Consider the following 57,671-nt stretch of genomic DNA (forward strand, 5'->3'; position numbering starts at 1 on the left):
CTCAGAACCTTAGCACCTCAAAAAATGCAATTATCAAACTCAGAAGAACAATTAATGGAGCATCTTTGGAAGCTTGAAAAAGCCTTCATGAAAGATTTGCTTGAAGCGTATCCGGAACCAAAGCCGGCAACAACGACCGTTGCAACGCTTTTGAAAAGAATGATCGATAAGAAATTCGTTGCGTATAACGAATTCGGAAATTCAAGGGAATATTATCCGCTGGTTAAAAAGACGGTTTATTTCTCGAAACACGTCAACGGATTAATTAGTAATTTCTTTAATAATTCGGCCTCACAATTTGCTTCTTTTTTCACTACGGAAACGGATTTGTCTACGTCGGAATTAGAAGAACTTAAGAAAATAATTGACAATCAAATTCAAAAAAAGAAAAAATGATCTTATATCTTTTAAAATCCGGAATACTACTTTTGGTTTTTTATGTAGTATATAAAATGGTTTTGGAAAACGAAAAAATGTTTCGTTTCAATCGCGCTTATTTGTTAGGAAGTTTAATTTTTAGCCTGACAATTCCATTGCAAATTGTTTCGTTTGAATCTGGTTTTTCTAACAAAATTGGACTAATTCAACTTGATGAGCTGGTAATTCAAAAAGGCAGTGAAAACTTTGCCCCGATCTCCCTAAATGATTTTTTAATTGTTTTGATAACAGTTTCTTATGGCTTGGTTGTTCTGTTATTAATGCTTCGTTTTGTTTTGAATTTATTTTCATTTTATAACAGGATAACGAGAAATGAAGTGCAATTTATAAAAGGGGAAAAAGTGGTTTTAATAGATGAACCTATTTTACCACATTCTTTTTGGAAATCTATTTTTATCAGTAAAGAGGAGTTTAAAAATGGTAAAATTCCATCTGAATTAATAGCGCATGAAAAAGCACATTTAGAACAAAAACATACTTTAGATATTCTTTTTATCGAAGTTTTGCAGATTGTATTTTGGTTTAATCCATTGTTTATTTTATATAAAAAAGCCATTAAGCTTAACCATGAATTTCTGGCAGATGAAGCGGTTATTAAGCAATTTGATTCCGTTAGAAGTTATCAAAATCTGCTGCTTGATTTTGCTTCTAATAAAAACACTATTTCGCTTGCCAGTACTATTAATTATTTAATAACTAAAAAACGTTTAGTAATGATGACTAAAAAAGAATCTTCTATTAAAATTGTATTAAAAGTATTTAGCGTAGGTATAGTTTATGCTTTATTATTGTTTGTTTTCAGCACAAAAACGATGGCTCAAACAGTAAAAAATAAGGCTGACGTTAAGGAAAAAGATATTTATGAAAGTGATGCAATTGAAAAACAGCCTGAATTTCCGGGGGGAATTGCAGCCTTTTATAAATTTGTTGGATCTAATTTTAAAATGCCTGCTGAGGCTGAAAAAAATAAAATACAAGGAAAAGCGTATATGCAGTTTGTTGTTGAAAAGGATGGAAGTTTATCTGATTTGCGAACAATGAAAGATGTTGGTTACGGTATAGGCGATGAAGTAATTCGTGTATTGAAACTTTCTCCAAAGTGGACTTCGGGCTCTATAGACGGAAAACCAGTTCGAGTGATGTATACTTTGCCAATAACAATTCAACCAGCGAAATAAAAAAAATAGTATTTTTATCAGAAAAATTAGTAAAAAAAAACAATTTTATGATAACAAGAAATAATTTGGAATCAAGTATTAAAACTTGTGCATTATTTACTCTGATTTTTATTTTTAGTACGGCCACGTTTGCTCAAACAGAAGCTTCGCCAGTGGCTAATAATTATAAAATGATGTCCGAGCTGGACGAAAAACCTGATTTTCCAGGTGGCATTTCGGAATTTTATAAATTCATAGGCGATAATTATATGACACCAAAAATTCAGGGATTGGCTGGCATAGTCTATGTGACATTTATAATTGAAAAAGACGGTTCTTTAGCAAACATAAAGGTTTTAAGAGACATTGGCTATGGAACAGGAGAAGAAGCGATACGAGTACTTCAAAATTCTCCTAAATGGATTCCCGGAAAATACCAGGGAGAGCCAGTAAGGGCTATGTACTCATTGCCTATTACGATCAAGGCCACTGAAAAGTTGGAAGAAAAAGTATATTCAGTAAAAGAAGTTTCTGAAAAACCAACTTATCCCGGAGGTTTACAAAATTTTTATAAAGATCTTTCTAAACAATATAAAGCGCCAGAAAAGATAGGGTTAAAAGGGCAAATTATTATTGGTTTTGTAATCGAAAAAGATGGCTCTGTTGTGGAAACTAAAATTTTAAAAGATCTTGGTTACGGCACTGGTGAGGAAGCTGTACGGAATATAAAGCTGACTAAAAAATGGATTCCGGGTAAACTTGAAAACGGTACAGCGGTGCGCACAGCGTACAGTTTGCCTATTACAATTCAATCTGCAAATTAAGTTTTTAAAAAGGTTCAAAGATACAGAGCAACAAAGGGGCAAAGGTTTAGTCTTGTGACTTTCCCATGTTTGGTAATTAAGCTTCAATAGAAACCTTTGTTCCTTTGAGCCTCTGAACCTTTGCATCTCAAAAATAAAAAATCCGCTTCTGAAACTAGAAGCGGATAAAATTAAAAACTAAAAAAAAAATTCTCAAAAAAAAGTAATCAGAACTAAAACAGGTCCGGATTATATCCAAAGTAAGGCATGGTTTGTTCGTTGAAAACAACACCATATTCTTCTAATTCTTTCAAAATGGGCAGATAGACTTCTTTTTTAATCGGAAGTTGTACCCCGGGAGTTGTGATTTTTCCATTCAAAATCAATAACGTAGCCATGGCAACCGGAAGTCCGACTGTTTTTGCCATAGCAGTATACGTTTGATCGTCTCCGATACAAACCATTTTTGAATCGATTTGCGATTTCTCACCGTACAATTCATAACCAAATTTATGGTACATCACAATCATATCTTTATCGTCTGGCGCTAAAGTCCAGCTGTCAGAAAGTATTTTTTCTAATATTTGAGCAGGAGTGGCATTTGGTAAATTCACTTTTTTGTTAGGATTGAATAAATCCAGTTCCAAAAGTTTATCCCACATAATATCGTCCTGATCAATTTTTAAGATTAGTCGCGTTTTAATTTCAACAGAGTCAGTTGGATGATAGGGTAAGAAAGAGTTTGTAAATTGTCGGTAGCTCATGTTTTCAGAATCTTCCATGATATAACTGTCATCTGTCATGCCGAGTTGTACAAACATATTCCAGGCTTTCGAAAAACCAACTCTTCTAATCGTTCCGCGATACAAAGTCAGTATATCATCTAAACCATAAATAGAACGATATTTAAGCGAATCACGGTTGGAATAGGCCTCAAATTTATCATAGCCCTCTACTTCAAGAAACTCCGTTCTGCGAAATAGCGTTCCATAGGGAATGTATTTATAAGTACCTTCCTGAATAAATTTTGCTGCACCACCCTGACCCGCCAATACTACATTTCTTGGTGCCCAGGTAAATTTGTAATTCCACAAATTATTATCTGATTCAGGGGCTACCAAGCCGCCACAAAACGATTCAAAAAGTAGCATATTGCCACCTTTTGACCTAATTTCATCAATAACTTTCATTGCACTCATGTGATCAACTCCGGGATCAAGACCAATCTCGTTCATGAAAATCAAATTGTTCTTTTTGGCTTCTTCATCAAGCGCCTGCATCGCATCACTTATATAAGAAGCGGTTACAAGATGTTTTTTGAATTGAAGACAATCTTTTGCAATCTCTATATGTAAATGAGCCGGTAACATCGAAATCACGATAGACGCTTTTTCTATCGCAGCTTTTCTTTCATCGGCATTAAATATGTTTAAAGCAATTGGAGTAGCATTGGGGTGTTTTTCTGTCTTTTTTTCGGCTAAGGCCAAGGATAAGTCGGCTACAATAAGATGTAGATTTTCACTTTCAGATTTTGATAGTAAATAACGTATCAATGATGATGCTGATCTTCCGGCTCCGATAATTAAAATGCTTCTCATGTTTTAAATATATAACACAAATATATTAAATTGTTACAAATATAACAATTGAATTGATTTAAAAAAATGAAATCTTTTTTATTTCAGATAAAAAAGTAAAGAATTCCTTTTCTCCAAAAAAGATTATGGAAAGTAAAAAGCTTTTTGAATACTTTGAAGTATTTTTGCTTTAAAATTAAAAGTAGTAAAGCATTATGAAAAGAAGAATTATACTGACAGGTGCATTTATAGGTATGTTAGCAATTATTTTAGGGGCTTTTGGAGCACATCTTCTAAAAAAATACTTAGCAGTAGAGCAACTGGTTACTTTTGAGACCGGAGTTCGTTATCAGATGTATCATGCCTTCTTTTTACTTTTTCTTTCAACCCGAAAAGAACTTACTCCAAAAGCACTAAAAACAATCTATAATTTAACGGTTGCCGGTGTCATTTTATTTAGTGGTTCTATCTATTTATTGGCTACAAAAAATCTTACATTATTCGATTCTAAAATTATCGTATTCGCAACTCCTGTGGGTGGATTTTTATTAATTCTTGCTTGGTTGGGATTATTTGTTAGTATTTTGAAGCAAAAATCATAAAATACCGAATAAAAAATTCTATCTAAAAATTAATCTTTAATTTTGTCTCATAAAATAACATAAAACTTTACTTCTGTGATTTTTTACTATTTTTCATTTATATTATTGAAAAATATAACAATTCAATGTTTTTAAGGTAACTTCTTAAAGATCAAAGTAAAATATGTTTGTGCACTAAAAAAATAATATACACAACTACAAATTTATGGACACTAACACACTTTTCTCGCAATCGATTTCGTTAAAGGAATTAGGAATTGAAAATGCCAAAGTTCACTATCAATTATCAGCAGATGAACTGCATGCTATTACAGTGCAATCAGGACAAGGTGTCGAAAACTCTACAGGAGCATTGGCGATCAATACAGGTGAGTTTACAGGACGTTCTCCGCAAGATCGTTTTATCGTAAAGGATAGCATTACAGAAGATAAAGTATGGTGGGGAAATGTAAATATTCCGTTTTCACCAGAAGCTTTCGAAAAATTATATACTAAAGTAACACAGTTTTTATCGAATAAAGAAGTATATGTACGCGATTCATACGTTTGTGCAGATGCTAATTATAGACTAAATGTTCGTGTAGTAACAGAAACGGCCTGGTCTAATTTGTTTTGTTACAATATGTTCTTAAGACCAGAAGAGTCTGAGTTATCCAACTTTACTCCGGAATGGACTGTGATTTGTGCACCAAGTTTTATGGCAGATCCTGCTGTAGACGGAACACGTCAGTCTAATTTTGCTATTTTAGATTTTACTAAAAAAGTAGCACTTATTGGCGGAACAGGATATACAGGAGAAATGAAAAAAGGTATTTTCTCTGCTTTGAATTTCATTTTACCAGTTTTCGAAAATACATTACCAATGCACTGTAGTGCTAATGTTGGTGAAGCTGGAGATACAGCTATTTTCTTCGGATTATCAGGAACTGGAAAAACTACTTTATCTGCAGATCCTGCACGTAAATTAATTGGTGATGATGAGCACGGATGGACTGCTGAAAATACAGTTTTTAACTTCGAAGGAGGTTGTTATGCTAAAGTAATCAACTTATCAGAAGAAAATGAACCGGACATTTTTAGAGCGATCAAAAAAGGAGCGCTTTTAGAAAATGTGGTTTTCAAAGCTGGAACAAACGAAGTAGATTATGATGATGTTTCGATCACTCAAAATACGCGTGTAAGTTACCCAATAACACATATTGATAATATTCAGCCAGGATCTATTGGACATAATCCTAAAAATATATTTTTCTTAACGGCAGATTCTTTCGGAATTTTGCCTCCAATCTCAAAACTGACTCCGGGTCAGGCTGCTTACCACTTTATTTCAGGATATACGGCAAAAGTTGCCGGAACTGAAGCGGGTGTAACAGAACCACAGCCTAACTTTTCAGCTTGTTTTGGAGCGCCATTCATGCCTTTGCACCCAACACGTTATGCCGAAATGCTAACTAAAAAGATGAAAGACGCAGACGTAAAAGTTTGGTTGATCAACACAGGTTGGACAGGTGGTCCTTACGGAACAGGAAGCCGTATGAAATTAAAATATACACGTGCCATGATTACCGCTGCATTAAATGGGGAATTAGACAACGTAGAATTTAAAAATCATGCAGTGTTTGGAATTGCAAAACCACAATCTTGCCCTAACGTTCCAGAGGAAATTTTAAATCCTAGAAATACTTGGGAAGACAAAGATTTATACGATAAAAAAGCATTAGAATTGGCTGCGAAATTCAAAGCCAACTTTGCCAAATTTGAAGAATTTGCAAACGAAGAAATTCTGGCCGGAGCGCCAAAAACAGAATAAGGATAATTACTAATTCAAACTAAAAAAGCTGTTCGTTATGAACAGTTTTTTTTTAGTTTTCAGTCTCAGGTCTCAGTCTCAGTCTCAGTTTTCAGTCACAGTTTTCAGTCACAGTTGGATACAGTAGGAAAACTGAAGACTGCGACTGGGACTGAAAACTCACATTAGACTGAAAACTCACATTAGACTGAAAACTTATTTACCGTCAATACGTTGCTGCATCAAATCCCAGGCATAATAATGAAACGTCATTCCGTTGCTCATCGCTACAAAAAGGCCGTTTTTATATTTTCCTCCTAAATTAATACTGGTAGCATCCGCACCATCACATTCAACTGTCGAAGTTGGAATTTCGGCCAATAAAGGATAATTGTTTGGATTGCCTTTTGCACCTTCTCTTGGATAAACCATAAAAGTATTGGCTTGTTGATTAGATACTAAAATATAACCAGTAGAATCTGTTTTTTTGTAAATAGCGATTCCTTCATTATCAGCTTTAAAACCTGTTTTTCCGAATAAAGCCATTTCCTTATTATCGTTTAAAGCAGGATCCGCTTTGTATTTTCTAATTCCGAATTGCTCGTCGCAATATAAAATCGTTCCCAATTCATTATCAACCGCAATGGCTTCGATTTCTTTCTTTCCGCTGTAAGCACCAAATTTGCGTACTACTTTTGCAGTTGCAAATTTCCCGTTTCCGGAAAGTTCATACTGCCATAAATAACTTCCTGATGGTCCGGATTTTCTTCCTACAACAGCAAAAATTTTGTTGTCACTTGGTCGTGTGTATAAAGCAACTCCCATTGGATCACGTAATTCTTCACCTTCAAAAACCGGAATTCCGCCGTTATCAATTGCTTTTAAATCGGGTAAACTGAAAATTCTGATTTTGTTGCTTTCACGTTCTGTTGTTACGGCAACGTCAACTTTTTTTCCGTCAATAACTAATCCGTATGCGATATCAACATTGTTCGGGCGTTTTAAAACTTCTGATTTACCGACAATTTTTCCATCTAAATCAAATGCATACAAACCACCGTCTGTGTCTTTATCTGTTCCGACAATTATACTTTTTGTAGCATCGGTAGGATGAATCCAGATTGAAGGATCGTCTGTATCGTGAGGCAAAGCTTCTGTAACGGTTGTGGGTTTAACGGCGTTTGGGGCAATGGGCGCTAATTTATCATCTTTACAAGAAAGGAATAAAACACTTAAAAGTAAAAAAGTGATTATAGAGTTATTTTTCATTTGAGTTTCATTTGAATAAAATTAGACAGAACCACAAAGTCCTGTCTAATTTAAGAATTTTATAATTGGTTATTACAAGTCAAATTTCAATCCCAAATTGTAACGGGCCTGATAATATTCTGCTTGTTTGGTGTGCGCTTCAACTCCTTGGTAATAACGCAGCGGTTGGTTTGTTAAGTTGTTGGCTTCGGCAAAAACGCGAAGGTGTTTTGTAATTTTAAAAGAAGCATTCGCATCTAAGAAAAACTGCTTATCATAATAACTGTCTTTGTAAGACTCAGAACCCAATTCATCTAAATAATCTGATGTGAAATTAGTCGAAACTCTGGCAGAAAAACGTTTGTTTTCCCAAGATAATGAACCATTAAACATATGTGGCGTTGTTCCCGGAAGACTAATGTCGTTTCTTTCAATTCCATCTTCATCAGAAATTCCTTTTGCTTTAGATTTTGTATAAGTGTAATTCAGATAGATACCAAATCCTTTTAAGAATTTCCCTGGTAAGAAATCTAACTGACGTTGAAATGCTACTTCAAAACCATAAACATCCACTTTATCTCCGTTTCTTGATTGTACAAATGACCAGTTTTCGCCAACCGGAATTGGGTTGTTCTGATTTGGAAAATCAGTAGCAAATTTTACGCTGTCGTATTGATTATCGCTGTAATTGTAAATGAAATCATTTAATCTTTTGTAGAAAACACCACCAGAAATCAAACCAACTGATTTGAAATAATTCTCAGCCATGAAATCATAGTTATAAGAATAGGTTGCGTCAAGATCTGGATTTCCAGCTGTAATCTCTTTATCTGCAGCAATATTATTTACATAAGGAGCTAATGCATAATAATTTGGGCGAGCCAAAGCTGTTGTTGCTGCCGCTCTTAAAACTAAATCTTTTGTAGCATTATATTGAAATGAAATGCTTGGCAATAAATTAGTGTAAGAGTTTGTATTGTTAATTTGGCTCTCTAATTCCTCTTCGTCCAAAACCCTGTTTCCTGTATAATCGATATGGGTGTTCTCTAAACGGAAACCTAAAACCATAGAAAGTTTGTCGTTAAAATCCTGGTCCCATCTCACATAAGCTGCATAAATGTTTTCTTTAGCATTGTAATTAACTGCTAAATATTCTGATGGGCTTGCTTCTTTGTCAAATAAAGCAGGATTATTTAAATCTAAACTTCCTAAGAAATTGGCCGACGCAAAAGTTCCCGGTACATATTTAGTTCCCGGATTAAATTTTGAACCGTCATAATAACTTGTTGGAACTTCAGATAGTAATTCCATTCCGTCGTTGATTGGCTCATAAGAATAAAACATATTATTTCTTTCTTTTTCTTTTAAGCGAAGTCTAAGACCGGTTCTCAATCTTCCTTTTTCAGAAGGAATCACGGTGAAAGGGAAACGAATGTTGATTTTTGCACCAAATTCACTTTCGCTTGTTTCATCTGTATTTTCTGTAACCGAATCAAATTTGAGATCATCTACAGATTCACCTACAGTTGTCATTAAAGGAAATCTCGGGTCAGATAAATCTTCCATCATTTCCAGACCTTTCTGACGGTATTCGATATAACGCTCTTGTGGACGGTATTCTCTCGCTTTTGCATAATTGGCAGACCAGTCTAAATCTAATTTAGAGTTGATCAAGTGTTCTCCACGAATCGAATAATTCTGAACGCGTTGATCTTCTAATCTCCTGTTTTTGTTTCTGTTGTTGTCAACACCACCTTTTGTCTGACGTTTTACACGACCTTCAAAACCTGTAATTTCTTCACCATTGTAGATCGGTTCGATATCATCGTAAGTAGTTCTGAAACGGTTTTCTCTATCGTCTCTCCAGTTATAAATGGCATTGGCGAAAATGGTATTGTTTTCGTCAAATTTATAATCTAAAGCCACAGAACCGCTTCGACGAATACGTTGTACATCGTATTTTCTGATTTCTGAGGCTTGCAAATATTCATTTCCGAAATCATCTTTTACCCATTCGTTTTCGATATTATCAGATCCGTAATCTACATTATTATAAGATCCGCTGAAAACGGCTCCTAATTTATTGTCGAAAAAACGATTTCCATAAACTAATCCTGCCGTGTAAGACGCATGCTCGCGAATTGGCAAATAACCTCCCGCAAGTGTTGCTGAGATTCTTTCGCCGTTTGGAGTTGCTCTGGTAATTAAGTTTACAGAACCTCCAATGGCATCAGCATCCATATCTGAAGTTAAGGTTTTGTTTACTTCGATAGTCGAAATCATATCAGACGGAATTAAATCCATTTGAACATTTCGGTTATCTCCTTCTGCTGACGGAATTCGGTCTCCATTCAAAGTTACCGAGTTCAATGACGGAGCCAAACCTCTAATAATAATATTACGAGCCTCACCCTGGTCATTTTGCATGGTGATACCCGGAACACGTTTTAAAGCGTCTCCAACATTGGCATCAGGAAAACGTCCCATTTGATCAGATGAAATTACGTTTCCAATGTTTTTATTGTTTTTTTGTTGATTCAACGCTTTGGCCTGACCTTTTAAAATGTCTCCAACGACAACTTCATTCAACTCAGTTCCCGCTGATTTAAGTGCAAAATCAAGAACGTTATTTCTTCCTGCTTCTACTTTGATTTCTTGTGTTGTAGCAGTGTATCCTATATATTTTACTTGTACCTGGTAAGTTCCTTCATTGATGTTAAGTAATTCAAAACGACCATTATAATCTGAAACCGTGTATTTGTTTTCACCAACAATCTGAATCATTGCTCCAGGCAACGGAAGTTTGTCATCGATATCTAATACTTTTCCTGAGATTATGGCTTTTTGGGCATAACCTGAAAAGGCTAAAAGCATGAATGTTACTAATAAATAAATTTTTTTCATTGTGTTTTAGTTTGATTTCCTGCGAAACTAGAACCTTTGTATTACTAAAACCCTTTAAAAAAATTAACATACTGTTATGATTAATCTTATAAAAATGGAGGTTAATAATGTTTAAATAACATTTATTAAAATCAAAAGATATAGTTGCAACTAAAAACAAATCAACTATTTATCTGAGAATTAATTTTTTGGCGCTAAATTTGCCTTATCATCATAATCAAAAATCATCAATCATGTTAAAACAATTTTTTATCCTATGTTCTGGAGCCGACAGAGATTTACTCGAAGGCTGTTCAGAAGGCGAACAAACCAAATATGTTGGTATTGGAGCCACCGTTTTTTTTACCGCAGTTATGGCATTCCTTGCCAGTGCTTATGCGCTTTTTACTGTTTTTGATTCTATTTATCCTGCCCTAATATTTGGGTTTGTATGGAGTTTACTGATCTTCAATTTGGACCGATTTATTGTTTCGACTATCAAGAAACGAGATCGTTTTATGGATGAATTTCTGCAAGCAACGCCTCGTATTGCATTGGCGATTATTATTGCCATCGTAATTTCGAAACCATTAGAAATTAAAATTTTCGAAAAAGAAATCAATACTGTTTTGTTGAAGGAAAAAAACGAAATGGAATTGGCCAATAAAAAGCAGGTTGGGAATTATTTCAAATCGGATTTAGATAAAAATAAGGCTGAGATTGCTTCTTTAAAAGCAGATATTCTAAAGAAAGAAAAAGAAGTAAACGCTTTATACTCAACTTACATCACAGAAGCTGAAGGAACAGCGGGAACTAAAAAGTTAGGGAAAGGTCCTGTCTATAAAGAGAAACGCGAGAAACACGATGCCATTTTAAAAGAATTCGAAACCTTAAAAACAACTAACGAAGCAAAAATTGCCGAGAAAGAAAAAGCAGGCAAACAATTACAAGCCGATTTAGATAAAAAAGTTTCGCAAACACAACCTATTATCGAAGGTTTTGATGGTTTAATGGCCAGAATTAATGCTTTGAATAAACTGCCCTGGATGCCGTCTTTCTTTATAATGCTATTATTTTTAGCAATTGAAACTTCTCCAATTATAGCCAAATTATTAGCTCCAAAAGGTGAATTCGACTTTAAACAGGAAGAAGCAGAAACTGCGATGAAAGCGACCTTGGAACAGAACAAATACCAACGCGAATTACTTAAGAAAACCAGTGCCCAAATGCACGACAGAGTTTACGCTGATATTGCTGAGGATAAAAGTTTATACGACCTGCAGCGAAAAAATGCAACGGAGTTATTAGAACTGCAATCAAATAGTTTTGTAGAAAAACAGAAGGCTACTCTCTAAGTCATAAAGTTTGAAAGTCGAAAGTCTTAAAGTCTGAAAAACTAAAAAGCCAGAAATTTCTATTTCTGGCTTTCTTTTTTATATAAAGTGAATGACTTTTAAACTTTCGACTTTATGACTTTTGACTAAATTACATATAACTTAATATCTCTTTTTTATAAGCATCATATTCACCTTGCATAATCAATCCGTTATCAAGAAGTTTTTTATAATTCTGTAATTTATCAAAAAGTTCTTCTTTAGACAATTCACTTAATTTACGGTCTCCTGTTGAAGTTGGTGCAGGCTGAATTGGTTCATAAGTTTCATAAGATGGAGAAGGAGTAACCGCCGGCATAATTTCAGCATAATTCGTCACTTCTTCTGTTTCTACTTCTTCAATTGCTTCCTCTTCTTCTTCTTCATATTCTGGTTCAACAACTTCCTGAATAGGTGTCGCAGCCGAAACCGGGTTTTTTAAAATATCCAATTGTTCTTTAGCATAGGTATAAATTTTTCTTGCCTGAATTTTAGGAATATAATCTATTGAAACCTGAATGTCCGTTTTTGTTGAAAATGAGAACTCTGATCCTAATATATTTTCTTTTACAAAAGTCCCAACGATTTCATCCCAGGTATAATCTGTAAAGTCCATTGAAAGACCTAAGTTTTTAGGTTTACAGATAATAATTCTTTTGTTTGTTAATACAATACTATCTGGAAAAACAGTAATTGCTGGTTTTTTTTGAACCGCGATATATCCAACTTCCTCACCCTTCATCAATAAATCATTGAGTTTTGAGGTGATTTTTTCAATCGCTTTTGGATCTTGTTCTTCGTTTAGAAATTTTTTAAATTGTTCTTTCATGTTTGATAAATTGCTAAGTAACTGAGTTGCTAAGTTTTTGACTGATGCTGCAAATGTAATGCCTAATTTTCTAATTGCTCCGACTGTTCGGTAAAAAATTACCTCGGGTCGATAATTTCGTTTTGAATTTTCTTGGTCAAACTTTTAAAAACCAATTCATACGAATGATCGATGAGTTCTTTTATAAAAGCGGTTGACAAACTACCGTTCAGCGCAATGGTATTCCAATGTACCTTGCTCATATGAAAGCCTGGTTTTATCTCATCATATTCGGCTCGAAGCTCTTGCGCGCGTTCGGGATCGCACTTTAAATTGACTGATGGTTCGTTCTTTTCCCATTGCGATAAGGAAGACAGGGCAAACATTTTTCCGCCTACTTTAAAAACCAAGGTGTCTTCATCAAAAGGAAAATGTTCACTGACACCTTTTTTTGACAGACAATATTCGTAATACGTTTCTAGATTCATAATGTTTATTATTTACCAATTTCACCTAAATGGGTGTATTTAAAACCACTTTCATATTTTAAACCATATCCAAAAAATCGATCCATCGCCGAATGTGAAAATAATATAATTCCTGTAAGTTGTAAAATTTCAATTTTGAAATAACAGCCTATTAAATACAACAAAACCGCAATTCCGCGATGATGAAATATATTGTAAAAAAATGCGCCGCTCTTATTTCCAAAAATATAACCAAGCATCGAAAAGTCAGGAGCTAAAATTAACACCAAAAACCACCACCATTCAAAATCTAAAAGGCTAAACAAATAGATTCCGAGTATAAATAAACCTAATTCTTCTAGTTTGATTATTGTTTTCATAGTTTCTTCTCCATCATTTTTTCAGGATATTCCAAAGCTTTAAAGCCGAATTTTTCATATAAAAAATGAGCATCGGTTGTCGCTAATCTCCAAATTTGAATGTTTTTTAAAATGGGTTCGTTGATCATATTTTCAATTAAAATAGACGAATAGCCTTTTCCGCGATGTTCTTCGGTAATAAAAACGTCCATTACATATCCAAAAACTACAAAATCTGTAATGACACGTGCGAAACCAATTTGTTGATCGTTCAGATAGATTCCAAAGCAAACAGAAGCATCAATAGTAGTCTGAACTTCTTCAATTGTTCGTCCGGCGGCCCAATAAATATCTTTTAGAAAGTTTTGTATGAAAGGAACATCAAGTTTGTTTTTATCGGTCGAAACGGTAATTTGATTCATTTTTTTTGAATAGGTTCTGAGGTACTAAGGTTCTGAGACACTAAGGAAACTTAGTTTCTTAATATCTCAGAACCTTAGCAACTTATTTTACTACATTTTAATTTTATTGTCAATTTTTTCTACAGGTTTTGAAATAAAACCAGGTGCATCAAAACGGTAACCAAAATACAATAATCCATAAACTTTATCATTACTAATAATGTTGTCTTTATCTTCATTATAGGAGCTAACGCTGAAATTTAGACTGGCACCAAAAAGTATTCGGTCCGAATTATATCCCATCTTAAGCCCGCCATCCAGATTTTTGGTAAAATAGGTGTCTTTCTCTATGGTTTCAACTCCGGCATCTCTACTTTTATCTTTCATAAATTTCACTCCAATGGATGGAGATAAATTGGGAGCAACATAAAAATTTTTGTGAATGATAAAATTATAATAATATCCTGCTGCAAGCTTAAGGTCAAACTCTTTTTGTTTACCGTCAAGATCGTCTACTTTTGATCGAATGGTGTTGTAATTATAAATTAAAGACGGAAGAAAAGTTCCGGCACTTTTTTTCTGCCATTCTGTAAAGGATGTGATACTTTTCAGTGAGAATTTAGGGTTAAACAGATAAGAAGTCGACATTCCTAATTGTAATGTCTTAAAATCAGGAAATTGAAGATACGGATCTTTTCCTTCAATCCAGGTTGGTTCAAAATCAGACATATTGGCGACATAATATCCTTTTGTTTTACTGTAATTTACTGTTTGAAGCCAGCGTCCTAAAAAGAAACGAAAGTTATAATCGGAGAAAGTCGATTTCCCCTTTAGGTCTTCGTCTTTATTTCCACCAAAAAACTTCGGATAAAAACCGTAACTGAAACCTATAAATTTATAATCAATACTTAAGAATAGTTTGTAACTATTATTGGTTTGCAAGTCAAGATTTGATCCCTTTTTATTATTGAGTAAATAGTTGTCAGTTTGGGTGCTCAAATTTGTCCTGATCATTATTTTATCAGGATAATAAATAAAGTTTGCGGTGTCTTGAGATTTCTCGTTTTGGCTATAAAGTGAAGAGAAATTCAATAAAAAAGCGAGCAGAAAAACACATAATCCAATTGTATTATGGGCTGTAATTTTGAAGTTTTGTTTCTTTATTGGTTTCAATGCGAAAGGATTGCGGATTAGTGAATATAAAACTACTAAATTATTTTATATAAAACAGGCTTGCTCGGACTTGCATCGTTTTCAAAAGAAGCAATTTGCAAGTTTAATATATAATCGTCATCCTGAATTGCATCAGAAACAAAAATCATTTCGGTAATTGTCGCTTCAAATCTTGCATCTTTATTTAGTTGATGCGTGTCTTTTACATTCCAAAACGCTTTATGCGCTAATAACTTTCCTTCGTCATGTTCTTTGTCAACGCTTGGTAAATCGATCAGTAAATGCTGAATTTCGCTTTCGCGGATGAAAATTGCCGCTTCTTCAGACAAATAAGGCGGATTTGTATTCGAGTATTTTCTTGATTTTTTTGCTGCCTGGTTTGGAAGTGTCCTGATAATAATGGCTTCCGTTTTGGTTCCATTTAAAGAAGCCGAAATTTGATCTTTCGTAATAACCAAATCTTCTCCAATCTTTTCAGGTTCAATTGTAATCAATTTGGCAAAAAAGAAAAACTGTTTTAAAGCCTGATTGATACTATAAAAATCGTTTGTAATATGTCCCAGGCATTCCGTATGCGTTCCATGTCCGTGCGGATTAAAGAAAATATTATTGAAATTCGTTGATGATTTTCCTTCCGAAACTTTCCCAATCCAATCACCAAAAATAACAGGTTCAATAACTGGTTTTTCGATGTACCATGCAATCGGGTTTTCGTCTGTATTGGTTAACGGAATTGAAATATCGATGGGTTTTGATAAGTCGATTTCGAAGTTGTTGATTTTTGCTAGCATGATTATTTAACCGCAAGGGTCGCTAAGGGTTTACGCAAGGTTCGCAAGGTTTATTTTTTGCTTTTTAATTTAGCATCTATAGTTTATTTACAACTCTCTTAATTCCATTTTTTATCAAGATGACATTAAAATTTAGTAATAGACCCAATTTGCAATCCGTTAATTTTAAATAAGTCAATAGTTGAGCAAAATGAATTTCATTTAAAGCATCGACTGATTTTATTTCCAAAATTAATTTATTTTCGATTATGATATCTAATCGGTAACCAATTTCTAGTTTTATTTCTTCGTAAATTAATGGTAATGGTTTTTGTTTTTCAATTCTTAAACCTGTCTTCTTTAATTCAAAATAGAGGCATTCTTCATAAGCACTTTCTAAAAGTCCCGGGCCTAAAGTTTGATGGACTTTTAAAGCACAATCAAAAACGATTCTTGATAATTCATTCTCTGACATAAAGTAATTTAATTATATTTTAAGGTTTGTAAAAATACAATTAAAATATAAAAAAATAAGATTATTCCTATGAAAAATTAAATCTTGCGAACTTTGCGTAAACCCTTAGCGAACCTTGCGGTTAAGCTCTCATTCCAAATTTAGATAAAATAAATCTGAAGCAATTCCATCTGTCAGAAATTTTCCTTTTGCAGTTGGTTTTAAAATGTCATTTTCAATTGAAAGTAAATCATCGTTTAGGAATTTCTGACTTTGTTTTTGCAGATAGTCCAAATATTTCAAACCAAATTCCTTTTCGATTCGCTCTAATGAAACACCCCAAATGGTTCTCAATCCCGTCATAATATATTCGTTATAACGATCCGATTTAGATAATATTTCCGTTTCAAGTGGTAAAATGTTTTCCTGAATCGATTTTAAGTAAAGTGAATTATTGGCTACATTCCAGCCTCTTTTTTCGCCGTGATAGCTATGCGCCGAAGGCCCGATTCCTATATATTTTTTGCCTAACCAATACGCCGAATTGTTCCTCGAGAAATAATTCTCTTTTCCAAAATTGGACAATTCATAATGTATAAAACCGTTTTCTTGAAGGGTGTCGACCAAAATCATAAAATGATTGGAAGCCACTTCGTCTTGTGGTTCAGCAATTTTTCCGGTATCAATTAGTTTTCTCAAAGCTGTTTTAGGTTCAACTGTCAAAGCATAACTTGAAATATGCGGAACGCCAAAACTCAAAGCAGTTTCAATATTTTGTTTCCACATTTCATCAGTTAATCCCGGAATGCCATAAATTAAATCCAAAGAAATATTATCAAAATACTTAGTCGCTTCTTCTAAACATTTTTTGGCTTCCGCCGAATTATGAGCGCGATTCATCATTTTTAAATCTTCTTCATAAAAAGACTGAATCCCAATACTTAAGCGGTTTATCGGACTTTTGGATAATGCTAAAATTCGTTCTGAAGACAAATCATCCGGATTGGCCTCAAGCGTAATTTCAGGATTATCTGAGACTTTATAATTTTTATAGACTTCTGAGATTAGAAAGTTTATTTCTTCATTTGTCAAGACAGAAGGAGTTCCTCCGCCAAAATAAATGGTTTCAACAACATCATTTCCAAATTCACTTTTGCGCATGACAATTTCTTTGGCCAAAGCCAAAACCATCTCCTCTTTCTTCTTCATTGAAGTCGAAAAGTGAAAATCGCAATAATGGCAAGCTTGCTTGCAAAAAGGAATATGGATGTAGATACCGCTCATTAATTAGATAATTAGAAAATGTGACAATTAGATAATGATGTAGATGGTCAATATAATGGGAAAATTAGAAAATTTGATAAAGAGATAATGTATATTCTCAATCCAAGAATTATCTAATTTTCTAATTGACACATTTTCTAATTGGCACATTATCTTATTTACTCACTTTGTCTTCATTTTGTTTCACAAAAGCATCCCAACCCGAATAACTTTTTCCAGCCACGATTTTTCCTGAATTAAAGAAATGACAAACAGCGGCTGCCAAACCATCTGTTGAATCGAGGTTTTTTGGCAATTCTTTTAAACCTAAAAGTTGTTGCAGCATTTTGGCAACTTGTTCTTTGCTGGCGTTTCCGTTTCCGGTAATCGCCATTTTTATCTTTTTTGGTTCGTATTCTGTAATCGGAATATCTCTTGAAAGGCCAGCTGCCATTGCAACGCCTTGGGCACGTCCTAATTTTAGCATCGACTGAACATTCTTTCCGAAGAAAGGAGCTTCGATCGCAATTTCATCAGGATGATGCGTTTCGATTAATTCGATGGTACGCTCAAAAATGATTTTTAGTTTTTGGTAATGATTGTCATATTTGGACAATTGCAGTTCGTTCAACTGCAAAAATTCCATTTTTTTGTTGATGACTTTAATCAGTCCAAAACCCATGATTGTAGTTCCAGGGTCGATTCCTAATATGATGCGTTCTTTTGTCAAGGAGTTTTTTGTTTCAAGTTTCAGGTTTCAAGTTTCCGCTCTAGAAAATTGACTCATTTTCTAATTTTCTAATTGGCACATTCTCATTGCCACATTTTCAAATTGATTACTTTTGCGGCATGATTTCAATTCCTCACAAAGCTAAGCAATTCCTTGTTCTTCTGATCAAACTTTTGATTGTAGGCGGTGCATTTTATTTTATTTACAATCAGCTCGCGAACAACGATAAACTCGATTGGCAGAAGTTCCTTGTTTTGTTTCGTAAAAATCAATCGGTTTTAGGAATTGGGTTTATATTGCTTTTGAGTGTTTTGAATCGCTATTTTGAGATTTTAAAGTGGCAGAATCTGGCAAAAGTTATTCATGAAATTTCTTTAGGAGAAGCCACAAAACAAGTTTTAGCTGCTTTAACTGCCGGAATTTTCACACCAAATGGAGTAGGAGAGTACGCCGGAAAAGCATTGTATTATCCAAAATCAGATGCTAAAAATGTCGTTTTTCTGAATCTAATCTGCAACGGAATCCAAATGATTTTAACAGTAATCTTTGGAACAATCGGTTTACTTTTTCTGGGATATTGGAAATGGGTTCTAACAATTATCGCAGTATCTTTCATCTTGCTTCTTGCCTCTTTCCTCTTAAAAAGTATAAAAATAAAAGGCTATTCCATTGAAAAACTGATTCAGAAAATCAATGAAATTCCGAAACCAATTCATCGTAAAAATATCATTTTAGGAATTTTACGTTATGTGGTTTTTTCGCATCAATATTACTTTTTGTTCCTGGCTTTTGATGTCGATTTACCTTATTTGACTTTGATTGCAACGATTGCGGTTGTTTACTTTTTGGCTTCTTCATTACCCACTTTTCAGTTTTTAGATTTTGCTGTAAAAGGAAGTGTGGCTGTTTATTTCTTCGGAATTTTACAGGTAAACGAATGGATTGTTATTTTTATAAGTACCTTAATGTGGTTCTTAAATGTGGTATTGCCAGTAGTTTGGGGAAGTTATTATGTTTTGAATTTTAAGACCTCGCAAGGAATTCAAGATGAATAATTTTTATAATATTATATTTAGTCCCTATGGGACAAATTTGCGGGTGCGATATTCTTGACTACCAATATATAATCTCTACGAGATATACTCCGTTAGGAGTTCAATATTGGTAGAAATAGTGAGAAATATTTTTTAAAATGTCCCTTAGGGACTACATGTTTGATAACATGTTTTTTATATAAAAGTTATGATGACCATTATTCTAACTGTAATTTTAGTTATTTATATATCTAGTATTGGATTACTTACTTATGGTTTTTTACGAATCAAAAAATATCAAAAAACAGATTTAAAACCACAAACGAGTTTTACAATCATAGTTCCATTTCGGAATGAAGAGGAGAATCTTCCGAATCTTTTAAATAGCTTTTCAAAGCTAAATTACCCAACGGGTTTATTCGAAGTAATTTTGGTTGATGATAGTTCTAAAGAAAAGTTTCAAGTTTCAGGTTTCAAGTTTCAAGTTAGTTTGATTGACAATATTCGCGTTTCAAATTCACCAAAAAAAGACGCTATTACAACAGCAATGCAGCACGTAAAAACCAATTGGGTTATTACTACAGATGCTGATTGTATTGTGCCTGAAAACTGGCTCGTAATCTTCGATAATTATATTCAGGAAAATCAGGTTTCGATGTTGGCGGGTGCCGTTTCATATGAATGTGAAAATTCGTTTTTGCATCATTTCCAACAATTGGATTTAACGAGTTTACAAGGTGCCACAATCGGAAGTTTTGGTTTAAATAAAGCTTTTATGTGCAATGGAGCCAATTTTGCCTACACCAAATCTTTGTTTGAAAAACTGAATGGATTTGAAGGAAACAATAAAATTGCCAGCGGCGATGATGTTTTTTTATTGCAAAAAGCTGCGGAGGAATTTCCAAAAGAAGTTCATTATTTAAAAGCCGAAGAAGCAATCGTAATTACAAAACCAGCAGAGAACTGGAAAGCTTTATTTTATCAAAGAGTACGCTGGGCAGCCAAAACAAGTTCTTATAAAAGTAGTTTCGGAAAGTTTTTAGGATTGATTGTCTTCTTTGGAAATCTGAGCTTTGTAATCGGATTTTTCTTTTTATTGTTCGGAATTTGGTCCTATCCAATATTTGTCTTATTCGTCTTTTTTAAATTCGGGATTGATTTTGTTTTGCTTTACAGCACGAATCAATTCCTGACAAGAAGCCGAATTAAAAGCTTGGTTTTAAGCAGTCTGTTTTATCCTTTTTTCAGTTCGGCTGTGGCTTTGTATAGTTTGTTTGGCTCTTATGAATGGAAGGGAAGAAAGTTCCGAATTTAAATTTCCGATGCAAAAGAATCCAAATTCCAAATAAGACGAAATAACTTCTTATATTTCTAATAGTAAAACCAAATTTTTAAATGTTCTTATATCGCTTATACGGTGAAAAAACAATGGTGGTAAAAAAAATTATTTCTGATCTTTAGCCTTAATAATAACAGGCAGAATAAATTGGGTTTTTACCGGAATTCCGCGTTTAATTGCCGGATTTACTTTTGGGAAATCGACTAAACGAGCATGCAGAATACTATCGATTTTAATGGTATCATAAGCAACAGTGTCTTTAGGAAACTGCGGTTCAAATTTCATTGTTGCGTTCGGGAAAACGGTTACTTTGACTTCGATGGTATCCAGTTCAGGATAAAGAATTGATAAAGTATCAATGTCTAATTTTGCTTCAATAAGTTGTCCCATTACCTCAAAAAAACATTGCTGGCGCAGTTTTTTGTCGGTTATTTTTTCGCATTCAGGAACTGAGGGATATTCGTCGACTTCTTTCCAGTTGATTGCTTTTAACTCTTTTTGAAGTAATTCTTTTTCAGACGGAACCTGCTTGTCAAAATATTGGCAAGAATTAAAAATGATAAAAACTAAAAAAAGGGAAAACTGCTTCAAGATTTTAATATTGATTGTGAACTGATTAGATTATAAAAATACGATTATTTTTTTTGCGAACCTTTGTATTGCAAATATTCTTCATAGCTTTCTGAAAGCCATTTTTCCTTGTTAGTTGCGGCAATTTCTTTCTGATCCGGATATAAAGAAGCGAGTCTGTCTGAAAATGTAGCAATTTGAACCGTATAATTGTAAAATTCAGTCTTCGTAAACACAATTTTCGGATCATTTTTTCGATTAAAATATTCGAAAAAAAGCGCGTCAAATTCCTTCATAGAGAAATTTAATACTTTTTTCTTATTACTTTTATAAATACTGTCCTGAAGTAATCGATCATCGACAGACAGTTTTTTAGCTTGTGCATAAGTCATTTCGTTGATTGCCAGGATCAAGAAACAAATAAAAAATAATTTTAAAAGGCTATGCATTGTCTAATTTTTCTGACTGTTGCTAGACAAATTTACAAAAAAATATATGGATTTACTATTGTTTACACTCGGTTTTATATGCATTGTCATTGGTATTTTTGGTAGTTTTATGCCTGTTTTACCTGGTTTGTCCAGTTGTTGGGTTGGATTGTTGTTGTTGTATTTAACAAAAGCGGTCGAAAACAACTATTGGGTTCTGGGAATTACACTTTTGATAACCATAGTTATTACCATTCTCGATTATGTAATTCCATCGAAGGGAACCAAAAAATTTGGAGGAAGTTCCTACGGAGTCTGGGGAACAAATATTGGTTTGATTGTTGGAATTTTGTCTCCAATTCCGTTTGGCGTTATCATCGGACCATTTGTTGGTGCATTTGTTGGCGAACTTATTTATGATTCCAAAAATCATAAAAGAGCTTTGAAAGCAGCTACCGGTTCGCTACTCGGGTTTCTTGCCTCGAGTTTTATCAATTTTATGTTTTGTATTATTTTTCTAGGTGTTTTTCTGCATGTAACATGGGAATATCGAAACATATTGTTTTAATTATGTAACATTGACCTAAGCTTTTTCCTATTTTTTAAAACTATTAAGGAAAGATTTGATTTTTTTTAAAAATATTTTCTTTTTATTTTGATAACAAAACGGTTATGTTTATTGATAGTCCGGAGTTTTCTGCTAAAACAATTGTTAAATTCAGTATTAAATTTTTAACTTAATCTTTGGAAATGTTAAAATATTTTATATTTTTATCCTGATAAACGATAAAAAAGCCCCTTTTATCGATTATTTTGAATAAGTATAAATAATTTTTTTAAATAAATTAAGTATGACTCCTAACCTACAAATTGAACTTAGACGTTTTATTTCTTCTAATGTTGTTTCCAAGTTGAACAAGTTTTATTTTGAAAATGATGCACTCTTAATCAAAGGAATCGATGTCTCGATCGGAACCATTTTAATGGGATTGTACAATAGGGCCGAGGAGTCGGGTTTCTACAAAGAGCTTACCACATTAATTGCAGATGATTCCACTTTTTATCAGGAAGTCGATTTTACCTCAGGAAGAATTTTATCAGTCGATGATTGTTACCGTATAGAAGGAAATGCTTTATTGAAAGGAATTTTTACTGAAAAAAAAGGAAGAATTTCTGAAATGATTTCAAATGAAGTCGGAATCAAAAGCGAAACAGCAAGAGAAATACTTAACTTCTCAGCATTACTAGTAGTTTCATACCTTAAGAACAACATTCAGCTACTAGACAGTTTAAAATTACTTCTTGAAGAACAGAAAAGAGAAATTTTAAACAGCATCCAGCCAGGAATCAAAATCATCTTAGGATTTTCATGTTACGAAGCTGTTGAAGACAAAAATCAATCTATGGGAAGATCTATTTTTACCCTTTTTGGACATAATTTTTTCAGTTTCTAAATAAAAAAAATCCCATCTTACAAAAGTAAAACAGGATTTATATTATTGAATTTGAATTGTTTATTAAACGTTTTTCAAATTGATAATTTCTTGCTCGGTCAAAAAGCGCCAGTTACCTCTTGGTAAATTCTTTTTGGTTAAACCTGCAAATGATACACGATCTATACGTAAAACATCATATTCGAAGTTTTCGAAAATAGCGCGAACCACTTTTACATTCGATGAACGTAATTTAAGTCCAACTTCGCTCTTTGGTTCATTATCAATATAACTAACCTCTTCAACAAATACACGGTGTCCATCAAGAACCAAACCTTTGCTGATTTTTTCTAAATCCTCAAATTTTAAGTTTTTGTCTAGTGAAACCTGGTAAATTTTAGACGATTTCTGACTCGGTAAAGTAAATTTACGAATCATATCTGTATCGTTGGTGAATAACAATAAACCAGTTGTGTTTTTGTCCATTCTTCCAATCGGAGCAATTTTTGCTGTTGTAGAACCACGAACAAGTTCCAGAACGTTACGGTATTCCTGACCTTCATCAAGTGCAGTTGTAAAGTTTTTAGGTTTGTTCAACAAGATGTATTCTTTCTTTTCAGGAGTCAAAGTAACACCGTCAAAATTTACGACATCGTTTAATTTCACTAAATAACCCATTTCAGTAACCGGAACGCCATTTACTTTAACGTTTCCAGACTGAATGTATATATCGGCATCACGACGCGAACAAGCACCTGAATTAGAGATGTATTTGTTCAAACGAATTTCGTCTGCAGCTTTTTGTCTTTTTGGAGCCTGATTCTGTTTTTTAATTTTTTCTGCCTTTTCTTCTTCAGCAGCCTTAACAGCCGGCTTTACTTTTTTTGGCCCTTGAGCGCGCTTCGCCATGGGAGGTTTTGGCTTGTTAGAGTTTGGCCTAGAGCTATTTGGTCTAGAACCGCCTCTTTGATTATTGCCTTCCTTATTGTTCATAAATTCTGTAATTTGTGCAAAGATAGTTTATTCTTGCTAAATAATCCTAAGTTCATTGTCCTTAGATTAATAGCTATCGTTTTTAGGCGGTTTAAAGACTTGTAATTGGCTTTTTTTATGCACTTTACTGTTGTTTTATTCCACAGAGCTTCACAAAGTTAAACACGGAGTTACACAAAGTTTTAAAAAAAACGCTGCGAATCTCTGTGGAATTCTCGGTGAATCTCTGTGTAACAACTTACTAAAACCGAGAAATAAGAGCCTTTCCGTGCCACAAAACACTCGGATTAATCAAAACAATGCAAAAAACGCCGGATACAATCAGAAATTTCAAAACATTGTGCAGTAATAAATAGTGTTCTTTAGAATTTGACTTCCACAAATAAATCAGAAAAAAAAGCATAACGCCAAAGCATACATAAAAGTAAATGTCCATATAACCAACATCATAAATGTTGATCAGAACATAGACCGGAAGTACAGTTAAAACAGTCAAAGCAGTAATAACTTGTTTTGAAACCTTTTCATTATAAAGTATGGGAATCGTTCTGTAATCGTTGGCTAAGTCGCCCTTGAGATTCTCTAAATCCTTTATCATTTCGCGAATGAGTAGCAATAAAAACAAGAAAATCGCATGGGCTGAAATTACCATAAAATGACTCATGTGATCTTCAATTTCTTCAAACGAAATCTTGTTGTAGAAATACAAAAGAATCGCGAAAAATGGCACAACGGCCAAAAAAGCAGCGGTCAGGTTTCCAACAATTGGAAGTTTTTTAATCTTATGAGAGTAAAACCAAATTAGGAAAATATAGGCCGAAAAGAACAAAAAAGCACGCCAGGAAACAATGAATGCCATTAAAACCGCAATAAAATTCAAAGTAAAATATACCGACAATTTTGTCTTTTGACTCACCAAACGATCCAGCATTGATTTGTTTGGTCTGTTAATCAAATCCTTTTGGCTGTCGTAAAAATTATTGATAATATATCCTGAAGCAATGGTGATTGCCGAAGCAAAAACAATCAAAAATAAATTGAAATCGAGTAAAATATCGAGCGCTCTCTTCTCAGGTGCCAATATAAAAATCGCTGATAAATATTGTGCCAAAACAATAATCGGAATGTTGTAGCCTCTTACGACAGAGAACAAACTAACAATTTTCATTACTAAAAGTTTGTGCTGTCTGCTTAACATTTTTTGATTAAATTTTTGAGATTGGGGTGTAATTTAAGATTTTTTAGCGAAGCTACCGAATGATTAAAGTTTGTTTTTTAATAATGCCGCCGATCCGTAACCCAATTTTCGAATGCAGGCCAGTGCTTCTTTTTGAGAGATTTCCACTTCTGTAATATCTTTTTTATCTACAAAAACTACAGAACCGCTCCACGGATTTGGAGCATCGGGAATAAAAACAGCAAATTTGTTTTCGTTTATTTCTTCTACCAAAAAAGCAAATTGTAAACCAGCATCTGTAGGAACCAAAATGACTTTTAAATCTTCATTGGATTCAAAACCCAACATGCTTTCGTTCATGTTTTTCATGAAAGAGTATCCGGGAACGAAGCTTAATATTCCGTCTTCTAATTTTCGTATCAATTTTTGTGCGCCACCAGTTTTGGCGATTAAACCTGCTGTAAAACAAATAAAAGCTATAATAAAGATAGCTATGATTTCCTCAATTGCCAATCCTAAAACTTTTACGTCAGGAAATTGATGAACTATTGGTTTTGTGATTTTTTGAATAATGCTAAACCCTTTCTCCAGAAGTACCAATAATAAAATTAATGGGGCTAAAAAGAGAATTCCGCCTAAAAAAGTTGCTTTGATAATCTTTAAAATACTTTTCATACTTCAATACCTTTTTTAGGGAAAAATTTCAGGAAAATGTATTCAAATAATCGACGCTTTTTGAATATTTAAACTTAAAACTGATAAACTACTTCCAGTTTATAGTCTTTTAAAGAAGCTTTTGCACGCTCTAAATCTTCAGTAAAACCAAGAATATAACCACCACCGCCAGAACCACAAAGTTTTAAATAATAATCGTTTGTGTCAATTCCGTGTTGCCAGATTCCGTGAAATTGCTCTGGAATCATTGGTTTGAAGTTATTCAAAACAACTTTTGAAAGTTTCTTGGTATTCGTAAACAAAGATTTCATGTCGCCGTGTAAAAAGTTTTCTACACAAGCGTCAGTATATTTCACAAATTGGTTTTTAAGCATGGCACGGAAACCTTTGTCTTTTAGGTTTTCCATGAAAATGTTTACCATTGGAGCCGTTTCGCCTACAATTCCTGAGTCTAATAAAAAGACAGCGCCTTTTCCGTCAAAACTTTGAGTCGGAATTCCGGTTGCTTCAATATTATCTTTGGAATTGATTAAAATTGGAATGCTTAAATAACTGTTTAAAGGATCCAAACCAGAACTTTTTCCATGAAAAAAGCTCTCCATTTGAGAAAATATATTTTTTAGTTGTAACAGTTTTTCACGAGTTAAATTCTCTAAAACTGTTATTTTGTGAGTCGCATATTTATCGTAAATCGCAGCAACAAGTGCACCGCTGCTTCCAACTCCGTAACCTTGTGGAATACTAGAATCGAAATACATTCCTGTTTCAACATCATTTTTTAAAGTTGCCAAATCAAAAGTAACCAACTCCGGTTGTTCTGTCTGTAAAGTTTCAAGGTAAGTTGCAAAACGTTTTAAACTTGCGTTTGATGCTATTGCTTCTGTCGAAGGATCTTCGATTCTCTTCAAAGCACCATTGTAAAAATTATAAGGAATAGAAAGTCCTTTAGAGTCACGAATAATTCCGTATTCTCCAAAGAGTAATATTTTTGAGTAAAATAATGGTCCTTTCATGTTTATTTTATGTCTTTCTTAATTTTATTTGGTGTAGAAGATTTTTTATTTAATCCCTTCTCAAGAATCTCTCGAACTTTTCTTATGATTATAGGATTGTTACATTCCATAATCAGTTTTGCTACTTCGATTTTTTCTAATTCAATATTCATTTTTAATTAGCCTTTAATGTATAATCCAATGATCATCATGGCTAGAGCAAAAAATAGACCAACAAACCACTTTATCATGTCATTCTTTGCATCTGTAATTTCTTTTTTTACAAAATCTTTAGAGGCTATTTCGTTTTTATCTTGTCTGATTTCTTCACTAATTGTTCTGTCAATTGCTTCCACAAATTCCTTAGCTTTTGCTTCATCAAGATTAAGTTCTTTTCTAAATAAATCGTAAAGTTTTATAGTTGCAGTATTCATGTTCTGACTTTGAAATATGTATTATCAATATAAAGATACGGAAAATTACAATGCAATTGCTCCTTCTCCAATTTGATCGCAAATGTACTGACCATTCTGACAAAATACAACTAATTCGTCCTTAATAAATTGTAATACTTTAGCGCTAACGTTTTCGGGATAAAGTACATGTACATTTGCACCCGCATCCAGCGTAAAACAAACCGGAATCTGGGTTTCATTTCTGAATTTCCAAATTGCATTTATGATCTGCAAAGTATTTGGTTTCATCAAAATAAAATAGGGCATAGAGGTCATCATCATCGCATGTAAAGTCAACGCTTCACTCTCAACAACTTTAATGAATTCTTCCAGATTTCCATTTTCAAAAATGGCAATCAACTGATCCAGATTTTCATGTGCCTGAGCAAAACGTCTTTCAGCATACGGATGATTGTGCATCAAATCATGTCCAACAGTACTTGAAACCTGCTTTTCACCTTTGTCAACCAATAAAATAGTATCCTGGTAATTCTTGAAATTTTCATGAATTGCATACGGAAATTCAACTCCAAATAAATCAGAGCTTCCTATAGTTTTGTGCTGATTTGCTTCGCCAATTCGCTCCCGCTCCTGTCCCCAAACTACAACCTTTCCTTTTACACTGCGGCAAGCACTTCCCGAACCTAAACGAGCTAAAAAAGACGCTTTTTGATAGAAATAATCTTCTGTCATTTCAGGATATAGCTCTTTCTCCAAACTCATAAAATTCATGGCCAAAGCCGCCATTCCAGATGCTGAAGAAGCGATTCCTGAACTGTGCGGAAAGGTATTTTGAGTATCAATCGTAAAATGATACTCTTTCAAAAACGGAAGATACACTTCAATTCGCTCTAAAAACTTCTGAATTTTCGGTTTGAAATCTTCTTTTGGTTTTCCTTCAAATAATAAATCAAATGAAAAAGAATTTTGGTTTACTCTTTTTTCAAAACCTAATTGGGTAATGGTTTTACAGTTATTCAACGTAAAACTAACTGAAGGATTTGCCGGAATTTGATTGTCTTTTTTCCCCCAATATTTTACTAATGCAATATTGCTGGGAGCGCTCCACTCAAAATTTCCGTTTTCGATTGTAGAAGTATATTTTTTAGGAATAAAATCAGCTGTTGTAAACATGAAATATAAATTTTGGCAAAGATAGTTTTTAAATTTTTTCACCATATAAGTAATATAAGAAAATATAAAGATGCTTTATTAAATGAACTTGTAATACTTATTTAGCGTACAATTTTTCTTTTGACTATTTTTGATTCAAAATTTAATAAAATGAATAAATTCGTAAAAATTGCGATAGCTTTATTGGTTTGTTTAGCGGTAGGATACTCTGCAAGTACAGTAACAAGGCCAAGTGTAGAAAGCTGGTATCCAACGCTTGTAAAACCAATTTTTAATCCGCCAAATTGGATTTTCATGCCAATGTGGACATTACTTTATATTTTGATGGCGGTCGCTGCCGGATTAGTATGGGATAAAATCAAAGAACAAAATGACGTCGTAAAAAAAGCACTTCTTTTCTTTATTATTCAGTTAACGCTGAATGCGATTTGGTCTTATTTATTCTTCGGATTAAAAAATCCGCTTTTGGCTTTAATCGAAATTGCGCTTTTATGGCTGATGATTTATGAAACGTATTTAAAATTTATCAAAATCAATAAAACTGCGGGTTATTTACTGATTCCATATATGGCTTGGGTTGCTTTTGCGGCGGTTTTGAATGCTAGTATTTGGTGGCTGAACAGGTAAGATTTTGTTTCAAGTTTTTTTGTTTCAGGTTTCAAGTTTAATCAATACGTTTTATGCTATGAATAGATTTTAAGTTTTCTATTGCCTTATTGATTTGTTTGAATTATATTTTTCTTAAAATGGAAAAAACTAAAAAAATCTATTTCAACTTCTTAAATTCTTCATTTTTAGCATACAAAAAATCCATCGTTGCCAAAACATTCGGATGTTCTAAAAGGATTTTCGATTTTGGATCAACATCACAAAAATTTAGGAAAAGTTCTTTTTCTTCTGGTTTTAATTTTAAATTTTTAACGAAGAAATCAGGTGGACAAGAAGCGATGACAAGTTTCTTAAAACGGTTTTCATGCGGCTCAATTTTCTTCTTCGGTTTATCAAAAATGGGGTAAGTGAAATTTATAGCATTTTTAATTTTACCATCATAAACAGTAACGTTTGTAGTAACATCATCAAATTGCTTGCGAATTTTGATTTTATTTATTTCTTCTCTATCGTTGGCGATTTTTTTAAGTTCAGTTTTAGTAAAAACTGCTCGAGAAACTACAACATTTTCCAGTTCTTCGGCTTTTGGAGTCATTTCAACAATGAAATAGTTTTTTTCTAAATCTTTTAAAGTTAGCTTCAATCTTGTAAATAAATAATCCTTTGAAAAAAACAATAAACTGTCCTGCTCTTTTGCTAAAATAGAAAACTCTCCCAATTCATTTGTTCTCGTACTAGTTTGTGCAGTTTTGTTTATGACTTCAACATTTTTAAGTAACAGTTCTTGAGAAATGACTTTTCCTTGAAGGACTTTCTCTGTCTGCGAAATACTAAGCTGATAAGTGAAAAAAGAAATTGTGGTGAGTAGTTTTACTTTCATCTAATTATTTTTTTAATTTCTTAAACTCATCATTTTTAGCAGTCAAAAAATCCATTGTTGCCAGAATATTAGAATGCTCTAAAAGCGTTTTAGATTTTGTATCGGCATCACAGAATTGAAGAAAAAGTTCCTTTTCTTCGGAAGTTAATTTTAGGTCTTTCGTAAAGAAAGTTTCAGGAACTGTAGTTATAATAAGTTTTTTAAAATCGATTTCCTGAGTTTTCTTTTTGGGTTCTTCTTTATCGGTTTTAAATAAACTTATAATTTTGCTGCTAATTGCACCAAAATTCATTCCGTTTGGTATTGTGCCATCATAAACCGGAATAAAGCGTCTTAAATCTTTGGCCTCATTGTCAGTGTTTACTCTCGCAATTGCTTCTGCATCAAAATCAATTTTAGGAAGTTCCATTTTGGTTATGACCACTTCCTTTAGCTCTTCTGGTTTTAGGATCATATTGATTACCAGATTATTGGTCTCAATATTTTGATGAGTTATTTTCAATCTCGAAAAGAAATAATCTTTAGAAAAGAAAATCAGGCTGTCTTTAATATTTACCAAAATAGAAAATTCTCCCAAAGCATTTGTAGTCGTACTTGTTTTGGCTGTTTTATTAATGACTTCGACACCTTTTAGGACATTGCTTTGAGAAACAACTTTTCCGTGAAGTAATTTTTCCGTTTGAGAAATAGAAAGCTGGTAAGTGAAAAAAGAAATTGTGGTAAGTAATTTTACTTTCATCTAATGGTATTTAGTTGATAGTAAAATTATTAGTATAGTCTTAACGAAAACTTACAGAATCTGTAAATTCTTGTTAATTCGGTTTTGTCGAGTTTTCAGTCTCAGTCGCAGTTTACAGTCACAGTTCACAGTCACAGTTTTCAGTCTCAGTCAAAACAACTGAAACTGTGACTGAGACTGAAAACTTTCTACAATATTTCAATTAAATCTGAAGGCGTATTGATTACCAATTTGGCACCGCTGGCGATCAATTCTTCTTCTGTTCTATAACCCCATGAAACGCCAAGGGGAAACATATTGGCATTTGTCGCTGTTAGCATATCAATATCGGAGTCGCCGATGAAAATAATTTCTTCTGTTTTTAGGTTCCAGTTTTTGCTTATTTCAATTGCTTCAAACGGATTTGGTTTTTTAAGCGCTTCAGTACTTAAACCAACGGCGGTATTAAAATAATCCGGGAATATTTCTGAAGCTATTTTTTTGGTAAGCTCGTCTGCTTTGTTGGAAAAAACGGCTAATTTGATATCTCTTGAAACTAAATTATCCAGCAATTCAACAATTCCTGCGTAAGGTTTTGTTTTCAGCGTGCAAATTTCACGATATTCCGCAATCATATTTTCGAAACAAACTTCGATTTCATTTTCTGAATTGTTTGATGCCGGCAAAGCTTTGCTTACTAAATTTCGCAATCCGCTTCCTATAAAATATTGATAAGCATCATAAGTATGTGTCGGATAATTTAGAGTTGTAAGAACATTATTCATTGCGTCTGAAATGTCTTCTAGTGAGTTGACTAATGTTCCGTCTAAATCAAAAATAATTCCTTTATATTTCATTCTAATTATATATTGTTAGCCAAAATAAACCCGCTTGTCCAGGCATTTTGAAAATTAAAACCTCCTGTGATAGCATCGATATTTACAATTTCACCAGCAAAATAAAGGTTTTGATGCAATTTGCTTTCCATGGTTTTAAAGTTGATTTCTTTTAAATCAATACCACCGGCTGTAACGAATTCTTCTTTAAAAGTACTTTTTCCGTTGACCTGAAATTTTGCTTTTGTGAGTTGGGAAGCTAAGTTCTGCAATTGAATTTTAGATAAATCAGCCCATTTTGTTTCCGCGTCAATTTCAGAAGCCAAAACCAAACTTTCCCACAAACGATTTGGGAAGTCGAAAGGCGATTTTTTTGAAACGGCTTTTTTGGCGTGTTCCTGTTTTAAGTCTTTCAGAATTTTCTCTGCATCTTCTGTATCTATATCATTTAACCAATTTACAAAAATCGTAAACTGATAATTTTTGTCGAATAAAATGCGCGCACCCCATGCCGAAAGTTTCAAAATCGCTGGGCCGCTCATTCCCCAATGTGTGATTAACAAAGGTCCGGTTGATTCTAGTTTGGTATCTTTTACATTAACGGTAACTTGTGCCGCAACGCCAGGTAATTCTTTAATTCGAGAATCTTTGATGTTGAAAGTAAATAGGGAAGGAACAGGGCTAATAATCGCATGTCCTTTCTCCTGAAGCATTTCCCATATTTTAGGATTGCTTCCGGTTGCTAAAACTAATTTTTCGGCTGTAAATTTATCGTTTTGGGTATCGATTTTCCAATGATTTTCTGCCTTGTAAATCGATTGTACGCTTTGACCTGTCAACACTTTGATGCCTAATTTTCCGGTTGCTTTTAAGAAACAATCGATTATCGTTTGCGAAGAATTCGAAACCGGAAACATTCTGCCATCGTCTTCAATTTTTAATTCAACGCCATGTTTTTCGAACCATTCTATTGTATCGCCCGAACAAAATTGATGAAAAGGGCCGCGAAGTTCTTTTTCGCCACGCGGATAAAATTTGACCAATTCATTCGGTTCAAAACAAGCGTGGGTTACGTTGCATCTTCCGCCACCAGAAACGCGGACTTTAGAAAGTACTTCTTTCCCTCTTTCTAAAATGGCAATTTTCAGTTTCGGATTTTTCTCTGCAATATTTATTGCTGTAAAAAAACCTGCAGCGCCTCCGCCAACAATTAGGATATCGAAATTTTGAATCATATTTTTTGGGTTAGCCACGAATTCACGAATTATTTTTTGACAATGTTTGAGAAAAAATAATTCGTGAATTCGTGGCTATTTTAAACTTTATATTTTATCTGGAAAATCAGTAATTATTCCGTCAACTTTAAAACTTTTTATTTTTTGAATGTCTTCCTCGATATTTACTGTCCAGGGCAAAACCAGAAATCCTTTTTCCTGAATTTCCTTAGTATTTTCCTCATTCAATAAATGATAATAAGGATGAATGGCCTTTGCTTTTATTGTTTCGGCGAAAGCCAAAGCTAGATTCAAATCGGTTTCTGTTAATACACCAATTGGGATGTTTTGATTTAAATCATGAACATGTTGCAGGGCACTCCAATCAAAACTCGAAACGATAAAATGCTCGTATTTCCAATTTTTCTCTGAAATATATTCTTCAATTAAAGCTACAACTTTAGAGAAAGTATCGGAATTTTTCAATTCGATATTGATCAGGCACTTTTTATCTACCAGATTAAAAACTTCATTTAAAGTTGGAATTTCATGCTTTTCGGCAATCAGAAATGATTTTAACTCCGGCAAAGATAAGGTATTTACAAAACCTTTCCCGCTGGTCATTTTGTCGATGGTATCATCGTGAATTACAATTATATGCCCGTCAACGCTTAAATGAACGTCAAGTTCGATTCCGTCGGCATTTAGGTCCAATGCTTTTTGGAAGGCTTGTAAAGTATTCTCGGGTTCGTAGCCTTTGGCACCGCGATGTGCTATTTTTAGCATGTCTAGAGAGTTTAACCGCAAATGTCGCAAAGTTTTACGCAAAGGTCGCAAGGAATTTGTAAAAATTAAATAGCCACGAATTCACGAATTATTTTTTGACAATCATTGAAGATTTAAATTCGTGAATTCGTGGCGAAAAAACTATGCGACCTTTGCGTAAAACTTTGCGCTCTTTGCGGTTAAGTACGTTCCAATAAAACGACATCGAAATCACTATCAATAGTAACTTTTCCATCGATAACTTCGATATTTTGAGCTGAATAAGTGTCTCTTACTTTTGTTCCGTTTTCAAAAATAGCATTTACTGGAATTTCTTTTTTTCCTTTTGGTAAATCTAAGCCAATAATGACTTTATCTTCGAAAGTTCCTTTGGAGAACGTTCGGGAGAAAACATAAAATTCAGAACTAATTTGCTGATGAATTCCAGCACCAATGGCAGGATGATTTTTTCTGAATTGCCCTAGTTTCTGCCAATGTAAAAGTGTTTTTTTGGTTTCCTGATTGTTCAGGATATCATCCCAATTCATGTTGGAACGAAGCGTTGCATCGCCGTTTGTTCCTTCCACAACTAAAGATCTTCCTGATTCATCTCCGTAATAAACCTGCGACATTCCCGGAGATAATAATAGTTTTGTTCCGGCTTCTAAAGTTTTAGTTCTGTTCGCATCAAAAGGCTGACCGTCGTCATGCGATGACATATAATTAAGGACGGAATATCCTTTTAAGTCATTGTTTAAAGCATTTGAATATTTAGAAAATAAACCTTCGTAATTGTTTTGAGCGGCGTTCCATTTGAATTCAAAATTGATCATGCTGTTGAAACCATTCTGGAAATAATTTACTTTTCTGTCTCCAAAATCATAATCCTGTCCACCGCTAATTCCGTAACCGTAAACTTCGGCAATGGTATAAAATGGGTTTTGATCTAAAACCTGTAAAGGATGATGTTTCTTCCAGTTTTCGAAAGCGTAATCACATTCTTTTTTAAAATCGGCCCAAACATCTTCGTTGGTATGTTTTACGGTATCGGCTCTGTAACCGTCAATTCCGAATTCTGCGATATAATCCGTCAGCCATTTTATGATGTAATATTTTGGTGTTCTTGGATAATTGGTTCTTTTAAAGAATTCATCCAACGAAGCTATTTCTTTTTCATAACGGCCTTCTTTTTTCCATTTTTCAATCAAAAAAGGAGGGAGTTGGACTTCCTGCGTACTTTCGGTCCTTATATCTGGAAGATTATCGACCAAAGTACACATGGTTGTATTTTCGAATGATTTGTAATCACAAACTACTCCGGTTCTAACCCAATCCGAAGGCCAAACGGGATCTTCGGCAGTTACAGGTCCGGTATGATTGATTACGCCATCCAGAATAATTCTAATCCCTTTTTCGTGTGCTTTTTGAACTAGTTTTGCCAAATCTTCTTTAGTTCCAAAATTCGGATCCAAAGCCGTCCAGTCTTTTGCCCAATACCCGTGAAATCCAAAAGTCAAACCTGTTCCTTCGTCAACGCCGTCGTGAATTTGCTCTACAATCGGCGTAAGCCAAATGGCATTTATTCCTAGTTTCTCAAAATATCCTGATTCGATTTTTTTTGTAATTCCGATGATATCTCCGCCTTCAAATCCGCGCAATTTTGCAGGGGTTTTGGTTCGGTTGAAATTTATGTCGTTGTCGGTATTTCCATTATAAAAACGATCGGTAAGTAAAAAGTAAACATTTGCTCCTTCCCAGACGAAAGGTGTTTTTGAAGTATTTTCGTTATTCATTGAAACTGATTTTGAGCCAGAACAACTCGTGATTAAGAATACTAAAGGTAAAAAAAGGAAAGTGTATTTTTTCATTTATTCTGAATTTAACGAAGATTTATAATTTGATTAATGCAAAAAAAATAGCCACGAATTCACGAATTTATTTTCTTCAATAAGATGCTAAATAATAATTCGTGAATTCGTGGCGGAAAAAATTAAACGTACTCCGGTTTTATTCCAATTCTAAAACCAAAGCTGATTTCGGTTCTAATGTAATTTCAGTAGCTAAATCAAATGTTTTTCCGGTTAGTACATCTTTTCCTGATTTAAAGTTTTTGATGTTTTCTTTAAAACGATTGGTCTTCACAGTTTGTACTTTTGCATTGTTATTGAAAACCACCATTACCGTTTTTGTATCATTATATCTGAAATACACATAAGTGTTATTCTCCGGAATATAATGTGTCATTTTACCGGTATGAACAGCTTCATTTGATTTTCTCCAGTTGAATAATTTTGAAGTAAAATCGAAGTATTGTGCTTGCTCAGTTGTTCTTCCTGCTGCGGTCAGGGCATTGTTTTTATCACCATACCATCCGCCGGGAAAATCCTGACGAATATCGGCATCGCCTTTGCTTTTGTCGCCGCCCATTCCAATTTCTGAACCGTAATAAACTTGCGGAATTCCACGAACTGTAGCCAATAAAGTCATTGCCAGTTTGTATTTTGAAAAATCGTATTTAAACTTATCATTCATACGATCAGTGTCATGATTTTCGGCAAAAACCAAAATGTTATTTGTGTTTGGATATAAATAATCCATGGCAAAATTGTTGTAGAATTTAATCAAGCCGTTGTCCCAGCTTGGTTCATCTTCGCTGAAAGCAGAAGTAACCTGACTTTGAAGTGTAAAATCCATTACACTTGGTAAATTCGAATTGTAGTTTTCGATCGCACCAATTTTGCTGTCTTTTTGCCAATAAGCCAAATTAGCCTGATTGTGCATCCAGATTTCACCAACGATATTAAAATTAGGATATTCATTCGTAATTGATTTTGCCCAATTGGCCATTGCCTTTTGGTCAGAGTAATTATAAGTATCCACTCTAAATCCATCAAGATTTGCGTATTCAATCCACCAAATGGCATTTTGAGTTAAGTATTTTGCCACTAAAGGATTTCTTAGATTCAAATCTGGCATAGAAGGTACAAACCATCCATCCACACAAACTTCTTGATCGATTTTTGAAGCATGGATATCTGTAATAACTTCGCGTCTGTGGTGCGTTTGCGTGAAAGTTTCAAATTGATTGAACCAGGTTTTTGTTGGCATGTCCTTCATCATCCAGTGGGTAATTCCCCAGTGATTGGTAACATAATCCATAACCAGTTTCATGTTTTTTTTATGCATTTCTGATGATAAACGAACGTAATCTTCATTCGTTCCGTAACGCGGATCTATTTTGTAAACGTCAGACTGTGCATATCCGTGATATGAATGTTGTTTGTCGTTGTCTTCGCATAAAGGCGTGTTCCAGATTGTTGTTGCACCCAGAGCCGAAATATAATCTAAGTTTTTGATAATTCCTTCGATATCTCCACCGTGACGTCCTGCCGGTTCTGCGCGATTTGCTTTTTCTGTTAAAGAAGCAGTGGTGTCGTTTTTCGGGTTTCCGTTAGCAAAACGATCGGGCATTATTAGGTAAATCAAGTCTGAAGAATCGTAACTTTTTCTGTCCGCCGAATTCGCTCTTCTTTCTTTAAGGGAATATTTTTGAGTAAAAGCGACTTTGTTATTGGCTTTGAAAGAGAAAACAAATTCAGAAGCTTTTATGTTTTGTGTGTCAATTGTAACAAAAAGATAGTTTGGATTTTCTGTTTTTTCTACGTTTTTAATTGCCACATTATTAGAAACCGAAGCTTCATATTGTGCAATATTTTTACCGTAGAACATAATCTGCAACTCCGGATTTTTCATTCCTGCGTACCAAAATGGCGGTTCTACTTTTTGAATTTGCGCTTTCGCGGAAGCAGAAAATAGTAGAATTAAAAAGAGTGTTTTACAGAATATGTGGTTAATTCGAAATGATGTTTTTTGATTCTTCATAGTAAAGTAGAATTTAAACCAAATAAGAAATGTAAGAACATTTAAGACAAAAATTGGGGAGATTTCTATTTAAATGGACTTACATTCTTATGGTGTTAATTAAAATTATTTCGTTTCAATTATGCTGATCGCATAACCTCCTCCCGGAGCAGATAACTGAGATAATTTTGATTTATTAGTTACAGCAATTTTCCTGATCGTATAAGCTTGCGGATTCGTTTTGTAATGCGCATCTTTTGCATCAGCATAAATTGTTGCGGTATATTTTTTACCTTTTTCAAGGAAACTGAAATCGATGTTTGAAGTACGGGAATTGTCTCCGTTTACGTTTCCAACAAACCAGTTATTTGTCCCTTTTGCTTTACGGGCAACCGTAATAAAATCGCCAGGTTCAGCTTCGATATATTTGCTTTCAGACCAATCTACAGCCACATCTTTAATGAACTGGAAAGCATCTGGAAAACGGTTATAGTTATCCGGAGTATCAGCCGCCATTTGTAACGGGCTGTACATTGTAACGTATAAAGCCAATTGATTACAGATTGTACTGTTTACATGCGATTTGTTATCAGGATTCATTTTGCTGATGTCCATTTCGAAGATTCCTGGAGTGTAATCCATTGGGCCTCCAATTAATCTTGTGAAAGGTAATACAGTAACGTGATTTGGTTTAGAACCTCCAAAAGCCTGATATTCTGTTCCTCTTGCTGCTTCGTTTCCAATTAAATTCGGGTACGTTCTCGCAATTCCGGTTGGGCGAACTGCTTCGTGAGCATTCACCATAATTTTATAATCAGCTGCTTTTTCGATTGCATATTGATAATGGTTTACAATCCATTGATCGTAATGGTTTTCACCGCGAGGCAAAATGTCTCCAACGTAACCGCTTTTTACAGCATCATATCCGTTGTCTTTCATGAATTGGTACGCTTTGTCCATATGGCGCTCGTAGTTACGAACTGAACCAGAAGTCTCGTGGTGCATGATGATTTTTACACCTTTAGATTTTGCATATTCGTGCAAACCTTTTACATCAAAATCAGGGTAAGGCGTTACGAAATCAAAAACATAATCTTTTGAATGGCCAAACCAGTCTTCCCAGCCTTCATTCCATCCTTCCACTAAAACAGCGTCGAAACCATTTGCAGCAGCAAAATCAATGTATTTTTTTACGTTAGCATTGTTTGCGCCGTGCGTTCCGCTTGGTTTTGCTTTTGAGAAATCAGAAACGCCCAATTGTACCGTTGGAAAATCGTTTGTGTAGGACCAAGAGCTTTTTCCTGTAATCATTTCCCACCAAACACCAACGTATTTTACCGGTTTAATCCAGGAAGTATCATCAATTTTTGATGGATCATTTAAGTTTAAAGTCATTTTTGAAGCTAAGATTTCTCTGGCATCATCACTAACCATAACCGTTCTCCAAGGCGAGTGGCTTGGTGCCTGAATATAACCTTTATCTCCTTTTGCATCTGGCGTTAACCAGGATTCAAAAATCATGTTTTTGTCATCTAAATTCAAATGCATACAAGAATAATTAATCAAAGCCGCTTCGTGTAAGTTGATGTACAAACCATCATTTGTTTTTAACATCAAAGAAGTCTGAACTCCTGTTGGAGAAAAGTTCTTTTGAGAAACGTTTGCTGTATATGCTTTTTGAGATAAACCTCTGATTTCAGATAATTTCGATTTTGTATAATCGTATTCCTGCGTATCATAATCTCCCGGAATCCAAAATGCCGTGTGGTCGCCCGCCATTGCAAATTGCGTTCTCTCTTCTTTGATTACGAAATACGTAAGGTTCTTTTGTGTTGGGAATTCATATCTAAATCCAAGTCCGTCATCAAACAAACGGAAACGAATTATGATTTGTCTGTCTGTTCCTTTTTGATTTAAAGTAACAGCCAATTCATTATAATGATTTCTAATATTGTCTACTTCTCCCCAAACCGGTTTCCAGGTTTCGTCAAAAGTGGTTGTTTTTGTATCTATAACAGTAAAGTCATTTAATAAAGATTTTTTGTCGTCTTTAAGTTCAAGACCTAATTTACTTGTTTTTACTACCTCTTTGTTTTTGTATTTTAAGCTGTAAGTTGGGGTTCCGTCGTTTTGAAGCGAAAATTCCATTACGAACTTTCCTTCGGGTGATTTTAATTGTTGTGCATTTGCAATCGAGCTAAATGCAAACAAGATTAAACTTGCGAAAAATAAGTTTTTCATGTTTTTTGATTTTAAGAGTATTAATTTATTTGTGCAAATTTACCTGCAATTTCGGGTTTTCCGTTAACTACAATAGTTAAATCCTGGTCTCCGTCTACGGTAAAAGTTGTTTCGTTATGATTTACAGCTACTTTCAAAATTTGATTTCTGAAATTAATTTTAAACGAATAGCCTTTCCATTCTTTTGGAATTTTCGGAGAAAAATGAAGCTGGTCATTTTTAACACGCATTCCTCCAAAACCTTCTACAATACTCATCCATGTTCCGGCCATTGATGTAATGTGGCAACCTTCTTCTACTTCTTTATTATAATCATCTAAATCCAGACGAGAAGTTCTTAAGTAGAAAGTATACGCCATATCCATTTTATCTAAATGTGCAGCCTGAATTGAGTGTACGCAAGGCGAAAGCGAACTTTCATGAACTGTAAATGATTCATAAAAATCAAAATTGCGTTCTAATTCTTCTTTAGAAAAATGATCTTCAAAGAAATAGAAACACTGTAAAACATCGGCTTGTTTAATATAAGGAGAACGTAAAACGCGATCCCAAGACCATTTTTGATTGATTGGTCTTTGTGAACGATCTAAATCTTTTACCGGAACTAAATCTTTGTCTAAGAAGCCGTCTTGCTGTAAATAAATCCCCAATTCTTTTGAAATAGGGAAGTACATATCATCGGCCACTTTTTTCCATTCCTGAATTTCATTAGCAGATAACTTCACTTTTTCAAGAACACGTTTATGGTCAGCAGGATATTCCAACGCCACTTTATTAATTTGTTCCGCTGCATAATCGATACACCATTTTGCAATATAATTGGTATAGAAATTATTATTAATGTTATTCTCATATTCATTTGGACCTGTAACGCCCAAAATCACATATTGATTTTTTTCTTTAGAAAAAGAAGCTCTCTGGTGCCAAAAACGCGCAATTCCGATTAATACTTCTAAACCTTTTTCTGGAATATAAGAGTAGTCTCCGGTAAAACGGTAATAGTTGTAAATCGCAAAAGCAATCGCTCCATTTCTGTGAATTTCTTCGTGCGTGATTTCCCATTCGTTATGGCACTCTTCTCCATTCATGGTAACCATTGGATACAGCGCTGCGCCATTTTTGAAACCTAAATTGTCTTTTGCGTTTTCAATCGCCTTATCCAATTGGTTGAAACGGTACGTCAATAAGTTTCTCGCAACCTGCTGATCTTTTGTCGCCATGTAAAACGGAATACAATATGCCTCAGTGTCCCAATACGTCGATCCGCCGTATTTTTCTCCCGTAAAACCTTTTGGTCCAATATTCAAACGAGAATCTTTTCCTAAATACGTTTGATTTAATTGGAAGATATTGAAACGAATTCCTTGTTGTGCTTTTACGTCGCCATCAATAGTAATATCTGACATTTCCCAGATTTTACTCCAGGCGTCAATTTGATTTTGAAGTAAAGCATCATATCCTAAATTAACGGCAGCTTTAATTGTTTTTTCGGCTGCAGCCAAAGTGTTTTCGTGATTTAAAGAGACAGTATATCCACCAATTTTCTGAATGGATGAGGTTTGCCCTTTAGCGATAATTGTTCCGTAAGTAAACTGAACTTTATCTGTAGTAGAGTCGATTGTTGAAGGCGAAATGTTTACGTTTTCTCCGTTTGCAAAAATCGTATTGTGCATGAAAGTCGTAACTTTAAAATGCGTTTTAAAAGTCTGCGCTGTTACAAAAGCTTCGTTTGCTCCTTTTTTTACTTCAAGAGGTTCCCAGAATTTTTCATCCCAATTGGCATCTTCATTTGTAACTCCGGCGTCGATATAAGGTTTGTAAACAATTTTGGCATCTTTGTTTAAAGGCGTGATTTCGTATTTTATAATTCCGGTTTCATCCAAATCCAAAGAAAGAAAACGACGAATGTTTACGGCAATTTCAGTTCCGTTTTTCAGTGTCGCTTCAAAAGAACGGTTGTACCATCCTTCTTTCATATTCAATTCTCTACGAAAGTTTTTAACCTCCGTACAGGTATTTAGATCTAAGTTTTCTTCATTGATTTTAACGTCAATTCCAATCCAGTTTGGCGCGTTTAATACTTTCGCAAAATATTTTGGATATCCGTTTTTCCACCAGCCTACTTTCGTTTTGTCCGGATAGTAAATTCCGGCGATATAACTTCCCTGAAAAGTTTCGCCAGAGTATGTTTCTTCAAAATTGGCACGTTGTCCCATAGCACCGTTCCCGATACTAAAAAGACTCTCAGACGATTTTACTCTTTCTACATCAAATCCTTCTTCTATGATGGACCAATTGTCTGGTTTTATATAATCTTGATTCATTTTTTCTTTAATTAGATAATTGGGCAATTAGGTTAATTAGATAATGTGTCAATTAGATAATTAGATAATTACCTCTTTGGCTTTTTTTGATTTATCTGATTAATTGCTCGTTTGTACTATTTTACTTTTTTAATTAATTGATTTATATTTTCAAACTATCTAATTGGTTTATAAAAACGCGATAATATGTCATTATCTAATTATCTAATTGACACATTGCCACATTCTTTCCTAACCAATCAGTTTCTCGATAAACTGTGAGTCGATTTGGGTAAAATCTTTAAAAATATAATCAGCTTCATGTAAAATTGTTTCCTCACCAATTCCTACACTTATCATTTCGCCTATATTTGCCGCTTGGATTCCGGCAACTGAATCTTCAAATACAATTGAGTTTTTTGGATCAATATGTAATAATTGAGCCGCTTTTAAGAAAACCTCCGGATCTGGTTTGGCATTGGTAACGTCGTTTCCGTCAACAATAACATCGAAATACGAAAGAATTCCCGTTTTTTCAAGGATTGGTCGGGCATTTTTACTCGCAGAACCCAACGCAATTCCCTGGTTTTTATCTTTTAATAATTGCAGAATTGTAAAAACTCCAGGAAGAATCTCGCTTTCGTCCATGTCAACTAAATAAGATAAGTAATCTTCATTTTTTTGAATTAACCATTTGTCTTTGTCTTCCTGCGAAGCCTGAACATTTCCTAATCCAAGTATAATATCTAACGAACGTACACGGCTCACGCCTTTAAGTAATTCGTTGTCTTCAAGCGTAAAATTTATATTTAAAGACTGAGCGATTTTTTGCCAGGCTAAAAAATGGTATTTGGCGGTATCGACGATCACGCCGTCAAGATCGAATATGAATGCTTTTCTATTCATGAATTTCAATTTTAGTTCTGTTATTTACTCTCAGCGTAAGCAATCCGGCGAATATCATGGATACACCACCAATGATTAGAGCGTAAATAGGTTCATTGTGAAAGAATTGTTTGATTACAAATCCTAAGATTGTTGCAGCTACAATTTGTGGGATTACCACAAAAAAGTTAAAAACACCCATATAATAACCCATTTTAGCTGCTGGCAAAGCACCAGATAGCATGGCATATGGCATAGATAAAATACTTGCCCACGCAATACCAACACCTAACATTGGAAGGATAAGCATTTGCTTGTCACCAATAAAATAAATAGAAATTAAACCAACACCTCCAGCACATAATGCTAGTAAATGGGTTGCTCTAACGCCTACTTTTTTTGCAATAACTGGTAATAAGAAAGCTACTGCGGCAGCAACTCCATTATAAACAGTAAATAAAACCGAAACCCAGTCGGCTGCATCATTGTAAACTTTTGAAGTTGTATCTGTTGTTCCAAAAATATGTTGTGTTACCGCTTGTGTAGTATAAATCCACATGGAGAAAAGGGCAAACCAGGAGAAAAATTGAACCCATGCCAATTTTTTCATTGTGGCAGGCATGTTCAGTAAATCAGTCATGATTATGGTGAAACCATTGTTTATTTTAGAAGTTCTTAACTGCGAAGCGACCATAAATAAAACGCCCATGAAAATCAATCCAACAAATAGAATATAAAGTTCTTTTGCCAAACTGTTTTCGAAAATTAAAAAGGAAACTAAAGACCCAATTGATGCTAAGATCACTCCTAAAAACAATTGTCTTTTGATATTGTTTTTAGATTCGGTTTCCGGATTAATAATTTCTTCTCTGTCTTTTTTGCTTTCAAGTTCAAAAGCATGAAGTTCTTCCGGAGTATATTCCGTTGTTTTAAAAACAGTCCATAAAACAGAAAGTAAAAAGACAATCCCACCAATGTAAAAAGACCATTTAACCGAGTCAGGAATAATTCCTTCGGGAGCAGTATTGCTTACGCCAAAAACATTTGTAAAAAGATAAGGCAAGACAGAACCTACAACAGCTCCTGTTCCAATAAAGAAACTTTGCATTGCAAATCCTAAAGTGCGTTGTTTTTCAGGTAAATTATCACCAACAAAGGCACGAAAAGGCTCCATCGAAACATTTATCGACGCGTCCATTATCCATAAAGTTCCTGCGGCAATCCATAAAGTTGGAGAGTTGGGCATGATGAACAATGCAATAGAAGATAAAATAGCACCAACTAAGAAGTAGGGGCGACGTCTTCCTAAACGTGTCCATGTTCTGTCACTGAAATAACCAATTACGGGCTGAATTATTAAACCTGAAACAGGAGCTGCAATCCATAAAATTGGAATTTCATCTATTTTAGCACCAAGGGTTTCAAAAATTCTTGAAGTATTTGCGTTTTGCAGTGCAAAACCAAATTGTATTCCCAAGAAACCGAAACTCATGTTCCAAATTTCCCAGAAACTTAATTTACGCTTTTCCATTATCGTAATTAAATCATTAATTAGACGATAAGCGCTTTGCTTATCAAAACTTACTGTTTTTTCGAAGTAAAAGTAAAAGCCTTGACGGGCGTAAAAGTATTAATTATTTTTTTAAATAGCCTAACAAAAAAGCCACAAATATTATTTATGGCTTTAGAATAGGTTGATTTTAAGAATTTTAGTCAGTAGATTCTCTTTTTATTAAATGCGTTTCAATAACTTCAGTAGTATAATTTTCGTTTTCTTCTTCGTCATCGATGTGTTCGGCTTCCAGTCTTTCAATAAGCATTTTAGCTGCTTTATTTCCCATTTTTTCACCGCTTTGGCTAACGGTTGTAATACTTGGAGTTGAGTATTTGGAGATAATTCCGTCCGTAAAGGCAATTACAGCCAAATCTTCAGGAACTTTGAGTCCCATTTTGTTTGCTGTTTTGATAATTGTTACCGCAAAAAGCTCATTTACAGCAAAAACAGCATCAAAAGCCCTGTCATGCAAAAGCTGGCTAATGGTAATTTCGCAAGTATCTACGTCTTCAATTTTTATGATTAAATCTTCGTTGAAAGGCAATCCGTTATCTAAAAGCGCTTTTTCGTAACCGTCAGTTCTTAGTTTTCCAACACTTACATAATCGACTGTAGTCACTAAAGCGATCTTTTTCCGACCATTATCAATTAAACTCTGAACCGCTTCATAAGCAGCAGCTTTATCATCAATAATTACTTTATCGCATAAAATATCATTGGTTACGCGATCAAACATTACAACTGGCATTCCTTGATTGATGACTTCTGTAATGTGGTGAAAGTCACCTTTATATTGGGTTTCTTTAGAAAGTGACATGATAAAACCGTCAATACTTCCGTTGGCTAACATCTCCATATTTAAGACTTCTTTATCGAAAGAATCATCAGATAAACAGATCACAACACTATAGCCATTTTCGTTGGCAACCTGCTCGATTCCGTTGATTACAGTCGAGAAAAAATAATGTACAATTTCCGGAATGATAATACCAATACTTTTGGTTTTTCGATTTTTTAGACTAAGGGCAATATTGTTGGGTTTATAGTTGTAAAACTTTGCAAAAGCCTGAACTTTTAAGCGCGTTTCTTCTCCTATTTCCAGACTGTTTCTTAGTGATTTTGAGACAGTTGAAATAGAGACGTCAAGTTCCTTTGCAATCTGTTTTAGGGTGATTTTGCGTTTCATATGTAGTATTGAAAAAAATCTAATTAATAATAAAGGTATCTTTTATTTTCCGATTTAGCATTTTTTGACTTAAAAGATTACAAAAAATAGAAAGTTTTCAACACTATCACGTTTTCGTAAACCAATAAAAATTGCGTCTGGTTGTTCGTGTTAATAAATTCCTAATTTTGAAATTCGAAGTAAAATTAAAAACTTAACTAACAATCACAAACTCAAACTAATTTAAACAAAAAGTATGAAAACAATTTACAAAAAGTTGTTATTTTTATTCCTATTGTTGCCGTTTTCTGTGTTAGCTCAAAACACTCTAAGCGGGACTGTTGTCGATAAAGCAACAGGTCAGCCAATACCGGGAGTAAATGTAAATGTACAAGGTGCTCCAAGCGGTGCATCAACAGGATTTGATGGTAGTTACCAACTATCAAATGTTAAAAGCGGAAACAAAATTGTTGTTTCTTTTATTGGATACAAAACGCAAACCCTTGATTTTAATGGTCAAAAAACCTTAAATGTTTCTTTAGAAGAAGATACCAATCAACTTAAAGAAGTTGTGGTACAAGTAGGTTACGGTACTGTTAAGAAAAAAGACGCAACAGGTTCTGTATCACAAATTTCGTCGAAAGATTTTAATAAAGGAATTAACGTAACTCCGGAAACCTTAATTAGCGGTCGTATCGCTGGTGTAAATGTAACTGGAGGAGGCGCACCAGGAGCAAAAGCAGATATTAGAATTCGTGGAGGATCTTCACTAAATGCTTCAAATGAGCCATTAATCGTTTTAGACGGATTGCCTTTAAGTAATGCGGTTCCTAGTGGATCTACAAGTATTTTATCTACAATTGATCCTAATGATATTGAATCTTTTACGGTTCTTAAAGACGCATCAGCAGCTGCCATTTACGGATCAAGAGCTGCAAATGGTGTAATTGTTATTACAACGAAAAAAGGGACAAAAGGTGGTGTAAAAGTTAATTTTAGCTCTCAGGTTGGTATTAATACGGTAGCCAATACAGTAGACGTAATGAGCGCAGATCAATTCCGTGAATTGGTAAATACAAAAGGCTCAGCAGCTCAAAAAGCCCTATTGGGTTCAGCAAATACAAACTGGCAGGATGAAATCTTCCATACAGCTTTAACAACGAATAACAATATTTCTGTTAGCGGTTCATTATTTGATAAATTACCGGTAAGATTATCTGTTGGTAATGTTGATAATCCTGGAATCTTAAGAAATACTTCTTTTGAAAGAACTACGACATCGTTATCGTTAAATCCGGTTTTGTTTGATAATCATTTGAAAATTGATATTAGTGGAAATTTATCTTTTGGAAAAAATCAATTTCAAGATGAAGGCGCAGTAATTGGTAGTGCCATCGGATTTGATCCAACGCAACCAGTTTATCAGGCAGGTTCTCGTTATGGAGGTTACTATGAATGGTTAGAGCCTACAGGAAATTTACCTTTATTACCGGCAAGAAATCCTGTTGCAAGATTAAACCAAGATAACCGAAGAGCAACTTCAACCAGAAAATGGGGGAATGTTAGATTAGACTATAAACTTCATTTCTTTGAAGATTTAAGAGCTGTAGTAGAGGCTGGGATTGATAGATTTGACAGTAGCGGATATACAGAAGTAAGTACTCAAAGTGCTTTAGGGTATCAGCCAAAACCTTTTAGTGACCCAGGTTATGTAAATTTAGGAAACTATAATAGCTATACTGATGCACTTCAAAACAAAAACTTAAATGCTTATTTTAATTATACTAAAGATTTAGGAAAACTTAAAATTGATGCAACTGCAGGTTATAACTACCAATTGTTTCAAAAAGAAAAATATTCATCAGGAGAAGTTAGACAACCAAATCCTAATGAAGATGTTGCTACAGATCCGGATGTTAATTTACAATCTTTCTTCGGACGTTTGAATTTGGGTTATGATAGCAGATATTTACTGACTTTAAATTACAGAAGAGACGGAACTTCTCGTTTTTCTGAAGATAACAGATGGGGTAATTTTGGTGGAGCTGCTTTTGCATGGAATTTGTCTGAAGAAGCTTTCTTAAAAGATAACGCTACTATCTCAACATTAAAATTAAGAGTTGGTTACGGAACTACAGGACAACAGGATATTTCAGCTCAGTATGATTATTTACGAAGAGTAACTTTAGGAACAATTAACTCACAATATATTTTTGGTAATACTATTTATTCTACGGCAAGACCAGAAGGATATAACGAAAATATCAAATGGGAAGAATTGGCTGAAACTAACGTTGGTATCGATTATGGATTTTTCAATGATAGAATTACAGGAACAATTAACTATTTTGATAAAACATCAAGTGATTTATTAGCAGAAATTGCAGTTCCTGATGGTGCAAATATTAGAAATCAAGGTTTCTTTAATATTGGTGATGTAAGAACAAAAGGAATCGAGTTTAGTATTGCATCTGATATTATTAAAAATGATAATTTGACATGGAATGTAGCTTTCAATACTACTTACATCGATAAAAACATTTCTAATTTAGGAATTACGGTTCCAGGTTTTCAAGGTTATTTAACCGGAGATAATATCTCAGGAGGAAATGGAAATAAAATCCTGATTAACTCTGTAGGATATGCGCCAAATTCATTTTTTGTATATGAGCAGTTATATGATGCAAACAAAAGACCAATTGCGGGAGCTTACGTAGATAGAAATGCAGATGGAAAAATTGATGCAGGTGATCGTTACAGAGCTGGTAATACTAGTCCAGATTATACTTTTGGTTTGTTTTCGACTTTAAACTATAAAAAGTTTGATTTTACGATGAACTGGAGAGCAAGCGTAGGAAATAAAATATTTGATAATGTAAGCTCTAATTTAGGATATTCTGATGCAGGTTTAAGAAGACAGACAGACTTATCAAATGTTAGTTCGGATTATTTTAATACTGGATTTACTTTTGAAGATAACGGAACACAACGTTATTTATCCGATTATTTTGTAAAAGATGCTTCCTTTATCAAACTTGATAATGTAACGGTTGGGTATACTTTTGATAAATCATTATTGAAAGCAGCTACATTAAGATTTACAGCTGGAGTACAAAATGTTTTCATTCTTACGAAATACAATGGTTTAGATCCGGAGAAATTCAACGGAATTGATAATAATGTTTATCCAAGAGCGAGAACTTTCTTGTTTGGAGTGAATGCGAATTTCTAACAACACATTGAAAATCAAAAATTTAAAAACAAATAAAATGAAAATATCATTTAAATATATATCTTATTTTTTCCTATTCGTTTTAGGATTAAGTATGACGCTTACTTCGTGTACCGACGATTTAAACGTGACGCCAAAGGATGATGATGAGTTTCTTTCTGAAACCTTTTTCCAGGATCCGGGTTCTTATAAAGAAGTATTAGCTAAATTATATGCAGGTCTTTATGTAGGAGGTAATGATGGAGATGGAGATGCTAGTGTTCCATCAAAAAGTCCGGATATTGCTGGACTTGGTGGTGACTTTAGTAGTTACTTGAGATTACTTTTTGTAACACAAGAGTTTTCTACCGATGAAGCTATTATTGCTTGGGCTGATGGAGCTTTGCCAACCTTGAATTCTCAAACATGGTCTCCTGCTAATGAATTCTTAGAAGGAACATTCTCAAGAGCATTTTATCATATTAGTGTTGCCAATGAATTTTTAAGACAGACTACTGATGAAAAATTAGCAGCAAGAGGAGTTGATGCTAATTTGAAGACTGAAATTGCTGCGTTTAGAGCTGAAGCTCGTTTCCTAAGAGCTTTTTCATATTATAATTTAATGGATTTGTTCGGGAATGTGCCAATTACTACAGAAAAAGATCCTGTTGGTTTCTTTTATCCGGAACAAAAAACAAGAGCAGAAGTTTTTGCTTTTATTGAATCTGAATTGAAAGATTTAGATAATAGCTTAGTGACTTCAAGACAAAATGAATATGGCAGAGTAGATAAAACAGCTGCTAAATTTTTATTAGCTCAGCTTTATTTAAACTCTAAAGTTTATACAGGTACTGATAGAAATAATGATGCAGCAGTATTGTGTAACGAAATTATTACAAGTTCAGGATATAAATTTGCAAATGTTCCTTACCGTTATTTATTTTCTGCGGATAATAACACAAATGGTGCTCAAACTGAATTTATTTTCCCAATTGTTGGAGATGGGAATGCGATTAGAGCTACCGGTGGAGGAATGAGTTTTATTATGCACGCTTCTATTGGAGGTAGCATGGATGCTGCATCTCGAGGCATGGACGGTGGATGGCAGGGAATTAGAACTCGTAGAGAGTTTGTAAATCTTTTTCCTGACGAAACTGCAACTGCTGATAATAGAGGAACATTTTATACAGCTGGTCAGGCAAAAGATATTGCGAATGTAGGAACTTTTACAGATGGTTATGCTGTTACAAAATACATCAATAAAAAAGCTGACGGTTCAGCAGCTCAGAGAATTGATATTCCAGATATTGATTTTCCGATGTTCAGATTAACAGATGTTTATTTGATGTATGCAGAAGCAACAGTTAGAGGAGCTAGTTCAGGAAATATTACTACTGCATTGGGTTATATAAACCAAATTAGAGCAAGAGCAAATGCTACATCAATCAGTGCTGCTCAATTAACTCTTGATTTTATTTTAGATGAAAGAGGAAGGGAATTATTCTGGGAATGCCACAGAAGAACTGATTTGATTCGTTTCGGAAAATTCACAGGAGGATCTAAAATATGGCAATGGAAAGGTGGTACTATGAATGGTACTGCTACAGAATCTTACAGAGATTTAATGCCAATCCCTGCAAGAAATATCCAGGCAAATCCAACTTTGAAGCAAAACCCGGGATACTAACACTTTATAAACAATAAAATGAAAAATATATATAAAATTTTGATCGCATTTATTGGTGTATTGACGGTGTCATGTAATGCTGATGATGTTGATAACAGAACAATTTTAGATGCTGTTTCAATACCTGAAATAACTTCGCCTGCCACAGGAAAAGTATTTGTTTTAGATGCTAATAAACCATCAGAAGAAGTTGCGAAATTTACATGGTCAGCAGCAACATATTCAACAGATGTAGTAGTAAAATATACTTTGTTAATTGATAAAAAAGGTGGTGATTTTAAAGCTGCAAAAACACTTGCAACATCCACTAATGTTACCGAAGTTGCAGTTCTTGCTAAAGATTTAAATCAGGCAGCAATAGATCTTGGAGCACAAACAGAAGTTGCTTCTATGTTTGATGTAAAAATCACTTCAAATGTTTCAGGTGGATTTTCTCAGGAAGGTACTAAGCTAATTACAATCAATGTGACTCCTTATACGGGAAAAGTTACTTATAATTTTACAGATTGGTATTTAGTAGGAGTTGCTGTAGATGGTGGATGGGATAACAATGCAGATACTAAACATCAGCCAATGTTTAGAGATGGAAAAAATGCTACTCAATATAAATTTACGGGCTATTTTAAAGCAGGTAATTTTAAATTAATTTCTGTAAAAGGTAGTTGGGATTCTCAATTAGGAAGAGCTGGAAATGGTGTTATTGAAATAAAAAATAATGCAGGTGAATTTACAATTTCAGCAGACGGATATTATACATTCAAATTTGATACTAAGGAGTTAACTTATTCTTTAGAGCCTTATAATGCTTCTGCTGCAAAATCATTCTCAACAGTTGGTGCGATTGGAGACAGTACACCAGGTAGTTGGGATGTCTCAACTGCAATGACGAAATCTACTTTTAACTTACACGCTTGGAGTTTAAGTAAAACTGCTTTGAAAGATGGTGGACTTAAATTTAGAGCAAATGATAGTTGGGATGTTTCATGGGGTGGAAATACTGCTTTCTCAGGAGGCGGAACTGGAGATAATATACCAGTGGCAAAATCGAAATATGTTATTTATTTCAATGATTTAGACGGAAGTTATTTAATGATTCCAAATCAAGAGTAATATTTTTTGAAATATTAAAAGGGCTATCTATAAGGTAGCCCTTTTTTACTACAACTAATCAAACTAACCACAATTATGAAAAAAACTTTACTATTGATCACATTTTTGTGGTCTGTAGCTACTTTTGCCCAGTTGCAAACGATAAGTTACTCCATAAATCCTCTCACTTTTGATGATACGACTTCTATTACCATTACTATTGATGGAAAAACAATCAATGAGGGAACGTGGGGAGTTACAGGGAACGCACTCTACCTTTGGTCATGGTCTTATGATGTAAATGATGCAAATCAACTGGATTCTCCTTCTAACGGATCGTGGACAGCATCAAATGAAGCTAGTAAATTTACTTATAACGCAGGAACGGATACTTACACCAAAACATTTATTCCGTCAGTTTACTTTAACAGAAACGGAATTGGAAAAATAGGCTTTTTGGTTAAAGCTAAGGACGGATCTGGAACTAAACAATCGCAGGATATTTTAGTCGAAGTGGGTTCTTTTCAGGCAACATTAACTTCTCCGACTGAAAATAGCACTACAATTATTGCTTCAGGGGCTAATTTTAATATTGCAGCGACAAATACAAATGGAGCGGCTAGTTATACCTTAAAAGCAAACGGAACTACAATTGATACAAACGCAAGCACATCTTCTTACTCCTTTAATCATACTACTATAAATAGCAATCAAAGTTATGAATTGAGTGTAGTTCAGGGAGCGACAACAATAGTTAAAAAGTTTTCTGTTGTTGTAAATCCAAAAACAGTTTCAGAAGCTATGCCCGCAAAATTAGTTGACGGAATCAATTATAATATTGCTGATCCTACAAAAGCAACTTTAGTTTTAGATGCGCCTTTGAAAGATTTTGTATACGTTGCCGGAAGTTTTAATAACTGGCAGCCTACAACATCATATGCTATGAAAAAAGATCCTGTTTCGGATAAATTTTGGCTAGAATTAACCGGATTAGTTTCTGGCGTAAACAATACCTATCAATATTGGGTAGTTGATGCAACTCCATTGGCAAATTCTCCTTCATTGGTAAAAACAGCAGATCCTTATTCGACTTTAGTTTTATCTCCTTATGATGATGCTTCGATTCCATCGGCATCTTATCCAAATATGCCAATCTATCCAACAGGTCAAAACTTTGAGGTTGCGGTTCTTAAAACGGGACAAGCGCCTTACAATTGGCAGGTAACTAATTTTGCAAAACCTGAAAAAGATAAATTGGTAGTTTATGAAGTTTTAGTTCGTGATTTTGATGCAAATAGAAATTACCAAAGTCTGATTAATAAAATAGATTATTTTAAAACGCTTAAAATAAATGCGATCGAGTTAATGCCGGTAATGGAATTTGAAGGCAATGAAAGTTGGGGTTATAATACCTCATTTCATATGGCTTTGGATAAATTTTACGGAAGTTCGGATAAGTTGAAGGAGCTTATCGATTTATGTCATCAAAATGGAATTGCAATTATTCTCGACGTAGCTTTAAATCATGCTTTCGGAAGAAACCCTATGGTTAGAATGTGGATGAATGATCCTGATGGAGATGGTTTTGGATCGCCAACTGTAGAGAATCCTTATTTTAATACCGTTGCAAAACACAGTTATAGTGTGGGTGAAGATTTTAATCATCAATCGGCAAAAACGCAATATTATGTGGAGCGTGTGATCAAACAATGGATTGAAGAGTATAAAATTGATGGTTTCCGTTGGGACTTAACTAAAGGATTTACTCAGGTTTGTACAGCTGCAGATGAGGCTTGTACAAACAGATACCAGCAAGATAGGGTGGCTGTTTTAAAAAAATATGCTGATTATTCCTGGAACCTTGACCCAACACATTACACTATTTTCGAACATTTAGGATCTGATACAGAAGAGCAGGAATGGGCAAACTACAGAATCACTGAAACGCCAAGTAAAGGTGTTATGATGTGGGGAAAAATGACAGACCAGTACAATCAATTGTCAATGGGATATGCTACAGATAATAATATTTCGAGAATGATGAGTTCAAGCCGTGGTTTTACAGCAAACCGCTTAATGGGTTATGCAGAAAGTCATGATGAAGAACGTTTAATGTATAAAAACGTACAATACGGAAATTCGGCGGGAACTTATAATGTGAAAACATTAAATACGGGATTGTCTAGAATGTCTGCAATTGGAGCCGTTTCCTTGCTGATTCCAGGCCCAAAAATGATTTGGCATTTTGGAGAATTAGGTTGGGATGATTCTATTTTTACTTGTAAGGATGGGAGTGTAAATGATGCTTCGGCAACTCTTTCGGGCGATTGTAAATTAGATACCAAACCACAACCGCAATGGACAGAAAATTGGCTGGGCGATACCAATCGAAATAAAATTTATTATGATTGGGCTAAAATGATTAATCTGAAAGTAACGGAGCCAGTATTTGTAGGTACTGCGACAATAACCAATATAAATACTTTAACGGTAAATGTAAAAATTACAAACAGTAATCTAGCAATAACACAATTAAAAGACGTGCTGATTTTGGCCAACTTTGATGTGACAGCTCAAAATGTTGCTACTGGTTTTCAATACTCTGGAATCTGGTATAATTTAATGGATAATACTTCTATTAATGTTACCGATGTAAATGCCACGATAAATCTGGGGCCTGGTGAGTACAGAATCTATGGAAATAAAACGGCGAATCTGGCTATTCCTGAATTTGAAAAAGGAAGCTCAGTTGCGCTATATCCAAATCCTGTACTGCATTATTTTACTTTAAATATCGCAACAACCAAAGTTCAGGTTTATGGAATGGCGGGTCAATTAGTAAAAAGTTTTGCTCCAAATGGGAATATTGATTTTCAATTCGGGGTAAGCGAATTAAAAACAGGATTATATATTGTAAAAGCAATGGATGAGAATAATAAAGCTCAGATAATGAAATTTATTAAAAAATAAAATTTAAAAGTTTAGTCATTATTTTTAATGATTAATGTTTGGTTAGTTTAGTAATGCGAAAGGGCTGTCAATTTTTTGACAGCCCTTTCAATTTTAAGTTGATTTGGTTTATTTTTTCTGATCGTATTCTCCAATCATAGAAAAATAACCAAACGTTCCCAAGCCTAAAACGATCAATGGGGTAAGGATGAATAGGATGATAATTCCAAATACCAAATCATCTTGTTTGTCTGATAAAAACTTGGGTAAGCCAAATTCAAACACGCAAAAATAAGCAGCGGCAATGGAGAGTATAACCCACAAAACACCTAAAATTCTCTTAATTTCATTCATATTTTATGTAGGTATTAAAGGTGATTCGTTTTGTTTTTGTTGTCAATATAAACCATTCCAATTACAAAGCAGACTGAGGCAATAATAATAGGATACCAAAGTCCGTCAAGGTAAAAGTCAGCTTTTCCACTGGCTTTTGCATGTGTTACAAAATAGGTTGAAATTGCAGGAAGTAAACCTCCAAAAATCCCATTCCCAACGTGATAAGGCAGTGACATCGAGGTGTATCTGATTTTTGTTGGAAACATTTCTACTAAAAACGCAGCAATTGGCCCGTAAACCATTGTTACAAACAATACTTGTATAAAAACCCAGAAAATTAAAGCCCATTGATCTTTCGAATTTATTTTGATTGAAATAGTACTTTGAGATTCTTTTTTACTCGCAAAATCTGTTTTTTTCTCAATGTACGAAGTTCCGTCTGTATAGGTTTTAGAAATAGTTGTTATTACGTCATTATTCTTTGTTTTTTCAATATTTGTAATTGTTTTCTCAACGATTTCGGTTTTAAAACTCACATTGGTAGTGTTGTACATTTCCTTGTAAATCGATCTGTACGATAAAATGGCAAGCAACATTCCGAACATCATAATGTATTTTCGGCCTACCTTGTCGCTCAGCCATCCAAAAACAATAAAAAATGGGGTTCCTATTAAAAGCGCAATTCCGAGTAATCCATCCACTTGCGAAGAATCTACATTCATTACCGTTTTCATGAAACTCATAGCGTAAAACTGTCCAGTGTACCACACAACACCCTGTCCCATAGTAGCACCAAAAAGGGCTAATAAAACAAATTTTAAATTATATCGGTTTCCGAAACTTTCTTTAAGCGGATTGGCGCTTGTTGTTCCTTCTTTTTTGGCTTTAGCAAATACTGGAGATTCATCCATGTTTTTGCGGATTAAATAAGAAACACCAACCATAACTATAGAAACCCAAAACGGAACACGCCATCCCCATGCGTCAAAGTCTTCTGCTGATAGCATATTTTTGGTAGCCAGTATAACCATCAATGAAATGAATAAGCCTACTGTAGCAGTGGTTTGAATCCAGGAAGTCCAATAACCTTTTTGTCCAACAGGAGCATGTTCTGCTACATAAGTTGCTGCACCGCCATATTCTCCACCAAGAGCGAGTCCTTGTAGTAAACGTAAAATTAAAACCAGTAATGGCGCCATAAATCCAATGGTTTCATAACTCGGAATACAACCTATTAAAAAAGTTGAGCCACCCATTAATAATAAGGTAGCCATAAAAGTATATTTTCTTCCAATAATATCGCCAAGTCTCCCAAAAAACAAAGCGCCAAAAGGGCGAACTACAAATCCGGCAGCGAAAGTCGCTAATGTCGACAGAAATGCAGCTGTTGGATTGTCACTGGGAAAGAATTTGGTTGAAATAACAACAGCTAAACTGCCAAAAATATAGAAATCATACCATTCAATCATAGTTCCCATTGAGGAAGCTGAAATCACTTTCCAAATGCCTTTAGTAGAAGTTTTGCTCATAAAACGATCTGTGTTTTTAATAATAAATAAAATATTAAAGTATCATTTTACGAATATATAAGATATTTTTTTATTTAGTTAGTAGTTTTTTAACAAAAATAGCTTAATTTTTGACTTTACACTTTTTAATAGTATTTAAGTTTCAAAGCAAACAAATTTAACCGCAAGGAACGCTAAGATTTACGCAAAGGGCGCTATGTTTTTCTGCAAAAATTAAAATGAATTTTGCATAAGCGAGACATAGCCAACGGTTCAACCATTGGGTGTCGTATGTAAGTAGATTGTGAATATACAAGCATTAATCCTTACTATTAATCAAAGCTTTGCGGACTTTGCGTAAATCTTAGCGTTCCTTGCGGTTAAGTCGAATTGGAATTTGGAATTTTACAAAATTGGAATTTCAAAATTTCCCTTAAAGTATTGAAAACAAAAAACCCGAATATTTCTATTCGGGTTTTAAACGTGGTACCTCCAGGGATCGAACCAGGGACACATGGATTTTCAGTCCATTGCTCTACCATCTGAGCTAAGGTACCGTGCTGTGCACATTGCGGGTGCAAATATAGAATCATTTTTCGTTTATCCAAAACATTTTTTTAAAAAAATCAATTCGTATCTTCGCGTTGATAAAAAAACAAACATGATTTTAACGGTTGATGTTGGAAACACTCGAATTAAAGCAGCTGTCTTTGAGGGGAGTACTGTTCTTGAAAATTTCGTTTTTGAGAAAAATGAGCTCGAAAAAAAAATTAAAATAATTTTAGAAAAATTTCAAAATTGCTCCGATTTGGTTGTTGCTTCAGTCGGAAACGTTGAAAAGCAATCTTTCCTGACATTCGAAAATCGCCTAAAAATCCATTTTTTAACACACGAAGATGTTTTTCCTTTTATAAATAAGTATGCCACGCCAAAAACTTTGGGTATTGACCGAATGGTTTTGGCAGCCGGAGCTACTTTGCAATTTCCAAAACAAAATAGATTAGTGATCGATGCCGGAACTTGTATAACCTACGATTTTATCGACGAAAATGATAATTATTTGGGCGGAGCGATCTCGCCGGGATTGCGATTGCGTTATGAAGCACTGCATAATTACACAGCCAGACTACCTTTGTTGACTTTAGAAACACCTGAATCCTATATAGGAAATTCTACTAAAGAAGCAATTCATTCCGGAGTTGTCAATGGGTTCGTCTATGAGATTGATGGTTTTATCGATGAATATCGGGAGAATTTTTTAAATTTTATAATAATTTTAACGGGTGGCGATGCAGAATTTTTGGCTAAACGATTAAAAAATACCATATTTGCCA

General features: G+C 34.2%; 51 protein-coding genes and 1 tRNA gene (1 of these 52 running past the window's edge). 16 read left to right on the forward strand and 36 right to left on the reverse strand.

From position 1 onward, the window contains the following. Positions 1-24 precede the first annotated feature (24 nt). The 3 genes from B0A65_RS07570 to B0A65_RS23240 are packed head-to-tail and all read left to right on the forward strand — an operon-like array spanning position 25 to position 2,419. Positions 25-396: a BlaI/MecI/CopY family transcriptional regulator gene (locus tag B0A65_RS07570; RefSeq protein ID WP_074660320.1), complete on the forward strand. Its 372-nt coding sequence runs from the start codon at positions 25-27 to the stop codon at positions 394-396. Next, entirely contained in the window at positions 393-1,616 is a 1,224-nt protein-coding gene (locus B0A65_RS07575) for a M56 family metallopeptidase (protein WP_074660321.1), read from the forward strand. Before B0A65_RS07570 ends, B0A65_RS07575 begins: the two co-directional genes overlap by 4 nt. A gap of 47 nt (positions 1,617-1,663) precedes the next feature. Next, positions 1,664-2,419: an energy transducer TonB gene (locus tag B0A65_RS23240; RefSeq protein ID WP_074660322.1), complete on the forward strand. Its 756-nt coding sequence runs from the start codon at positions 1,664-1,666 to the stop codon at positions 2,417-2,419. A gap of 212 nt (positions 2,420-2,631) precedes the next feature. Here the strand turns inward: B0A65_RS23240 and B0A65_RS07585 are convergent, their stop codons facing one another. Continuing rightward, positions 2,632-3,996: a saccharopine dehydrogenase family protein gene (locus B0A65_RS07585; RefSeq protein ID WP_074660323.1), complete on the reverse strand. Its 1,365-nt coding sequence runs from the start codon at positions 3,994-3,996 to the stop codon at positions 2,632-2,634. 194 nt (positions 3,997-4,190) lie between these two features. Here B0A65_RS07585 and B0A65_RS07590 point away from each other — a divergent pair, with 194 nt between their 5' ends. Both B0A65_RS07590 and pckA read left to right on the forward strand, forming a co-directional pair. Continuing rightward, positions 4,191-4,577, forward strand: a complete 387-nt coding sequence (locus tag B0A65_RS07590) for a DUF423 domain-containing protein (RefSeq protein ID WP_074660324.1) — start codon at positions 4,191-4,193, stop codon at positions 4,575-4,577. A gap of 205 nt (positions 4,578-4,782) precedes the next feature. Continuing rightward, positions 4,783-6,387 (forward strand): phosphoenolpyruvate carboxykinase (ATP), encoded by a 1,605-nt coding sequence (pckA, locus tag B0A65_RS07595; RefSeq protein WP_074660325.1) that lies wholly within the window; start codon positions 4,783-4,785, stop codon positions 6,385-6,387. A 195-nt stretch (positions 6,388-6,582) separates the two neighbouring features. Here the strand turns inward: pckA and B0A65_RS07600 are convergent, their stop codons facing one another. After that, a complete protein-coding gene (locus tag B0A65_RS07600) occupies positions 6,583-7,635 on the reverse strand; it encodes a phytase (RefSeq protein WP_074660326.1) in 1,053 nt (350 codons plus the stop codon). A gap of 72 nt (positions 7,636-7,707) precedes the next feature. Next, positions 7,708-10,518 (reverse strand): TonB-dependent receptor, encoded by a 2,811-nt coding sequence (locus B0A65_RS07605; protein WP_074660327.1) that lies wholly within the window; start codon positions 10,516-10,518, stop codon positions 7,708-7,710. Between the two features lie 233 nt (positions 10,519-10,751). Here B0A65_RS07605 and B0A65_RS07610 point away from each other — a divergent pair, with 233 nt between their 5' ends. Then, the gene (locus B0A65_RS07610; protein ID WP_074660328.1) at positions 10,752-11,852 is read left to right on the forward strand and encodes a DUF4407 domain-containing protein; all 1,101 of its coding nucleotides are present in this window, start codon (positions 10,752-10,754) and stop codon (positions 11,850-11,852) included. A gap of 130 nt (positions 11,853-11,982) precedes the next feature. Here the strand turns inward: B0A65_RS07610 and B0A65_RS07615 are convergent, their stop codons facing one another. The 9 genes from B0A65_RS07615 to ruvC form a co-directional block, all read right to left on the reverse strand. Then, entirely contained in the window at positions 11,983-12,699 is a 717-nt protein-coding gene (locus B0A65_RS07615) for a PH domain-containing protein (protein ID WP_074660329.1), read from the reverse strand. A gap of 98 nt (positions 12,700-12,797) precedes the next feature. Continuing rightward, positions 12,798-13,166 carry an MmcQ/YjbR family DNA-binding protein gene (locus B0A65_RS07620; protein WP_026982718.1) on the reverse strand — a complete coding sequence of 123 codons (369 nt, stop codon included), beginning with the start codon at positions 13,164-13,166 and terminating at the stop codon, positions 12,798-12,800. Between the two features lie 8 nt (positions 13,167-13,174). Further along, positions 13,175-13,525 (reverse strand): DUF4260 domain-containing protein, encoded by a 351-nt coding sequence (locus B0A65_RS07625; protein WP_074660330.1) that lies wholly within the window; start codon positions 13,523-13,525, stop codon positions 13,175-13,177. Further along, a complete protein-coding gene (locus tag B0A65_RS07630; protein ID WP_074660331.1) occupies positions 13,522-13,926 on the reverse strand; it encodes a GNAT family N-acetyltransferase in 405 nt (134 codons plus the stop codon). The genes B0A65_RS07625 and B0A65_RS07630 overlap by 4 nt, the downstream gene beginning before the upstream one ends. A gap of 90 nt (positions 13,927-14,016) precedes the next feature. Beyond that, positions 14,017-15,078 carry a DUF4421 family protein gene (locus tag B0A65_RS07635; protein ID WP_074660332.1) on the reverse strand — a complete coding sequence of 354 codons (1,062 nt, stop codon included), beginning with the start codon at positions 15,076-15,078 and terminating at the stop codon, positions 14,017-14,019. 35 nt (positions 15,079-15,113) lie between these two features. Further along, on the reverse strand, positions 15,114-15,869 hold the full coding sequence (locus B0A65_RS07640; RefSeq protein ID WP_074660333.1) for a cyclase family protein: 756 nt from the start codon (positions 15,867-15,869) through the stop codon (positions 15,114-15,116). 76 nt (positions 15,870-15,945) lie between these two features. Then, positions 15,946-16,323 (reverse strand): GxxExxY protein, encoded by a 378-nt coding sequence (locus tag B0A65_RS07645; protein WP_074660334.1) that lies wholly within the window; start codon positions 16,321-16,323, stop codon positions 15,946-15,948. A gap of 129 nt (positions 16,324-16,452) precedes the next feature. Then, positions 16,453-17,586 (reverse strand): radical SAM family heme chaperone HemW, encoded by a 1,134-nt coding sequence (hemW, locus tag B0A65_RS07650; protein ID WP_074660335.1) that lies wholly within the window; start codon positions 17,584-17,586, stop codon positions 16,453-16,455. Between the two features lie 154 nt (positions 17,587-17,740). Next, entirely contained in the window at positions 17,741-18,295 is a 555-nt protein-coding gene (ruvC, locus tag B0A65_RS07655) for a crossover junction endodeoxyribonuclease RuvC (protein ID WP_074660336.1), read from the reverse strand. A 119-nt stretch (positions 18,296-18,414) separates the two neighbouring features. On the opposite strand from ruvC, the gene B0A65_RS07660 reads away from it, so the two are divergent. Further along, positions 18,415-19,350 (forward strand): lysylphosphatidylglycerol synthase domain-containing protein, encoded by a 936-nt coding sequence (locus B0A65_RS07660; protein ID WP_074660337.1) that lies wholly within the window; start codon positions 18,415-18,417, stop codon positions 19,348-19,350. Between the two features lie 190 nt (positions 19,351-19,540). Next, a complete protein-coding gene (locus B0A65_RS07665) occupies positions 19,541-20,644 on the forward strand; it encodes a glycosyltransferase family 2 protein (protein WP_074660338.1) in 1,104 nt (367 codons plus the stop codon). A gap of 129 nt (positions 20,645-20,773) precedes the next feature. Here the strand turns inward: B0A65_RS07665 and B0A65_RS07670 are convergent, their stop codons facing one another. Both B0A65_RS07670 and B0A65_RS07675 read right to left on the reverse strand, forming a co-directional pair. Beyond that, positions 20,774-21,259: a hypothetical protein gene (locus tag B0A65_RS07670; RefSeq protein ID WP_074660339.1), complete on the reverse strand. Its 486-nt coding sequence runs from the start codon at positions 21,257-21,259 to the stop codon at positions 20,774-20,776. A gap of 44 nt (positions 21,260-21,303) precedes the next feature. Further along, positions 21,304-21,687 carry a hypothetical protein gene (locus B0A65_RS07675; RefSeq protein ID WP_074660340.1) on the reverse strand — a complete coding sequence of 128 codons (384 nt, stop codon included), beginning with the start codon at positions 21,685-21,687 and terminating at the stop codon, positions 21,304-21,306. A gap of 46 nt (positions 21,688-21,733) precedes the next feature. On the opposite strand from B0A65_RS07675, the gene B0A65_RS07680 reads away from it, so the two are divergent. Both B0A65_RS07680 and B0A65_RS07685 read left to right on the forward strand, forming a co-directional pair. Continuing rightward, positions 21,734-22,234, forward strand: coding sequence for a DUF456 domain-containing protein (locus B0A65_RS07680; RefSeq protein WP_074660341.1), 501 nt, complete (start codon positions 21,734-21,736; stop codon positions 22,232-22,234). A 283-nt stretch (positions 22,235-22,517) separates the two neighbouring features. After that, complete coding sequence (locus B0A65_RS07685; protein WP_074660342.1) at positions 22,518-23,120, forward strand: DUF937 domain-containing protein; 603 nt, start codon at positions 22,518-22,520, stop codon at positions 23,118-23,120. Positions 23,121-23,183: 63 nt separating this feature from the next. Here the strand turns inward: B0A65_RS07685 and B0A65_RS07690 are convergent, their stop codons facing one another. The 7 genes from B0A65_RS07690 to B0A65_RS07715 form a co-directional block, all read right to left on the reverse strand. After that, complete coding sequence (locus tag B0A65_RS07690; protein ID WP_074660343.1) at positions 23,184-24,092, reverse strand: pseudouridine synthase; 909 nt, start codon at positions 24,090-24,092, stop codon at positions 23,184-23,186. 241 nt (positions 24,093-24,333) lie between these two features. Beyond that, positions 24,334-25,290, reverse strand: coding sequence for a geranylgeranylglycerol-phosphate geranylgeranyltransferase (locus B0A65_RS07695; protein WP_074660344.1), 957 nt, complete (start codon positions 25,288-25,290; stop codon positions 24,334-24,336). 63 nt (positions 25,291-25,353) lie between these two features. Then, positions 25,354-25,944, reverse strand: a complete 591-nt coding sequence (locus B0A65_RS07700; RefSeq protein WP_074660345.1) for a DUF502 domain-containing protein — start codon at positions 25,942-25,944, stop codon at positions 25,354-25,356. A 74-nt stretch (positions 25,945-26,018) separates the two neighbouring features. Further along, a complete protein-coding gene (locus B0A65_RS07705; RefSeq protein ID WP_074660346.1) occupies positions 26,019-26,957 on the reverse strand; it encodes a mevalonate kinase family protein in 939 nt (312 codons plus the stop codon). 2 nt (positions 26,958-26,959) lie between these two features. Beyond that, the gene (locus B0A65_RS23245) at positions 26,960-27,109 is read right to left on the reverse strand and encodes a hypothetical protein (protein WP_207556412.1); all 150 of its coding nucleotides are present in this window, start codon (positions 27,107-27,109) and stop codon (positions 26,960-26,962) included. 6 nt (positions 27,110-27,115) lie between these two features. Continuing rightward, positions 27,116-27,370, reverse strand: a complete 255-nt coding sequence (locus B0A65_RS07710) for a hypothetical protein (protein ID WP_074660347.1) — start codon at positions 27,368-27,370, stop codon at positions 27,116-27,118. Positions 27,371-27,415: 45 nt separating this feature from the next. Then, on the reverse strand, positions 27,416-28,525 hold the full coding sequence (locus B0A65_RS07715) for a diphosphomevalonate/mevalonate 3,5-bisphosphate decarboxylase family protein (RefSeq protein ID WP_074660348.1): 1,110 nt from the start codon (positions 28,523-28,525) through the stop codon (positions 27,416-27,418). Positions 28,526-28,675: 150 nt separating this feature from the next. On the opposite strand from B0A65_RS07715, the gene B0A65_RS07720 reads away from it, so the two are divergent. After that, positions 28,676-29,152: a TspO/MBR family protein gene (locus B0A65_RS07720; protein WP_074660349.1), complete on the forward strand. Its 477-nt coding sequence runs from the start codon at positions 28,676-28,678 to the stop codon at positions 29,150-29,152. 139 nt (positions 29,153-29,291) lie between these two features. On the opposite strand, the gene B0A65_RS07725 is transcribed toward B0A65_RS07720, so the two are convergent. The 12 genes from B0A65_RS07725 to B0A65_RS07780 all read right to left on the reverse strand — a co-directional run bounded on the left by B0A65_RS07725 (position 29,292) and on the right by B0A65_RS07780 (position 45,578). Beyond that, on the reverse strand, positions 29,292-30,014 hold the full coding sequence (locus B0A65_RS07725; protein ID WP_074660350.1) for a hypothetical protein: 723 nt from the start codon (positions 30,012-30,014) through the stop codon (positions 29,292-29,294). Positions 30,015-30,018: 4 nt separating this feature from the next. After that, the gene (locus B0A65_RS07730) at positions 30,019-30,753 is read right to left on the reverse strand and encodes a hypothetical protein (protein WP_074660351.1); all 735 of its coding nucleotides are present in this window, start codon (positions 30,751-30,753) and stop codon (positions 30,019-30,021) included. 188 nt (positions 30,754-30,941) lie between these two features. After that, positions 30,942-31,589, reverse strand: a complete 648-nt coding sequence (locus B0A65_RS07735; protein WP_074660352.1) for an HAD family hydrolase — start codon at positions 31,587-31,589, stop codon at positions 30,942-30,944. 5 nt (positions 31,590-31,594) lie between these two features. Further along, a complete protein-coding gene (locus tag B0A65_RS07740; RefSeq protein ID WP_074660353.1) occupies positions 31,595-32,803 on the reverse strand; it encodes a BaiN/RdsA family NAD(P)/FAD-dependent oxidoreductase in 1,209 nt (402 codons plus the stop codon). 87 nt (positions 32,804-32,890) lie between these two features. Beyond that, a complete protein-coding gene (locus B0A65_RS07745) occupies positions 32,891-33,568 on the reverse strand; it encodes a glycerophosphodiester phosphodiesterase (RefSeq protein WP_074660354.1) in 678 nt (225 codons plus the stop codon). 179 nt (positions 33,569-33,747) lie between these two features. Continuing rightward, positions 33,748-35,415, reverse strand: a complete 1,668-nt coding sequence (locus B0A65_RS07750; RefSeq protein WP_074660355.1) for an alpha-amylase family glycosyl hydrolase — start codon at positions 35,413-35,415, stop codon at positions 33,748-33,750. Positions 35,416-35,554: 139 nt separating this feature from the next. Next, the gene (locus B0A65_RS07755; protein WP_074660356.1) at positions 35,555-37,429 is read right to left on the reverse strand and encodes a glycoside hydrolase family 13 protein; all 1,875 of its coding nucleotides are present in this window, start codon (positions 37,427-37,429) and stop codon (positions 35,555-35,557) included. A gap of 105 nt (positions 37,430-37,534) precedes the next feature. Then, on the reverse strand, positions 37,535-39,649 hold the full coding sequence (locus B0A65_RS07760) for a glycoside hydrolase family 97 protein (protein ID WP_074660357.1): 2,115 nt from the start codon (positions 39,647-39,649) through the stop codon (positions 37,535-37,537). Positions 39,650-39,669: 20 nt separating this feature from the next. Beyond that, the gene (locus B0A65_RS07765; protein ID WP_074660358.1) at positions 39,670-41,973 is read right to left on the reverse strand and encodes a glycoside hydrolase family 65 protein; all 2,304 of its coding nucleotides are present in this window, start codon (positions 41,971-41,973) and stop codon (positions 39,670-39,672) included. Between the two features lie 231 nt (positions 41,974-42,204). After that, positions 42,205-42,858, reverse strand: coding sequence for a beta-phosphoglucomutase (pgmB, locus tag B0A65_RS07770; RefSeq protein ID WP_074660359.1), 654 nt, complete (start codon positions 42,856-42,858; stop codon positions 42,205-42,207). Further along, on the reverse strand, positions 42,851-44,368 hold the full coding sequence (locus tag B0A65_RS07775; protein WP_074660360.1) for an MFS transporter: 1,518 nt from the start codon (positions 44,366-44,368) through the stop codon (positions 42,851-42,853). Before B0A65_RS07775 ends, pgmB begins: the two co-directional genes overlap by 8 nt. A 178-nt stretch (positions 44,369-44,546) precedes the next feature. Then, positions 44,547-45,578, reverse strand: a complete 1,032-nt coding sequence (locus tag B0A65_RS07780; RefSeq protein ID WP_074660361.1) for a LacI family DNA-binding transcriptional regulator — start codon at positions 45,576-45,578, stop codon at positions 44,547-44,549. 235 nt (positions 45,579-45,813) lie between these two features. Here B0A65_RS07780 and B0A65_RS07785 point away from each other — a divergent pair, with 235 nt between their 5' ends. The 4 genes from B0A65_RS07785 to B0A65_RS07800 all read left to right on the forward strand — a co-directional run bounded on the left by B0A65_RS07785 (position 45,814) and on the right by B0A65_RS07800 (position 54,514). Further along, entirely contained in the window at positions 45,814-48,789 is a 2,976-nt protein-coding gene (locus tag B0A65_RS07785; protein WP_074660362.1) for a SusC/RagA family TonB-linked outer membrane protein, read from the forward strand. A gap of 37 nt (positions 48,790-48,826) precedes the next feature. After that, on the forward strand, positions 48,827-50,455 hold the full coding sequence (locus B0A65_RS07790) for a RagB/SusD family nutrient uptake outer membrane protein (RefSeq protein ID WP_074660576.1): 1,629 nt from the start codon (positions 48,827-48,829) through the stop codon (positions 50,453-50,455). An 18-nt stretch (positions 50,456-50,473) separates the two neighbouring features. Continuing rightward, on the forward strand, positions 50,474-51,565 hold the full coding sequence (locus tag B0A65_RS07795; protein ID WP_074660363.1) for a SusE domain-containing protein: 1,092 nt from the start codon (positions 50,474-50,476) through the stop codon (positions 51,563-51,565). 75 nt (positions 51,566-51,640) lie between these two features. Continuing rightward, a complete protein-coding gene (locus B0A65_RS07800) occupies positions 51,641-54,514 on the forward strand; it encodes an alpha-amylase family glycosyl hydrolase (protein ID WP_074660364.1) in 2,874 nt (957 codons plus the stop codon). Between the two features lie 108 nt (positions 54,515-54,622). On the opposite strand, the gene B0A65_RS07805 is transcribed toward B0A65_RS07800, so the two are convergent. The 3 genes from B0A65_RS07805 to B0A65_RS07815 all read right to left on the reverse strand — a co-directional run bounded on the left by B0A65_RS07805 (position 54,623) and on the right by B0A65_RS07815 (position 56,894). Beyond that, positions 54,623-54,847: a DUF6814 family protein gene (locus tag B0A65_RS07805; RefSeq protein WP_074660365.1), complete on the reverse strand. Its 225-nt coding sequence runs from the start codon at positions 54,845-54,847 to the stop codon at positions 54,623-54,625. Between the two features lie 14 nt (positions 54,848-54,861). Further along, on the reverse strand, positions 54,862-56,358 hold the full coding sequence (locus B0A65_RS07810; protein ID WP_074660366.1) for an MFS transporter: 1,497 nt from the start codon (positions 56,356-56,358) through the stop codon (positions 54,862-54,864). Between the two features lie 463 nt (positions 56,359-56,821). After that, positions 56,822-56,894 (reverse strand) — tRNA-Phe (locus B0A65_RS07815). A gap of 104 nt (positions 56,895-56,998) precedes the next feature. Here B0A65_RS07815 and B0A65_RS07820 point away from each other — a divergent pair. Beyond that, positions 56,999-57,671: the 5' portion of a type III pantothenate kinase gene (locus B0A65_RS07820; RefSeq protein ID WP_074660578.1), read on the forward strand. It continues 62 nt past the right edge of the window; 673 of the gene's 735 nt are visible here — the first part of the coding sequence; it begins with the start codon at positions 56,999-57,001; its stop codon lies beyond the right edge, outside the window.

This window comes from Flavobacterium frigidimaris (assembly GCF_002217275.1).
GTDB lineage: Bacteria > Bacteroidota > Bacteroidia > Flavobacteriales > Flavobacteriaceae > Flavobacterium > Flavobacterium aquidurense.

Coding starts and splice junctions, on each gene's coding strand:
- B0A65_RS07570 (WP_074660320.1), top strand. CDS start 25: ATGCAATTATCAAACTCAGAAGAACAATTAATGGAGCATCTTTGGAAG.
- B0A65_RS07575 (WP_074660321.1), top strand. CDS start 393: ATGATCTTATATCTTTTAAAATCCGGAATACTACTTTTGGTTTTTTAT.
- B0A65_RS23240 (WP_074660322.1), top strand. CDS start 1,664: ATGATAACAAGAAATAATTTGGAATCAAGTATTAAAACTTGTGCATTA.
- B0A65_RS07585 (WP_074660323.1), bottom strand. CDS start 3,996: ATGAGAAGCATTTTAATTATCGGAGCCGGAAGATCAGCATCATCATTG.
- B0A65_RS07590 (WP_074660324.1), top strand. CDS start 4,191: ATGAAAAGAAGAATTATACTGACAGGTGCATTTATAGGTATGTTAGCA.
- pckA (WP_074660325.1), top strand. CDS start 4,783: ATGGACACTAACACACTTTTCTCGCAATCGATTTCGTTAAAGGAATTA.
- B0A65_RS07600 (WP_074660326.1), bottom strand. CDS start 7,635: ATGAAAAATAACTCTATAATCACTTTTTTACTTTTAAGTGTTTTATTC.
- B0A65_RS07605 (WP_074660327.1), bottom strand. CDS start 10,518: ATGAAAAAAATTTATTTATTAGTAACATTCATGCTTTTAGCCTTTTCA.
- B0A65_RS07610 (WP_074660328.1), top strand. CDS start 10,752: ATGTTAAAACAATTTTTTATCCTATGTTCTGGAGCCGACAGAGATTTA.
- B0A65_RS07615 (WP_074660329.1), bottom strand. CDS start 12,699: ATGAAAGAACAATTTAAAAAATTTCTAAACGAAGAACAAGATCCAAAA.
- B0A65_RS07620 (WP_026982718.1), bottom strand. CDS start 13,166: ATGAATCTAGAAACGTATTACGAATATTGTCTGTCAAAAAAAGGTGTC.
- B0A65_RS07625 (WP_074660330.1), bottom strand. CDS start 13,525: ATGAAAACAATAATCAAACTAGAAGAATTAGGTTTATTTATACTCGGA.
- B0A65_RS07630 (WP_074660331.1), bottom strand. CDS start 13,926: ATGAATCAAATTACCGTTTCGACCGATAAAAACAAACTTGATGTTCCT.
- B0A65_RS07640 (WP_074660333.1), bottom strand. CDS start 15,869: ATGCTAGCAAAAATCAACAACTTCGAAATCGACTTATCAAAACCCATC.
- B0A65_RS07645 (WP_074660334.1), bottom strand. CDS start 16,323: ATGTCAGAGAATGAATTATCAAGAATCGTTTTTGATTGTGCTTTAAAA.
- hemW (WP_074660335.1), bottom strand. CDS start 17,586: ATGAGCGGTATCTACATCCATATTCCTTTTTGCAAGCAAGCTTGCCAT.
- B0A65_RS07660 (WP_074660337.1), top strand. CDS start 18,415: ATGATTTCAATTCCTCACAAAGCTAAGCAATTCCTTGTTCTTCTGATC.
- B0A65_RS07665 (WP_074660338.1), top strand. CDS start 19,541: ATGACCATTATTCTAACTGTAATTTTAGTTATTTATATATCTAGTATT.
- B0A65_RS07675 (WP_074660340.1), bottom strand. CDS start 21,687: ATGCATAGCCTTTTAAAATTATTTTTTATTTGTTTCTTGATCCTGGCA.
- B0A65_RS07680 (WP_074660341.1), top strand. CDS start 21,734: ATGGATTTACTATTGTTTACACTCGGTTTTATATGCATTGTCATTGGT.
- B0A65_RS07685 (WP_074660342.1), top strand. CDS start 22,518: ATGACTCCTAACCTACAAATTGAACTTAGACGTTTTATTTCTTCTAAT.
- B0A65_RS07690 (WP_074660343.1), bottom strand. CDS start 24,092: ATGAACAATAAGGAAGGCAATAATCAAAGAGGCGGTTCTAGACCAAAT.
- B0A65_RS07695 (WP_074660344.1), bottom strand. CDS start 25,290: ATGTTAAGCAGACAGCACAAACTTTTAGTAATGAAAATTGTTAGTTTG.
- B0A65_RS07700 (WP_074660345.1), bottom strand. CDS start 25,944: ATGAAAAGTATTTTAAAGATTATCAAAGCAACTTTTTTAGGCGGAATT.
- B0A65_RS07705 (WP_074660346.1), bottom strand. CDS start 26,957: ATGAAAGGACCATTATTTTACTCAAAAATATTACTCTTTGGAGAATAC.
- B0A65_RS23245 (WP_207556412.1), bottom strand. CDS start 27,109: ATGAATATTGAATTAGAAAAAATCGAAGTAGCAAAACTGATTATGGAA.
- B0A65_RS07710 (WP_074660347.1), bottom strand. CDS start 27,370: ATGAATACTGCAACTATAAAACTTTACGATTTATTTAGAAAAGAACTT.
- B0A65_RS07715 (WP_074660348.1), bottom strand. CDS start 28,525: ATGTTTACAACAGCTGATTTTATTCCTAAAAAATATACTTCTACAATC.
- B0A65_RS07720 (WP_074660349.1), top strand. CDS start 28,676: ATGAATAAATTCGTAAAAATTGCGATAGCTTTATTGGTTTGTTTAGCG.
- B0A65_RS07725 (WP_074660350.1), bottom strand. CDS start 30,014: ATGAAAGTAAAACTACTCACCACAATTTCTTTTTTCACTTATCAGCTT.
- B0A65_RS07730 (WP_074660351.1), bottom strand. CDS start 30,753: ATGAAAGTAAAATTACTTACCACAATTTCTTTTTTCACTTACCAGCTT.
- B0A65_RS07735 (WP_074660352.1), bottom strand. CDS start 31,589: ATGAAATATAAAGGAATTATTTTTGATTTAGACGGAACATTAGTCAAC.
- B0A65_RS07740 (WP_074660353.1), bottom strand. CDS start 32,803: ATGATTCAAAATTTCGATATCCTAATTGTTGGCGGAGGCGCTGCAGGT.
- B0A65_RS07745 (WP_074660354.1), bottom strand. CDS start 33,568: ATGCTAAAAATAGCACATCGCGGTGCCAAAGGCTACGAACCCGAGAAT.
- B0A65_RS07750 (WP_074660355.1), bottom strand. CDS start 35,415: ATGAAAAAATACACTTTCCTTTTTTTACCTTTAGTATTCTTAATCACG.
- B0A65_RS07755 (WP_074660356.1), bottom strand. CDS start 37,429: ATGAAGAATCAAAAAACATCATTTCGAATTAACCACATATTCTGTAAA.
- B0A65_RS07760 (WP_074660357.1), bottom strand. CDS start 39,649: ATGAAAAACTTATTTTTCGCAAGTTTAATCTTGTTTGCATTTAGCTCG.
- B0A65_RS07765 (WP_074660358.1), bottom strand. CDS start 41,973: ATGAATCAAGATTATATAAAACCAGACAATTGGTCCATCATAGAAGAA.
- pgmB (WP_074660359.1), bottom strand. CDS start 42,858: ATGAATAGAAAAGCATTCATATTCGATCTTGACGGCGTGATCGTCGAT.
- B0A65_RS07775 (WP_074660360.1), bottom strand. CDS start 44,368: ATGGAAAAGCGTAAATTAAGTTTCTGGGAAATTTGGAACATGAGTTTC.
- B0A65_RS07780 (WP_074660361.1), bottom strand. CDS start 45,578: ATGAAACGCAAAATCACCCTAAAACAGATTGCAAAGGAACTTGACGTC.
- B0A65_RS07785 (WP_074660362.1), top strand. CDS start 45,814: ATGAAAACAATTTACAAAAAGTTGTTATTTTTATTCCTATTGTTGCCG.
- B0A65_RS07790 (WP_074660576.1), top strand. CDS start 48,827: ATGAAAATATCATTTAAATATATATCTTATTTTTTCCTATTCGTTTTA.
- B0A65_RS07795 (WP_074660363.1), top strand. CDS start 50,474: ATGAAAAATATATATAAAATTTTGATCGCATTTATTGGTGTATTGACG.
- B0A65_RS07800 (WP_074660364.1), top strand. CDS start 51,641: ATGAAAAAAACTTTACTATTGATCACATTTTTGTGGTCTGTAGCTACT.
- B0A65_RS07805 (WP_074660365.1), bottom strand. CDS start 54,847: ATGAATGAAATTAAGAGAATTTTAGGTGTTTTGTGGGTTATACTCTCC.
- B0A65_RS07810 (WP_074660366.1), bottom strand. CDS start 56,358: ATGAGCAAAACTTCTACTAAAGGCATTTGGAAAGTGATTTCAGCTTCC.